This is a genomic window from Pseudomonas sp. NPDC087598, from assembly GCF_044743525.1.
Lineage (GTDB): Bacteria > Pseudomonadota > Gammaproteobacteria > Pseudomonadales > Pseudomonadaceae > Aquipseudomonas.
This window is the reverse complement of record NZ_JBIUWQ010000021.1, coordinates 1-54106: the sequence shown is the minus strand read 5'-3', so window position 1 is coordinate 54106 and position 54106 is coordinate 1. Positions and strand designations below refer to the sequence as shown.

Here is a 54106-nt window from a genome sequence, read left to right as displayed (position 1 = left end):
GGGTGATACATGCGCATGCCGCCGGCGCCCTGGATCAGCGGCTCGACAATCACTGCGGCGACGCTGTCGTGGTTCTCGGCGAGGGTCTGTTCCATGGCGGCGAACATGTTGCGCGAGTGTTCTTCCCAACTCATGCCTTGCGGGCGCCCGTAGCAATCCGGGCTCGGCACTTTGATGGTGTCCATCAGCAGCGCTTTGTAGGTCTCGGTGAACAGCGGCACGTCGCCGACCGCCATCGCCGCCATGGTTTCGCCGTGGTAGCTGTTGGTCAGGGTGACGAAGCGCTTCTTCGCAGGTGCGCCGCGATTGAGCCAGTAGTGAAAGCTCATCTTCAGCGCGACTTCGATGCAGGACGAGCCATTATCGGCGTAGAACACCCGATTCAGGCCTTCCGGCGTCATCTTCACCAGACGCTCGGACAACTCGATCACGGGTTGATGGCTGAAACCGGCCAGAATCACGTGTTCCAGTTGATCGACCTGATCCTTGATGCGCTGGTTGATCCGCGGGTTGGCATGGCCGAACACGTTGACCCACCACGAGCTGACCGCGTCGAGGTAGCGCTTGCCTTCGAAGTCTTCAAGCCAGACGCCTTCGCCGCGCTTGATCGGGATCAGCGGCAGCTGTTCGTGGTCTTTCATCTGGGTGCAGGGATGCCACAGCACCGCGAGGTCGCGTTGCATCCACTGGTTATTCAGGCCCATTTACAGTCTCCTCGAGGCGGCTCGCGTCAGGCGCGGGCAAACAATCGCGCAAGCCTATGCAATGCGTCGCGCCGGAACAACCCATTGTGTCGATTGAGCTACTTTGTATGGGCCGATAGACGTCGCTGGCGGCGTTTTGATGGCTGACGTATTCTTCGCGGTTCTTTTGGTCGTCTGACCCGCAAAACTGCTTTTTCCTACGTGTTTTTCCGGAGTTCGCTGAATGTCTGTCGGTTGGCTGCGCGCCTGTGCGCTGGTGATGTTGGGGCTGTTCAGCGTTACAGCGCTGGCCAAGGATAAAACTGCAATCGTGATCGGTGGCGGCCTGTCGGGTCTGACCGCTGCTTACGAACTGCAAAACAAGGGCTGGCAGGTCACGCTGCTGGAAGCCAAACCGAGCCTGGGCGGGCGTTCGGGCATGGCCACCAGCGAGTGGATCGGCAACGACAAGACGCAGCCGGTGCTGAACAAGTACGTCTCGACGTTCAAGCTGGGCACCACGCCAGCTCCGGAATTCGTGCGCACCCCGGGTTATCTGATCGACGGCGAGTATTTCTCTGCTGCTGATCTGGCGACCAAGCAACCGGCCACCGCCGATGCCTTGAAGCGCTATCAGAAAACCCTCGACGATCTGGCACGCTCGATCGACGATCCGCAGAACCCGGCGGCGAACGCCACTCTGCACGCGCTGGATCAGATCAACGTGTCGAGCTGGCTCGACAAACAGAACCTGCCGGCCACTGCACGTCAGTTGATCAACCAGGACATCCGCACCCACTACGACGAACCTTCGCGTCTGTCGCTGCTGTATTTCGCCCAGCAGAACCGCGTGTATCGCGGCATCTCCGACCGTGACCTGCGAGCTTCGCGTCTGGTCGGCGGCAGCCAGGTACTGGCGCAGGCGTTCGTTAAACAACTGAAAATCATCAAGACCAACTCCCCGGTATCCTCCATCAACCAGGACAAGGACGGCGTGACCGTCAAGGTCGGCGCTGTTGGTTATCAGGCGGATTACGTTGTGTTGGCAGTACCGCTGCGCGCTCTGAACAAGATTCAGATGACCCCGGCGCTGGATGCTCAGCACCTGGCCGCGATCAAGGGCACCAACTACGGCTGGCGCGACCAGATCATGCTGAAGTTCAAGACGCCCGTGTGGGAAAGCAAGGCGCGCATGTCCGGCGAGATCTACAGCAACGCCGGTCTGGGCATGCTCTGGATCGAGCCGGCGCTAAAGGGCGGCGCCAACGTGGTGATCAACTTGTCCGGCGACAACGCCCGTGTGATGCAGGCGTTCGGCGACAAGCAGATGGTCGATCAGGTACTGATCCGTCTGCACGCCTTCTATCCACAGGCCCGTGGCTCGTTCACCGGTTATGAAATCCGTCGCTACAGCACCGACCCGTCGATGGGTGGCGCGTACCTGGCTTACGGCCCGGGCCAGATCAGCAAGTTCTGGCGGATCTGGGAACGTCCGCTGCAACGCGTAGCGTTCGCCGGCGAACACACCGACACCTTGTACCCGGGCACACTGGAAGGCGCCCTGCGCACCGGTCAGCGTGCGGCCAGTCAGGTTGAGGATCTGGCGGCGGGCAAATCGTTCGAGCCAGCCAAAGTGGTGCCGGCTGCAGCAGCGGCAGGCGCGGCGGGTGCCGTGGCAGCGAAGAAGGGCAACTTCTTCAGCAACCTGTTCGGCGGTTCGGATGACGACAAGAAGCCAGAGCCTGTGAAGGCCCCTGAGCCGGCTCCAGCACCAGTTGCTCCAGCGCCTGCGCCAACTCCGGCACCTGCGCCAGCTCCGGTGGAAGCACCGAAGCCAGCGACCCCGGTGAAAGCCGAGCCGGCGAAGAAAGCGGCCGCCAAGCCTGCGGCGAAGAAGCCAGCAGCGAAGACCGAGGCGAAGAAACCTGCGGCCAAACCGGCAGCGAAAAAGGCTGAGCCGGCGAAGAAGCCAGCGGCGAAACCTGCTGCAGCGACTGAGACCAAGGCGCAGTAAGGCTTTGCTTCAATAAAAAACGCGGCCATAAGGGCCGCGTTTTTTTTTGCTTTTAAAAACATCTCCCCCAGCTTCAGTTGTGCAGTATCGGGTCTTACCTCTGCACCGGATGCTTCCCACAAAACAATCAGAACGGAGTGATAGCGGGTACCTGATCTCCAATTATATTCTTGAGAAAAATTGGAGATATTCTATGAAAGCGTTTGCGATAATTTTTCTGCTAATAGCACTTTGCGGTTGTGCAAATGGACATTTTTTTCCAGGGGGATATGGCTCTGAACTTGCCCATAAATGCCAGATAGATCCCTACAGCGCGGATTGTTTACAACCGCCACCGGTTCTCAGGAACTAATCAGTAATAAAAATGCAGGGGCGATTAAAACTCCCATTTGAAGAACTGCGTACCGTCGGGTAAGTTTCTGAGCCATCTCTGCTTTGGTTTCCGAATTCTCCCAGGGGTAAAGCCTGCGCGTGCCCAGCGCAGACTCCCTGTGCGCTGATCGTAAATGACCAGATTTCCATCATCCTGAATACTCATGAAAGTGTTGTACCACAGTGACTTGTCAAGGCTGTGAGTACCTTCAGCGATCCATAGTCGCCGTCTGGAAGGGTCGTAAAGAAAGCCGTTATTGCTGATGACAAATTGCAGCGTCTCGCGCATTTTCTTTGGATGCAAAGTTGCACTGTAAGGCTGGTTGCTGTCGGCGATCCAAATGACGGTTTCACCTTCTTTGATTACCAGGTTTCCATCACTCTGCAATATTAGACGAAATCGGCCATTTTCCGATTGCAAGTATTGCCCAGGAGACATTGTTTGGTTCGGAGGTAACACTGATGAACCGCTTGCTTGAAAGGGGGTATAACGGAGAGCCATGTATTTCACCTTCTCAATGAATGATTTGAGTCACCATTTGATCAGGTTGAAAAGTGCAAACAGAGATACATATTTATTGATTGAAAAGTTTCGCTATTTTTGACCTTGCCGTGAAAGTCGCCTGCCGGTATCACGCTTGCTGACGCCGAGTCGGACCGCGAAAATCGACCATTTTGCCCTGAGCATCTCCCGACAAAATCGCCTTTAATCTTTCCTTAACAAGCCACTTCCAGACTCTTGATCGTATTTCTCGATATTTCAAAGCGAAATTTTCCGCTTTAATTCGATAGATAACTCGCTAGTCTTGGTTCGCAGTTCTCACAGGATTTGGGCAATGCAGCTACGTAACTCTTCTTCGCGCTATGGTTGGGTCAGCATCTTCATGCACTGGGGCGTGGCGCTGGTGGTTTTCGGACTGTTTGCGCTGGGTCTGTGGATGGTTGGGCTGGATTACTACAGCACCTGGCGCAAAGACGCGCCGGACCTGCACAAGAGCATCGGTCTGGTGTTGTTGGGCGTGATGGTCTTGCGGGTGTTGTGGCGTTTTATCAGCCCACCGCCGCCGACGCTGCAAAGCTACAGCCGCATGACCCGTATCGGTGCCAAATTCGGCCACGGGTTTCTGTATCTCGCGCTGTTCGCTGTGATGATTGCCGGTTACCTGATTTCCACCGCAGACGGTGTCGGGATCCCGGTGTTTGGCCTGTTTGAAGTTCCTGCACTGGTTTCCGGGCTACCGGATCAGGCAGATACCGCTGGGGTGATTCATCTCTGGCTGGCGTGGGCGGTGGTAATTTTTTCCGGCCTCCATGCGTTGGCAGCATTGAAGCACCACTTTATCGATCGTGATGCGACCCTGACGCGAATGCTCGGTCGCAAAGCCTGAAATTCAACCTCGACTCAAAGGAAAAGAAAGCATGTTGAAAAAGACTCTGGCCGCTCTGGCAATCGGTTCTGCCGTGCTGTCCGCCAACGTAATGGCCGCTGATTACACCGTCGACAAAGAAGGCCAGCACGCCTTCGTCGACTTCAAGATCAGCCACTTGGGCTACAGCTACATCACCGGTACCTTCAAGGATATCGACGGCAAGTTCAGCTTTGACGCTGCCAAGCCTGAAGACAGCAAAATCGAATTCAACGTAAACCCGTCCAGCGTGTTCACCAACCACGCCGAACGTGACAAGCACATCGCCAGCAAAGACTTCCTGGACGTGAGCAAGTTCGCCAAGGCGACTTTCGTGTCCACCAGCGTCAAGTCCACCGGCAAAAACGCCGACGGCAAAGAAACTGCTGATGTGACCGGCGACCTGACCCTGCACGGCGTGACCAAGCCAATCGTGGTCAAGGCTACTTTCCTGGGTGAAGGCAACGATCCATGGGGCGGCTACCGTGCCGGCTTCGAAGGCACCACCAGCATCAAGCGTTCTGATTTCGGCAAGATGATGGACCTGGGTCCACAGTCCGACAAAGTCGACCTGTACATCTCGTTTGAAGGTGTGAAAGCGAAGTAAGTAGATTGTGCCATCAGAACGCCGACCTTCGGGTCGGCGTTTTGCTGTCTGGCGTTCAGGCAATACTGTCTTGATACTCGATGATTTGCTGGCGCAGCCACGTCAGTAAGCTCGCCAGCTGTGCCGAACGTCTGGAATGAGTTGGCCACAGCATGAAATATCGGGATGCGTGCACGGGTTCGACGTCGGTCAGCCTGACCAGTTGCCCACGCTGGATCATGGCGTGAGCAATGGATCGACGTGTCAGTGCAACGCCGTAGCCCAGGCGCGCGGCTTCCAGCATCAACGTTGAATCAGTGAACTCGAGTGCCGCCGGGGGGCGGGTTTGCTCGACGCCTCCCGCCGTCAGCCATGTCGACCAGCTTTCACTGGCGTGAAGCAGCGGGTGCTCAAGGACGGAAGCGGCGTCCGTCGGCAAGCGCCCGTGATTGAATTGAGGGGCCGCGACGACGATCAATGAATCTGACATCAGCGGTTCGCAGTGCACATCTGGCCATTTTCCATGGCCGAACCGAATGGCGGCGTCGATGATTTCGCCCTCGAAACTGGACAGCTCCATGCTGGCCACCAGTTTCAGGCGCAAGCCAGGGTGGGCGTCGATAAATCCTTGCAGGCGAGGCAACAACCAGAACATGCCAAAGGACGGCAGCACCGAGAGGGACAGTTGCGGGTGTCGGGTTCTGTACAGGAATTTCTCTGTGACGCCGGCGATTTCACCGAGCGATTGGCGGATCTGATAAGCGTAAACACGTCCCTCTTCGGTCAGCGCTACGCCTCGACCGTTGCGCTCAGTCAGGTTGATACCCAGGTATTCCTCCAGTGAGCGTATCTGGTGGCTGACGGCGCTGTGGGTGACGTGCAGTTCAGTGGCGGCGAGGTTGACCTTGCCCAGTCTTGCGAGGGCTTCGAACGCCCGAAGGGCGGCTAACGGAGGGAGTTTCAATAGTTGAATTCCATTCACTGAACCGGGCAAAAAACGCCGCTATACGTGGATTGTCGAGGTTGCGAATAATCCACCGCACGCCCGGTGGGCGTTAATGACTTCGTGTCCCTTCGACTAGGATCTGTTCATGCTAATCAATGAAATCAAGGCAATGCTGGAGAACTACTTCAGCGTGTTACAAACCCAGGATTTACAGGGCTTCGACGAAGTTTTCCACCCAGGCTGTGTTCTCTACAGTGCGCAGGACGGGGAAGTGACCGTGCGGCCCTTCGCGCAATATCGCGCCATGGTGCAAGGCCGCGAATCGCCGCAAGAGCGCGGATTTGCGAGCCTGGACGAGATTCTGATGATCGATGTGATGTCGCCGGAAATGGCGATGGTTAAGGTACGTCTGCGACTGTTCGACAATATTATGGTCGACTATCTGAACGTGATGAAAGTGCAAGGCAAATGGATGATTTTCGCCAAGCTCTTCCATAAACAAGGCAGCGTGGCGTGATTGTCAGGCTGTGAGAGAGGGCAATCGAATTGACCGCTCCAAACAAAAACGCCCCGAACCAGTCGGGGCGTTTTTGTGAGGGGGCACTCAGCGATTGCGGGTCAGCAATGCCGGTTTTTCGCCGCGTGGGCGGCTTGGCAGTTGATCGAGCTGCTCAGGTGTCGGGAAGCGATCAGCCTTCGACTCCTTGTGCATGATCTTCGGGCCAGTGCTGCGCGGGTTCTGCACGGCGGGTTCGCTGCGTGGCTGATCGTCACGGGCCGGACGGCGGTTGCGCGACGACGAGGAAGACTCGTCACGACGACCCGACTGGCCATCACGCGGCGCGCCATTGCGCGGCCCGCTGCGTTTGGCTGGCGGGGTGCCGGTGCTGGAACCGTTGCTGTTGCGCGGACCGTTCTGTCGACCTTGCGACTGACCGCCGCGTGGCGCGCCGGTACCCGCACCTGCGCCCTGAGCCGGTGCGCCTGGACGACGGCCGCGACCGCCGGCAGGGGCAGGCTTTGGCACGTAGTCAACGCGGTTACCGAAATTATCGATATCGTCGTCGAGGAATTCGTCCGGTGCACGATCGGCAGCGGCGCGTGGCGTTTGGCTCGGACGCTGTTCGCGGGCCGGGGTGCCTTCGCGTGGTTTCTGCTGACGGGCAGGGCGCTCGCCGCGTTCGCCGGCAGGTTTGTCTTTGCCCTTGTCCTTGCCTTTGTCTTTACGACCGCCGCCACCGCCGCCGCCATTCGGGCCGTCGCCGCGCGGGCCACGGGAATTGCGCGGGTTGCGCACGTCCGGACGTTCGCGCACTTCAGGCTTCTCGGCCTCGATGGTGCTGGAGTCGAAGCCCATCAGATCGCCGTCGGCAATCTTCTGTTTGGTCATGCGTTCGATGCTTTTCAGCAGTTTCTCTTCGTCCGGCGCGACCAGCGAAATCGCCTCGCCCGAACGACCGGCGCGGCCAGTACGGCCGATACGGTGCACGTAGTCTTCATCGACGTTTGGCAGCTCGAAGTTGACCACGTGTGGCAACTGGTCGATGTCCAGACCGCGAGCAGCGATGTCGGTGGCAACCAGAATGCGCACTTCGCCAGCCTTGAAATCGGCCAGGGCTTTGGTGCGGGCGTTCTGACTCTTGTTACCGTGGATCGCCACGGCTGGCAGGCCGTGTTTGTCGAGGTATTCGGCCAGACGATTGGCGCCGTGCTTGGTGCGGGTGAACACCAGCACCTGTTCCCAGGCGCCTGCGGTGATCAGGTGAGCCAGCAGCGCACGTTTATGGCTGGCCGGCAGACGGAATACGCGCTGTTCGATGCGCTCGACCGTGGTGTTCGGCGGCGTCACTTCGATGCGTTCCGGGTTATGCAGCAGCTTGCCGGCAAGGTCGGTGATGTCTTTGGAGAACGTTGCCGAGAACAGCAGGTTCTGACGCTTGGCCGGGAGACGTGCGAGAACTTTCTTCACGTCGTGGACGAAGCCCATGTCGAGCATGCGGTCAGCTTCGTCGAGGACGAGGATTTCAACGTGGGACAGATCGACGCTGCCTTGGCCGCAGAGGTCGAGCAAACGACCCGGGCAGGCAACGAGGACGTCAACACCACGGGACATGGCCTGAACCTGTGGGTTCATGCCGACGCCGCCGAAGATGCAGGCGCTGACGAATTTCAGGTCACGGGCGTAGATCTTGAAGCTCTCGTGTACCTGGGCCGCGAGTTCGCGGGTCGGGGTCAGGACCAGGACGCGCGGTTGGCGCGGGCCGTGACGCTGGGATTTGTCCGGGTGACCGTTGGGGAACAACCGCTCCAGGATCGGAAGGGCGAAGCCGCCGGTTTTACCAGTACCTGTCTGAGCCGCAACCATCAGGTCGCGACCTTGCAACACGGCGGGAATGGCCCGCTGTTGCACCGGAGTAGGCTCGGTATAGCCCGCATCTTCGATGGCGCGGACTAAAGCCTCGGAGAGACCGAGGGAAGCAAAGGACATGAGTAATCCTGTTTTAGTTAGGGCTTGGCCCAATGGGAGTCTTGCCTGGCGCGAATCACGTTTAAGAGGACGCAATCCCGTCCGGTCCTGCTGCGGTTCCGAAGGCACGTCAGGAGCGCTCGCGCGGGCTGAAAGCTGCGCTGTAGCGGGTCGAGAGGCCTTTTACGGTTCCGGGCGTCCGGGCGTGAGCCTGGCGGGAACGCCGGAGTATAACAGAGCAATCACTGCGCGCTGCTTTCCTGCTGCTCAACGGTTTTACTGCTGGCCGAGGCATTGCCTGACGGTGCGCCAGCGCTGGGCGCCGCGCCATAGCGTGCGCTCAGCTCGGCGTACGCCGGTTCACGCTTGAATCGCTTGAGCTCGGCACCAAAACGCTGCACCAGAAAATCCATCCCGGCATTGCGCCGAACCGCAAGAAACTGGCTCTGGCGGCTAATGACTGTCGGGTTTTCGGTAATCTGATCGCGGATATCCAACTGATCGAGCAAATGCTGACCAACGCGGCGATCGGTGATCAGCAGGTCAATGCGTCCGCGCACCAGTTTGCCGAAATTGGCTTCGTGGGTCGGCGCCGGCTCACGGGTAAACAGTGTCGATTCGCGAAAGTCGGGGCTGTACAGATAACCCGGTGAAGTGCCGATGGTCAGGCCTTTGAGTTCTTCGAGGTTGCTGAAAGGGTGCGGTCGATCGTTGGCGTAGAACATCACGAACTCGACATCCGACAGCGGTTCGCTGGGGTAGAGCAGGGTGGCATCGCGCTCGTCGCTGTGGAAGATATCCAGTGCGCCGTCGGCCTGACCGGTTTCCAGCATCGACAGACAGCGTTTCCAAGGCAGAAATTGCCATTCGACTTCAATGCCCAGGCGTTTGAACACGATGGCGGTGGTTTCGTAGTCGAGACCGAGGTTCTTGCCGTTCTCCTCGTAGACATAAGGCGCCCACGGCTCGGTGACAATGCGCAGCTTCTCGCCTCGAGCGGCGAAGCTCAGGCAAGCAAAAACCAGCACGGTGAATAACTGCGCGATCAAAGGCATGGCTTGAGATTACGACGAGAAACGCGAAAGAGCCAGAAAGTGCCTGCACAAGCTCTAATTCGCGGATTCAAACGCAAAAAATCGCAGCGACAACAACCCCTGTAGGAGCTGCCGAAGGCTGCGATCTCTTGATCTTGCTTTGAAGCTTTTAGCGCGGCAACTTCAGGTTGTTCCAGATCGCCAGGCTAGGCTCAGCCTGGTTCATGGAATAGAAGTGCAACCCTGGTGCGCCACCTTGCAGCAGGCGTTCGCACATCTCGCTGACGACTTGCTCGCCGAAGCGCTGAATGCTTTGGCTGTCATCGCCATACGCTTCCAGTTGCTTGCGGATCCAGCGCGGGATTTCCGCACCGCAGGCGTCGGAGAAGCGCGCGAGTTTGCTGTAGTTGGTGATCGGCATGATCCCCGGTACTACCGGAATATCCACGCCCAGTGCCTGCAAACGGTCGACGAAGTAGAAGTAGCTGTCGGCGTTGAAGAAGTACTGGGTGATCGCGCTGTCGGCGCCGGCACGAGCCTTGCGCACAAAGTTGGCGAGATCGTCTTCGTAATTGCGCGCTTGCGGATGCATCTCCGGGTAAGCGGCCACTTCGATGTGGAAATGATTGCCGGTTTCTTCACGAATGAATTCAACCAGTTCATTGGCGTGACGCAGCTCGCCGCTGGTCATGCCCATGCCGGACGGCAGGTCGCCACGCAGGGCAACAATGCGCTTGATGCCGGCAGCCTTGTACTCGTTCAGCAGGCCGCGCAGGTCGTCCTTGCTGTCGCCGACGCACGACAGGTGCGGTGCGGCCGGTACTTTGACTTCGCTTTCCAGTTGCAGAACGGTGTTGAGGGTGCGATCACGGGTCGAACCACCAGCGCCATAGGTGCAGGAGAAAAAATCAGGATTGTACGTTGCCAACTGACGGGCAACGTTGAGCAGTTTTTCATGCCCAGCATCGGTCTTGGTCGGGAAGAACTCGAAGCTGTAGCGACGGTCTTGGGACATGGTCATACCCTTGGAAACACGAAAACCTACGGTATGTTTCATCTGTAGGAGCGTGCTTATGTGGCGAGGGAGCTTGCTCCCGCTGGAGCGCGCAGCGCTCCCAAAATCCTGGGGCCGCTTCGCAGCCCAGCGGGAGCAAGCTCCCTCGCCACAACAAGCCAGTCCGACAAATAAAGCAGCCGGTTACTTAGTAGCGGTAAGCGTGCGGCTTGAACGGGCCTTCGACGGTGACGCCGATGTAGTCAGCCTGTTGCTTGGTCAGTTGAGTGACCACGCCGCCGAAGCCGCGAACCATTTCCAGGGCCACTTCTTCGTCGAGTTTCTTCGGCAGTACTTCAACGGTCAGACGCTCGGCTTTCTGGGCTGGCGACAGGTCGGCGTACTTCTGGCCGAACAGGAAGATCTGCGCCAGCACCTGGTTGGCGAACGAACCGTCCATGATGCGGCTCGGGTGACCAGTGGCGTTGCCCAGGTTCACCAGACGGCCTTCGGCCAGCAGGATCAGGTAGTCGTCGTTCTGCGCGTCGAAAGCGCCCGGGCCGGTACGGTGGATCTTGTGTACCTGTGGCTTCACTTCTTCCCATGCCCAGTTCTTGCGCATGAAAGCGGTGTCGATTTCGTTGTCGAAGTGACCGATGTTGCAGACAACAGCGCGCTTCTTCAGGGCTTTGTGCATGTTGGCGTCGCTAACATTGACATTTCCGGTGGTGGTCACGATCAGGTCGATCTTGCCCAGCAGCGCTTTGTCGATGCTTGCTTCGGTGCCGTCGTTGATACCGTCGACGAATGGCGAAACCAGTTCGAAACCGTCCATGCAGGCTTGCATGGCGCAGATCGGGTCAACTTCGGATACTTTAACAATCATGCCTTCCTGACGCAGGGACTGGGCCGAGCCCTTTCCCACGTCACCGTAACCGATGACCAGCGCTTGCTTGCCGGACAGCAGGTGGTCGGTACCACGCTTGATCGCGTCGTTCAGGCTGTGACGGCAGCCGTACTTGTTGTCGTTCTTGGACTTGGTCACCGAGTCGTTGACGTTGATGGCCGGGATTTTCAGCTCGCCCTTGGCCAGCATGTCCAGCAGACGGTGTACGCCGGTGGTGGTTTCTTCGGTCACGCCGTGAACGCGGTCCAGAACCTGTGGGTACTTGTCGTGCAGCAACTGAGTCAGGTCGCCGCCGTCGTCGAGGATCATGTTGGCGTCCCATGGCTGGCCATCCTTCAGGATGGTCTGCTCCAGGCACCACTCGTACTCTTCTTCGGTTTCACCTTTCCAGGCGAAAACCGGGATGCCGGCAGCAGCGATGGACGCGGCAGCCTGATCCTGAGTCGAGAAAATGTTGCAGGACGACCAGCGTACTTCGGCACCCAGGGCAACCAGGGTTTCGATCAGCACGGCGGTCTGAATGGTCATGTGGATGCAGCCGAGGATTTTCGCGCCCTTGAGCGGCTGCTCGGAAGCGTACTTGCGACGCAGACCCATCAGGGCCGGCATTTCCGATTCGGCGATGATGGTTTCGCGACGGCCCCAGGCAGCCAGGGACATGTCGGCAACTTTGTAATCGTTAAAATCTGCAGGCGTGATAACAGCGCTCATGAAGAGCCTCCATTCGTAATGTATGCGAATGGGCGCCGTTGTGCGTTTAGTGTCCGGCCGTGGCCAGTCAACGCCCCATCCGAGCCTGACAGGTTGAACCTGCTGCAGCGCCCCTCGGACAGGTGGCGGGAAAACGGTAGCAAGTGAACGTTACCGTTTTGAAACGGGGGCGATTATAGCCGTCTAGACTGATCTTCCAAAGGGTTTCTGTCGGCCAAATGAAGATCGTTAATGGCGACCATAGTCGAAGCCGCATGGAGCATGACCGATCAGTCTGCCAAGATGGCGCCCATCTTTCGGCAAACGCTCAGGAGTGAACATGAATTTCCACACCCGCAAATGGGTAAAACCCGAAGACCTGAACCCCAACGGCACCTTGTTCGGCGGCAGCTTGCTGCGCTGGATCGACGAAGAAGCGGCGATCTACGCCATCGTGCAACTGGGCAATCAGCGCGTGGTGACCAAGTACATTTCCGAAATCAACTTCGTCAGCGCCTCGCGCCAGGGCGACATCATCGAACTGGGCATCACCGCCACCGAGTTCGGACGCACCTCGATCACCCTGACCTGCGAAGTGCGCAACAAGATCACCCGCAAGAGCATCCTCACGGTCGAGAAGATGGTATTCGTCAATCTCGGCGAAGATGGCTTGCCGGCTCCGCACGGGCGTACCGAGATCAAGTACGTCAAAGACCAGTTCCAGGAAGATGAACTCGTCACCAAGTAACATCTGAGTCGGCTTCATCGCGAGCAGGCTCACACCTACAGGTACAGCGCAGTCCATGTAGGAGTGAGCCTGCTCGCGATAGCGGTTTCAATAACACCGAAGATTCATCAGGCCACTGAACAGCTGTGAACGGCGGGGGTCGTAGCTAAAAGCCCCCCACCGGTTCCCACGCCATGACCACGCCAACCGACGGCAAGACCCCCGACCTCTCGGCCAAAGAGCAGCACGAAGTCGAGAAAAGCCAGCCGCCCCGCGCGGCGGTTCTGCACGAAATAATCCGTACTCAGGGCGATCAGGAGCTGGAGCGCAGCATTGCCGCGCTATGGTGGTCGGCGCTGGCCGCCGGGCTGACCATGGGCCTGTCATTGATGGGTATGGGCCTGCTCAATTCGCGCCTGCCCGAAGGTGATGAATTCAAGGTGATTGCCAGTTTTGGCTACTGCGCGGGTTTTCTCGCAGTGATCCTCGCCCGTCAGCAATTGTTCACCGAGAACACCCTGACCGCCGTACTGCCGGTGATGACCAAACCGACCCTTGGCAATTTCGGTCGGCTGATCCGATTGTGGGGCGTGGTGCTGTTCGGCAACCTGTGCGGCACCATTCTGGTGGCGTACGTGATGCTTGAACTGCCGATCTTCGACACCAAGACCGACCAGGCCTTCCTCGAAATCGGCCGCAAGGTCATGGAAAACCACGCCAGCCAGATGTTCGCCAAAGGCATCGTCTCCGGCTGGATGATCGCCACCATGGTCTGGATGATCCCGTCCATGGAGAGCGCGAAGATGTGGATCATCATCCTCATCACCTACCTCATGGCCCTCGGCGATTTCACCCACATCGTGGTGGGCTCGGCGGAGGTTTCGTACCTGGTGTTTGCCGGCGAACTGCCGTGGAGCGATTTCTGGATGGTATTCGCCGGGCCAACACTGGCGGGCAACATAATCGGCGGCAGCTTCATCTTCGCGCTGATCAGTCATGCACAGATCCGCAGCGAAAGCGGCTCACTGAAATCCAACGACACTGAGAAGGCTCATGGCGAGTCGAAGAAGGATTAAGCGCGGTCAGGCTCCGCAACTGAAAGTGCCTCGCACAAAGCGCTGATCATGTTCGGCCGATCAGTCTGCACAGGACTGATCAGCGCAATCTCTCGCTCATACCGGTTATCACCAATCCGGCTTACGGCGCATTTATGACCCCATTGTTCAAAGCCGGACCAATAAGGCACAAGGCTTACACCCAGGCCTCCGGTCACGAGCATGGCAATGGTTTCCAGTGCGTCGAGATCCACCAGCGGTGTCGGCGCCAATCCGTGGTCCGCCAAATAATGCTCGGCATGCCGACCGCCCCAGGCATCAGGGTCGTAGCGGATGTACGCCTGGCTCTTCAGTTGGGCGGGGATGCTGTCCGAGGACTTTTCCTTCGACAGAAACACCAGCGGTTCCTTGCGCAGGGATACTGCTTGCAGGGCCTTGGGCAATTCGAATGGTGGAACAACCAGGATCGCAGCGTCCACTTCCCCGCAGAGAAGGGCTTGATACAGCGATCGCGATGTACCCGGCACGATCACTGGCGTGAGCCCCGGCGCCAGCTCGGTCAGTGCTCGCAATGTTCCAGGCAGGACCCCCGTCAGAGCTGTGGAAATCGCGCCGATTCGCAACTGCCCCGTGAGCCCTGCCACGTCGGCATCTCCCGCCAGCAATGCGGTTTCGCGAACGATGCGTTTGGCTCTGGGTAATAAGCCCAGGCACGCCTGACTCGGCTTGGCGGCGTGGCCGACGCGAGATAACAGTTCAAAACCGAGTTGCCGTTCGAGCGCGAGAATTCGCTGGCTGATAGCTGCTGCCGTCAGTCCTTTGACGCGGGCGGCATGGGCGATCGAGCCACATTCCACGACGGTGATAAGGCTTTTTAAATAGCGCGTATCCATAAGAAATGCTTTCGATAGCGGAAAGAATTACAGGCTATCTCTTTTGATTGAAACCGCACAGTCTTCAGCTGTTTCCGTCATTCGGCGATCGTCAGGAGTTCTCCATGCAGTCGATTTTTCATCTTGCTATGCACGTCCGCGATTTGCAGCTCTCCCGCCAGTTCTACGGTGATCTGCTCGGATGCGAGGAAGGGCGCAGCACCGATACCTGGGTTGATTTCAATTTTTTCGGGCATCAATTGTCGTTGCATCTGGGAGAACCCTTTGCAGTGAGTAACACCGGGAAAGTCGGTGAGCACAACGTGCCGATGCCGCATCTTGGCGTGATACTTGAGATGTCTGACTGGCTGGCCTTGAAAGCCCGTTTGCTCAAAGCCCAGGTGCAATTTGTTTTGCCGCCGAGCATTCGTTTTCCAGGAGAACCCGGTGAGCAGGCAACCATGTTCTTTCTGGACCCGGCCGGAAATCCCATCGAGATAAAGGGCTTCACTGATCTGCAGGGCGTTTATGCACAACTTTAACCAAAAGGACGCCACCGCCATTTCCGCAATGGTTCGTTCGGATGTCGTGAGCGCAGAGACAGTTGCCGAGCACTTTCTCGACTGTGTCGAAGCGCAAGAGCAAAGCATAAAAGCCTTTGTTTCATTCGACCCGGACGGGGTGCGCAGTCAGGCTCGCCAACTGAAAAACGACCACGCGAAAGGCCTGCTCGCGGGTATACCCGTGGGGGTCAAAGACATCTATGACACCGTGGATCATCCCACGCGTTTTTTCTCCCCGATCTATGCGGACAACTGTCCATCGCGTGACGCCCATGTCGTCGCGCTTCTGCGCCAGGCCGGCGCGGTGATCATGGGCAAGACCCACACCACCGAATTCGCTTACATGCATACCGGCCCAACGCGCAATCCACATGATCTTGATCGCACACCCGGCAGTTCCAGTGCCGGTTCGGCAGCGGGAATGGCGGCTGGGTTTTTTCCACTCGCGTTGGGTACACAGACAGCCGGGTCATTGATCAAACCGGCCTCGTATTGCGGACTGTATGCGTTCAAACCCTCTTACGGACTGGTGTCTCTGGAAGGGGTCAAGCCCTTGGCGCCGAGCTTCGACACGGTGGGTTGGTACGGCCGCTCGGTGCGTGATCTGCAACTGCTGGCCCAAGTCCTGATTCCTGGTTTGCCGACGCGTGCTCATGAGCGTCAGTCATGCACGTTCGGCTTCTGTCGTACGGCACGCTGGGATCAGGTCGACGCGGGCGTCGCCAGTTTATTGCACGCTGCGGTTGAAGCGCTGCGTCTGGCGGGGCATCAAGTGAGCGAGGTGACGTTGCCCGAGGAGTTTGCGACGGTATTCGATGACCATTTATTGATCAACGATTGCGAGGGTGCACGATCACTGGCCAAAGAACTGCAAGCGCACCCTGAGCTACTCAGTGATGAATTGTTGGCCATGATTGAACGCGCCCGTCTGACGACGTGGGAGCAAGAGTCTGCGGCAAAGCAGCGTTTGGCAACGCTGGCCGCTGTGCTGAAACCGCTGTTCAAACCGTTTGACGCCGTGCTGGGTGCGAGCTGTGGCATCGTCGCTCCGTTGGGGCTTGGCGCGACCGGACCTTCCGATTTCAGCAAGTGCTGGATGGCGTTTGGTTTGCCTCAGATCAACCTTCCTCTCATGCGCAATGCCGGGGCGTTACCCGTTGGACTGCAAATGATCGGTGATTTTCGACAAGACAGCCTGCTGTTACACGCAGCGGAGCAGGTTGATGCAGTGTTGAGAACTGCCAGTTGATACGGGAGGCGGCAGTCCGTCGCAGCGCGAGTGCGCTGCGACGGTGCCCGGATCAAGGGTCAGTGTGCAGAATCGGCAGCGCTGACGCTTTGTGGAGTAGTAACGCCACGAACGACCCGGCCAATGGTCAGGCCCTGCAGCAGAATCGATGACAGCACGACGATGTAGGTGATGCTCAGCAACAAGTCACGCTCGGCACCCAGTGGTAGTGACAGGGCGAGGGCAACCGATACGCCACCGCGCAAACCACCCCACGTCAACACGCGAATCGTACCGCGCGGCACCGTCCGCCAGCGCCGCAGCAGCAGAATGGCCGGGGCCACGGTGAGCAGGCGCGACAGCAGAATCGCCACCGCCAACAGGCTTGCTGCGGCCACATGCAGCCAGTTGAACGGCAGGAGCAACAGTTCCAGACCGATCAACGCGAACAGCAGTGCGTTGAGCATGTCATCGAGCAGCTCCCAGAAGCCGTCGAGGTATTTGCGGGTCATGTCGTTCATCGCCAGGTTGCGACCGAGGTTGCCGATAATCAGACCGGCGACCACCATCGCAATCGGCGCCGAGACGTGCAGCTCGGCCGCCATCGCCGAGCCGCCGATGACCAGCGCCAGCGTCAGCATCACTTCGATCTGGTGCTGCTCGATGCTCTTGATCATCAGATAGACCAGATAACCGATCAGCCCACCGAACAGCACGCCACCAATCGCCTCATGAGCGAAGAGCATGGCGGTGGCGCTGACGGTCGGGGTTTCGCCGAGTTGGGCGATGCCCAGCAACACGGTGAACACCACAACCGCAGTGCCGTCGTTGAACAGCGATTCGCCGACGATAGTGGTTTTCAGGGGTTTCGAGGCGTTGGCGGTTCGCAGCACACCGAGCACGGCGATCGGGTCGGTCGGCGAAATCAGCGCACCGAACAGCAGGCAGTAGAGGAAACTCACGTGCCAGCCGAACAAGGCAAAAATGTAATAGGCGAGGCTGCCGATCACAGCGGTCGCGATCAATACACCGAACGTTGCCAGCAGGCCGATGGGCCAACGGTAGCTGCGCAAGTCATTCAGGTTGACGTGCAGGGCGCCGGCGAACAGCAGGAACGACAGCATCCAGTTCATCAGCAGATCGCCGAAGTCGATCTGGCCGATCAGTTGCTGCACACGCTCTTCGAGGCCGGGGTAACCGAGCAGGCTCAGGCCTTGCAGCAGCAGGGAGAACATCAGTGCGGTGACCATCACGCCGATGGTCGGCGGTAGGCCGATGAAGCGGAAATTGACGAAAGTCAGGAGGGTGGTGAGGCAGATGAAAGCGGCGACAAGTTCAAGCATCCGGGTTCCTTTGGATGAAGGCGTAAGAAGACAGCCCGGCGTGGCGGGCATCACTGTGATGCGTGGTTTTCAGCAGGAGTTACATTCAGCGAGGCTTTAGACCGTGCCTGCGTTGACCGCATGATCGGCACGCCGTTACCGCTTGGCCTGAAAAAAACCGCAAGTGCCGAGGCGTGTTATAGCTCCGGTGGAGGGGTTTGTTGCTGACTGTCGAGCCAGCGCAACACTTCAGCGGTGGTCTGAATCAAGTCAGCGGGGATGTACTGATCGACATGACTGTCCTGATACAGCGCCCGGGCCAGCGGCACTCGGTGCAATACCGGGATGCCTTCTTCCTCGGCAATCCGCCGCACCTGCAGGGCCATGGCTTCGGTGTGTTTCAAGGTGACGATCGGCAGCGGTGTCTCGCCCTTTACGTAGCGAATGCCCACGGCGATGTGGGTGGGGTTGGCGACGATCACCGAGGAGCGTTTGACGTCGGCGCGCAGGTTGCTTGACTGCAATTCCTGATGAAACTGCCGACGCTTGCTTTTGATTTCCGGGCTGCCTTCCATCTCTTTGTATTCGCGTTTGACCTCGTCCTTGCTCATGCGCAATTGCTTGGTGTGCTGGTAACGCTCGAAGGCGTAGTCAAGCGCCGAGATCACGATGAACCCGACGCCACAGACCACCAGCAAATGCTCAAGCAGCAGACCGATCACCGGTGCGATGCAGGCCAGGCCACAACCGGGCAGGCGGACCAGCGCATCGAGATTGTCGGCCAGAGTCGTCCACACCAACACCGTGAGCAATGCCACCTTGAACAGCGATTTGAGGAAGTCCACCAGGCTGCGCATCGAAAAGATCTTCTTGGCGCCTTCCACCGGGTTGATCTTTTGCAGATCGGGCATGATCGATTCGCCGCTGAGCAGGAACCCGTACTGCGCCAGATGCGCCGCGATCACCACCACGGCTGCGACGACCAACAGTGGCAGGCAGAGATAAATCATCTCCTGGAACAGGTTTTCCACCATCAACTGCAAGGCCAGTCGGAAAGGCAGGTTCACGTACTCTTCGGGCATCAGCATCAGTTGCCCGAGGTGCTCCATGTAGTAGTCGGAGAACCCGATGAGCGTGGCGATCAATGCCAGGATCAGTGCGGTGGACACCACTTCCCGGCTTTTGACGACTTGGCCTTTGGCCCGTGCATCGCGGATTTTCTTCGGTGTGGGCTGTTCGGTTTTTTCCGCACTCATGGCGTCTCCAGTACCGGGCGCAACTGGCGCAGCGGATCGATGGCGATCAACAGGCTGTCATAGGCGTGGTCCATCAATACGTTCAGGTAAATCACCAGCAGCAGGCTGGCGACGATGCTTTTGATCGGCATCGCGAGGATGAACACGTTCAACGACGGGGCGAAACGGCTGATCAGGGCCAGGCCGAATTCGGCCAGGAACATGGCGATCAGCAGGGGTGCGGCAAGCAACAGGCACAAACGCAGCAGTTGCGCGAACTGCCCGTAGAAAAAGTCCACCCACTGGCTACCGATATACGGGAAGAACGTCGCGACCGGCCAACTGACGTAACTCTGATACAGCGCGCCGATCAAGGTCAGAAACGCGCCTCCGGTGAAAAACAGGGTGATCAGGGTTTGTGTCAGCAACAAGCCGGTAGGGCTGGTCTGGCTGCCCAGCGTCGGGTTGAGCGTCGAGGCAATGGAGGCCCCGCGCTGGTTGTCGATGATGAAGCCGGTCGCCTCGATGGCCCAGAACGGGATCGTTGCGACAAATCCGATGAGCAGGCCGAGCAGCACTTCTTTGCCGATCAGCATGGCCAGATCAATGCCATCCAGCGTCATCGGTAATGTGCCGGCGACGGTGGGGTAGGCGAACAGTGCCAGTGAGCACGCCACGCCATTGCGCAGCAGACCGCCACCGAGCATTTGTTTGCTGAGAATCGGCATGACCACAAAGCAGCTGATGATTCTTGGCAGCAGCAGGGTGTAGGCCAGCAGAAGCTGTTGCAGGTCCTGAATGCTCATCGCACGAGGGGAATCTTGAGCAGGGTCAGTTCGGCGAAGGCATACAATTCGTTGCCCATCCAGCCGGCCGTGACAAACAGTGTGACGACCACGGCGATCAGTTTGGCGACGAAACCCAGTGTCTGCTCCTGGATTTGGGTCAGCGCCTGCACCAGCGACACCAGCGTGCCGACGGCGGCGGCCATGAGCACAGTGGGCATCGACAGAATCAGCACCAGCCACAGGCTCTGGCTGGTGAAGTGAAGGATCTCGGCGTTATTCACCCCGTCAACCTCCGTAACTGATCACGAGACCGTGAGTCAGCCGCGCCCAGCCATCCAGCAAGACGAACAGCAGCAACTTGAACGGCAAGGAAATGGTCATCGGCGAAACCATCATCATCCCCATCGCCAGCAGGATGTTCGAGATGATCAGGTCAATTGCGATGAACGGCAGGTAAATCAGAAAACCGATTTCGAAGGCGCGACTCAGTTCACTGACAGTGAACGCCGGCAGCAGGATCAACAGGCTGTCGGGTTCGAGGCGGTCCGCGTACTCGCTGGGCCAGACCTGGCGGGTACTGTCGACGAAAAATGCGTGTTCGCGGGGCTTGATCTGCTTTTTCAGAAAGGCCCGATATGGCTCCATGCCTTCGTCGAGGAACTGCTCCACCGACTCGGTGTTGCTGAGACTGACGTCATGTGTACGCAAGTAATCGCGGGTCGCGAAACCGACGGGGGCCATCACGTACAGGCTCAGGATGATCGCCAAACCGTACATGGCCATGTTTGGCGGGATCTGTTGCACGCCGAGGGCGTTGCGCAGCAATGAGAAGACCACGGTCATCTTGATGAATGAGGTGGCCATGACCGCAATGAATGGCAGCAATGCCAGCAGCGCCAATCCGAAAATCAGGCTGAGCTCGTCAGGCAGTTGAATCATGTGGGCTGATCCTGCAGCAGACGGGTGATACGCACGCCGAGGCGATCCTGAATGCTCACCAGTTCACCCACGCCAAGGCAGCGCTGATTGACGAGAATCCGTACCTCGCCTTCGAGCGGCGTGGCCAGATCGATCAACGACCCTGGCTGCAGGGTGACGAGGGTGTGCAGGTCGAGGGTTTGACGGCCCACTTCGAAACTGACCTGGACCGGGAGTTGATCCAGGCTGGCCAGATCCTGTGTGGTTTCGACGGGCGCTTCGTTGTGCATGGCGAGCAGTTCCAGTTGAGAATCGTGGTGGCGAAATCGTGCCCATGGGCGGTCTTCGACGACGCCGAGTAAGGGGCTGGCGGCGTCGTGGCGCGCTGGCAGCAACAGGAGATCACCGGTGGCCAGTGAATGCAGTTGCGCCGGGAGCAGGCAAACCGGCCCCCATTGCAGCGAGAGTCGCAAGGCTATTGCCGTCAGCTCTGCCAATGGGCGCGCGGGCATGCACGCAAGCAGCGCGTCGGGGACGCCCTCAAGCCAGATCACCAGACGCTGCGCGCCGCGTGACAGCGTCAACGCCAGCGTCGGTGTATTCGTGCCGGATTCGGGTCGACAAGGTTCGATGCTTTTCCAGATGAGCCCCGGCAGCACCGCACTTTCCAGCTCCAGCAATGCCAATTGCAGCGGCGGTGGCAGGCTGCTGAACGCAGCTTCCTGCAAGTGGGGTTCAAGCCATCCGGCGAGGCTTGCACTGTGGCAGCGCCAGCTCATGGTCAGACCTTGCCAGTGAACATTGAGCCGCACATCCAGCGCGTCGCGCTGCGCCAGGTACGTCAGTCGGGCTTCGCCGTCCGCGAGCGGGTAGCGCGTGCGACAACGACTGACTTTCTGTTGCAAGGCCAGTGCGCAAGCTTCAACGCGAGGCAGTTCCAGACTGCTCATGTGTCTGGCTCCCACTCGTCCTGCACGTGCCGACGCTGGCGCGAACCTTGGTCGCTTCCATGCTGATGCTGGTTAAAGGTCAACTGGATCGGTTGTCCGGGGTTGAGCCGTTGCAGGCGCTCCATCAGGTCGCCACGGGCGAGTTGAAGTTGCAGCAGGCTTCCGGGACTGGCCTGGATTTCAACGTGCAGGTGCCCATGCGAATGGGCAAGTTGCACATCGATCTGTCCCAGTTGCGCCAGGTTCACCTGCAGCAACGTGGTGCTTCCATTGCGGGAAACGCCGGCATGGATGTGCAGTTGCAGGGTTTGCATCAGCTTGTCGAGATCTCTGCTCAGCGCAGGCGGCTCGGCGTTGTTGAGCAAGCGGGCGAGCAGTTTGTCACCCGGAGTCTGGGTCATGCCTGCAGCAGCTTTTGGCTCTTCGAACAGTGCATTCAAGGGCGGCTGTTGCTCTTGCTCGCCAGAAGAATTGTGCTGGTCAGAGGCCGTTTCTGCGACGACCCCGAGTGCAGGGTCGCCGGGCGGAACGGGCAGACCCGGTTCCGCGTTCTTCGCGGTCACCGGGGTGTTTTCGCGCGGGCCTGTGGCAGGCACGGGGCGTTCGCTCGCAAGCATGGGTTGCTGATGCGCGCCGGTGGGCGATGGCGTGGGTTCTGATCCAGGCTCCGGTTGCGCGCCGGCTCCGTCCTTTTCAGCGCGCTCATCCGGCGTGTCCGGATCTGACTCAGGGCCGGTGAGCGATTTTCGTCTGTGGTTTGCGGTCTCTGGGACGTGCCGGGAATCATCTTCCGGAATGCGCGATGCATTCGCAGGCGTTTTGCCCGGTTCACGGCTATCGGACTTGCGCAAAGCTTCGGCCCGACGTTTCTCGTTCGCATCAGGTTTATGGTTGAGTGCCCGTTCGAATTCAGCCTGACGGCTCTGATCGGCTGCAACCCGTGCCGGGGCCGGTGTGCGCGCAAAGACATCCTGCGGGAAGTCCGGTGGAGAAGTTCTGCTCATGAAACGGCCTCGACACGACGGAACTCTTCGAGCTCCTGTTCTTCTTTGAACTCAAGCAACAGCCGTTCCTCGGCGAGGGCATGGCGGGTCAATTCGGTGAATTTTTCCACCTGCTGCTGAGCCTCCTGCAAGCGCCGTCGGCTCAAGCGCAGGCGTTCGCGTTCCTGGGTCAGGTGTTCGGCGTGCTCGGCGATGGCCTGCTCCAGTGCCGCCTCCTTTTCTCGCAGCAGGGCCACTTGTTGCTGCCACTGTTCAAGCGCTTTGCGGTTCATGGGTTTGGCCTTGCAGTGCTCGAACAATTGATGCTCTTGCGCCTGGCGCCACTCTCGGTATTGCTGGTGTTCGGCGATCGCGGACTGATGGCTACGGTGTGCCTCGGCAGCCCGCCGCTCCTGGCGTTGCAGCTCCTGTTCCGCGCGCTCGACGCGCAAGCTCTTGATGCGCAGCAGGGTGGGTAACGTCATCGGGTCAGACTCATGAGTTGTTCAAGGCAGCGCGGCAGATCACTGGGTTCGTGAGTGCCTTGACGCAACCAGGCACGGATACCTTCCATTTTCTCGATGGCCCGGTCGGCCACCGGGTCCTGGCCTTTCTGGTATTCGCCGATCTTGATCAGCAACTCGACCTCTTCGTAGCGGGCTAGCCATTCGCGCAATTGGTTGGCGCCATCGCGGTGTTCGCTTGTCACGATCTGGTTCATCACCCGGCTGACCGAACGCAGTACATCAATGGCCGGGTAGTGGTTGGACGCGGCCAGCTTGCGCGAGAGGATGATGTGCCCGTCGAGAATCGAGCGGGTCTCGTCCGCCACGGGCTCGGTCATGTCGTCGCCTTCGACCAGCACGGTATACAGCGCGGTAATCGAACCTTTGTCCGACTGGCCGGCCCGCTCCATCAATCGCGGCAAGGCGGCGAACACCGAGGGCGGGTAGCCGCGCCGCGTCGGCGGCTCGCCAGCAGCCAGGCCGATCTCTCGCTGGGCCCTGGCAAACCGGGTGACCGAGTCCATCAGCAGCAGCACGCGTTTACCCTGGTCGCGGAAATACTCGGCAATCGTGGTGGCGACAAACCCGGCCTTGGCGCGCTCCATGGCCGGTCGGTCAGATGTGGCGACCACCAGCACCGAGCGTTTGAGCCCTTGCTCACCGAGGTCCGACTCGATGAATTCGCGTACCTCCCGGCCTCGCTCACCGACCAGTGCCAGAACGATGACGTCGACGTCAGCGCTGCGCATCAAAGTGGCCAGCAGCGTGCTTTTACCTCCGCCGGCCGCTGCGAATATGCCCATGCGTTGACCCTCACCGCACGTCAGCAGGCCGTCGATGGTACGCACGCCGAGGGAAATCGGCCGCTGGATCAACTGGCGGCTCATCGGGTCCGGTGCATCGCGGTAAACCGGGTACCAGGCAGCGGGCTCACCCAGGCTGATGCCGTTGAGTGGCTGACCGAGGCCATCAAGCACCTGGCCCAGCAAGTGATCGCCGACGCCAACCTGATGCATGGTGCCGGTCGGACTGACTTCAGTATTCGAGGAGATACCGAGCATTTCACCCAGCGGGGTCAAGAGCGCCTGATGCTGCTGAAACCCGATGACTTCGGCCATCAGCGACAGCGACTGGTCCGGGTTGCGCAGTTGGCACAGTTCGCCCACGCGCACACCCGGGACCACCGCTTTGAGCAGTGTGCCGGTGACTTGGGTAACCCGGCCGCGAATTTGAATCAGCCGACCTTTATCGATGGCCTGCTGCATCTGGCCGGTGATGTGTTCGAGTGAGAGGTGCATGGTCGGCTTGGGTGTGGGACTGGCGGCCACTATAAATAAAGGCCCGCTGCGGTAATTTCAGTGCCGGTCGCAAGTTTTTAGAAATTGGTTGGCGCAAGGCCTAAAAAAAAGCGACCGATTTTGGCAGAGCCCCCGGCAGACGTGTTTCTACAATGGCATTCACATCTCCGTTGCCTGCAAGCGAGTGCTCCTATGGCCATTATTCAGAGTGTCGTCCCTGCGGCGTCGCTGCCGGATCGACAGACCGAGACGGACATTGCGCGTGAAAGCCGGCCGACCGGCAGCTTCCAGGGCGAACGTGTGCAGTACGTTTCCACCAGTCAGTCGATGGCTGACGCCGCTGAAGAGCTGACCTTCGCGTTCTCCGAGCGAGTGGAAAAGTCGTTGGCCAAGCGCAGCGTCAGCGACGGCCATGCGCGGCTCAGTGAAATCCTTGAAATGCTCGAAGAGCACCTCAGGAAAGTCCCGGACCTTGAGTCGCAACAAAAACTCGAAGCCCTCGTCGCGCACCTCGGCAGCGGCCAGTTGAACAACCTTGCGCAGCTCAAGGCGTACCTCAAGGGGTTTTCTCGAGAGATCAGTCATCAGTTTGTTGCCTTGACCTTTGCGCGCAAAGAGCTGGCCGACAAGACCGACGCCTGGGCGATAGTCGAGCTGATTGACCAGGCGCTGCTGGAGATGGCCCAGGAACAGGGCCACGCCATCGAGCTTGGCTTACAGATCGGGCCGTTGGCGAAGGAAGCGGCAGAGCAGGGGATTGGAGACATCCAGTCACTGCGAGACACCTACCGCGATGCCGTCATGGACTATCGCGGCTTGAGTGCGGCGTGGGACGACATTCATGCGCGGTTCGGCAATAGCGCGCTGGAAGGCGTGACCGGATTTTTGATGAAGGCGTTGAGTGCCGACCTCGACAGTCAGCAGGCGCGGCTCGACCCGATCAAGCTCGAACGAGTAATGAGCGACATGCACAAGTTGCGGGTGCTGACAGGCCTTTCGGACCAGGTCAACGCGCTCTGGCAGGCGCTGGTAACAGGGGAGCGAGGGCATGGCATACGGGCCTTCTGACCTGATGGGAGGGTTGATCGGCCTGGTCGACAAACGCTGGGCGAACGTTCAGGACGTGCAGCGGCTGATCGTGCCGTTGGCAATCAAGGACGCGGCACGCCGGATCCATTTCTTTCGTGAGATCAAACGCCTGATCCGCCTGATCCCTACGGAAATTTTTAGCGATGAGGAGCAGCGTCAAAACCTGCTCAATGCCTGTCAGCTTGCGCTGGATCTGGCTATTGATCAGGAAGAAGACGAATGGCAGGCACAGTGAGTAAACGACATGCACTGGATTGACCAGGCATTGGCCCAGTTTTGCCAGGACCTCGGGGTGGTCGTACCCGCTCCGGCAGGGGCGCTGATTCAGCTGGAGTTCGAAGAGTCCGGCACACTGCAACTCGAGCGGCATGAGCGCAAACTTACGCTGTGGCTGGCGGTGGATCTGGCGTGGCATCAGGTTCATCAGGGGGCGATTCGTGCCTTGGCGTTGACCTTCAGCCGCACCGGGCCGGCATTGCCGATGCGATGCGCGTGGGCGAGCGGACGTCTGTTACTGCTGATCACTCTGGATGAGCGGCGCGTCACCGCCCCGGTGTTGCATCAGGCGCTGCGCACATTGAGTTCGGCGCGCCGCGCGGTGCTTGAGCCGTGAGTCGGATCAGCGCACCGCACATTGGCATTGAACAACTGACCGAGGTCGGGGAGCAGCATCGCACCAGCGTCTTGCCCGAGCGCTATGTGCTGCCGCCCGATGGCCACTCAGTCGAGACCCACCTCGATAGTCTGTACCCGACGGACCTCGCCGGGCGGCGGCTGCTGGCGTTTGCCCGTCCCGACGAAAGCTTTCAGGAACTGCTGCGACCCCAGGCGTTTCGCCAGGCTCTGAAAAACCTCGAGCAGCAAATCTCTACGCCCGATGTGCCCGAGTTTCAGGCTGCGTTGGCGCTGCTCAAAGCCCGCAGCGAAGACGAGTATTTGCTGCAGATGGCTCTCCATTTGCTGCACAAGGTATGACCCCCATGATGTTGAAACCGGTACAGCAAAACCTGCTGCTACTGCTCGGCTGGTTACAGCTGCAGTGCGGCCAGCCAGGTCGGGCACGGATATTTCTTGAAGCGCTGCTGGCGGTCGATCCGACCCATCGCCAGGCGCGCAGGGCGTTGGTGGTGGCGCTGTTGCAATTGGAGGAGGGCGCATTGGCCGAACGTCAATGCGACCGGTTGCTGGCCGATGGTGAGGATGACCTGGCGCTGTGGGACTGTGTCAGTCGCGCGTGCCAGTTACAGGGACGCATGGCTGATGCCCGCGTCGCTCACGAACGGTTTCTGAGTCAGCGAGAGTCTTATGAACGCGCTGTCTGATTTCCTGAGGAAGGTGGGCGAACGCCAGGACATCATGCTGGCCGTGATGCTGCTGGCCGTGGTGTTCATGATGATCCTGCCGCTGCCGCCGTTCCTGCTCGACATCCTGATTGCGATCAACATCACGGTGTCGGTGGTGTTGATGATGATGTCGGTCTACGTCAGCTCGCCGCTGCAATTTTCGGTATTCCCGGCGGTGTTGTTGATCACCACGTTGTTCCGGCTGGCGTTGTCGGTCAGCACCACGCGCATGATTTTGCTGGAAGCCGACGCCGGCCAGATCGTCTACACGTTTGGCAACTTCGTCGTGGGCGGCAATCTGGTGGTGGGTTGCATCATCTTCCTGATCATCACCATTGTGCAGTTTCTGGTCATCACTAAAGGTGCCGAGCGCGTGGCTGAAGTCAGCGCGCGATTCTCTCTGGATGCGATGCCCGGCAAGCAAATGAGTATCGACGGCGATATGCGCGCCGGTGTCATCGACGTCAACGAAGCGCGGGACCGGCGAGCGGTGATCGAGCGCGAGAGTCAGATGTTCGGCTCGATGGATGGCGCGATGAAATTCGTCAAAGGCGATGCGATTGCCGGCCTGATCATCATCTTCATCAACATCCTCGCGGGCATCACCATCGGCATGACCCAAAAGGGCATGACCGCCGGCGATGCCTTGCAGTTGTACTCGGTGCTGACTATTGGCGACGGCATGGTCAGCCAGGTACCGGCCCTGTTAATCGCGATCACGGCCGGGATCATCGTGACCCGGGACTCGTCAGATGGCGCTTCGGACCTGGGCAATGACATCGGCGATCAAGTCGTGGCGCAGCCCAAGGCCCTGTTGATCGGTGGTGTGCTGCTGGTGTTGTTCGGGCTTATCCCCGGATTCCCGACGGTGACGTTCATGGTGTTGGCGGCCGTGGTGGGCGGTGGCGGCTACTTCATGTTGTTGCGTCAACGCGCTCTGGTCGCCGAGAACAACCCCAAGGATTTGCCGACGCTGTTGGCGCAAGGTGCGGGCGCCGCGTCATCGGCCAGGCCCAAATCCAAGCCCTCGGGCAGCAAGCCCAAAGGCTCGCGCCTGGGTGACAAGGAAGAGTTCGCCATGACCGTACCCTTGCTGATCGATGTCGATGCGGGCATGCAGCAGGAATTTGAGGCGCTCGCCCTCAATGATGAGCTGGTGCGGGTACGACGTGCGCTCTATCTGGACTTTGGCGTTCCGTTTCCGGGTATCCATCTGCGCTTCAATGACGGCTTGAAAGACGGCGAATACCTGATTCAGTTGCAAGAGGTGCCGGTGGCACGTGGGCGCCTGCGCAGTGCGCAGTTGCTGGTGCAGGAAAGGGCCAGTCAGCTGGAGCTGATTGGCGTGCCGTTTGAGGAGGGCGAACCGGTGCTGCCGGGCCAACCGACGTTGTGGGTCGACGCCGAGCACAAAGGGCGGCTGGAGCGATCCGGATGCGCTTTCCTGACCATGGATCAGGTGCTGACCTGGCACCTGTCGCATGTGCTGCGCGAATACGCCGAAGACTTTATCGGCATCCAGGAAACCCGTTACCTGCTGGAGCAGATGGAGCACAGCTATTCGGAACTGGTGAAAGAAGCCCAACGCATCATTCCGTTGCAGCGCATGACCGAGATTCTTCAGCGCCTGGTGGGCGAGGACATCTCGATCCGCAATCTGCGGGCGATTCTCGAAGCGATGGTCGAGTGGGGGCAAAAAGAGAAAGATGTGGTGCAACTCACCGAATACATCCGCAGCAGCCTCAAACGCTACATCTGCTACAAGTATTCGAGCGGCAACAACATCCTGCCGGCCTATCTGCTCGACCAATTGGTAGAAGAGCAGATTCGTGGCGGCATCCGCCAGACCAGTGCCGGCAGCTATCTGGCACTGGACCCGGCCGTCACCCAGTCCTTCCTCGAACAAGTCCGGCAGACCGTCGGCGACCTCTCGCAAATGCAGACCAAACCAGTGTTGGTCGTGTCGATGGACATCCGCCGCTACGTGCGCAAGTTGATTGAAGGCGATTACTACGGCTTGCCGGTGCTGTCGTATCAGGAGCTGACCCAGCAAATCAATATTCAGCCCTTGGGGCGGGTTTCGTTATGAGCGGCGATCCATTGACGCACTGGCTGCAAGCGAAAGGCTATGACATTCAACCGCATTTTCTGCGCCAGAGCTCGTTGTCGCTGGGTTGGCGATTCGTGCATGGCGGCTGTGAGCTGGCCTGGCGCTGCGAAGGTTCGCGGGTCTGGATTGTCATGCTGCGCCGCGTCGACGGGCGCCGCGGTCTGGGCAATTCCTTTGCTGCGCTTTATGTACTGGCTGAGGCGGTACTCGCGGTTCTCGGGCCGCAGGCCGGTTTGTACGGCAAGGTAGATGCGATGGCCGGAAGTCCGCTGGAGGGCCAGCGGATGGAGCGTTTCTATCGTCGCTGGACGGGCGCCGCCGAGCCGCAAGCCGGCTGGTTCGAGTTACAGGCCGGACACGTGTGTTCGCTGCAATCAATGCGAAAACGACAAAAAATCGACCGTGCCTGACAGGAAGCCAATCGCCCTGTCCCTACTATAGGAGCCATGGATATGCACGACGAAACCTACGCCAAAACGCTTCAGGCTGCCGAAAGGGCGATTGAGGACAACGAGCACCGCGAACGCTTGCTCGGTGAAATGTGGGAAGGCCTGGGGTTGTCGGCCGAGGTTCGTGATCGGGTCTTTCGATCACCGGATCAGCCGTTGGTGCAGGCCGCGGAACAAGAGCTGTTGCAGGAAGTGCAGCGGATGCGGATCAGCCGTCCGCCGGTTGCCGATGAAGGTAAACGCCTGCGTCGTCCGGCCTCGATGCGTGGACTTGTAGTGTAAGGAACCTTTTATGGATATCAGGCAATACCAGCAAGACCTTTCGGGTTTTCTGAACCAGTTGCAGACACTGCCTGCAGATGAGTTGCGGGGGCGCGGAACCGATGCGCTCGCAGAACTGCGGGCGCTGATCAGCAACCGCAAAGTCAGCTTTTCCCATGACACAGAAGAGTTGGAGCCGGCCCAGCTGGAAAGGCTGCTGGCCTACTTTCTGCCGCCAGTACCGATCACGAAGGGCGGCCTGTATGAACTGCAGGTGAAGTCCGGGATCGAGTCCGTCAAGCAACTGATCAATCAGTACGCCGATGCCAAGCCAGGCCAGCCATGGCCGCTGAAAGAATTCCTCGCCAAGACGCATTTCGGACTGACGGGTGATCGAATCGATGATGACGTTCGCGGTGTTTACGAAGAGGTTCTGCTGATACAGGACGGCAAACGCAACGCGTTGCGCGACGACCTTAAGGCGCTGACTGCCGAGCTCAATATCTTCAGCAAGATCCAGTCGCAGATCAACGCGAAGCTGGCGGCCAAAGCAGGAATCGAGATCGAACCGGGGCTCAATCTTTTTGACAAGGCCTTGTACGGCTACCCCACCGAGGAGAGCTGGCAGGCCAGCGCGGAATACAAGTTGCTGACCGGTCTCAATACCTACAGCGCGGGCAAGCCGCTGAGCATCAAGGCATTTCTGACAGGTGAACCCAAGGAAAGCGGTGCGATGAAAGACGCGGACTTGCAGAACAGCTACGCGTTCGAGAAAGAGAACAACCCCATTGCCAACTTCGCCACGACGGTGGGCGATCGCTCCCGTCCGATCAACGACCAGGTCAGTGAAAAAACCACGCTGTTGAACGATGTCAGCTCGCGCTACAACTCGGCGATCGAGGCCCTCAATCGCTTCGTCCAGAAATACGACAGCGTGATGCGCGACATTCTAAATGCCATATAGGAACGGTTGATGAGCCAGCAAGAACAAGATTTGTCTGAGGAATACGAGAAGGAACTGGAAGCTTTTTTGCGCGATGGCGGCACGCTGGCCATGCTCAAAAACATCTCCGGCGACAGCCTGGAGCAGCTCTATTCCCTGGCCTTCAATCAATACCAGGCCGGCAAGTGCGAGGACGCCCACAAGATCTTTCAATCGCTGTGCATGCTCGATCACTACGACGTTCGGTTCTTCCTTGGACTGGGTGCCTGTCGCCAGTCGTTGGGGCAGCTTGAGCTGGCATTGCAGAGCTTCAGTTATGGCGCGCTGATTGACATCAATGAGCCCAGATTTCCGTTTCATGCTGGCGAGTGTCATCTGCAACTGGGTGATCTCGACGGAGCCGAGAGTGGCTTCTACTCGGCTCGGGCCTTGGCCTCGGCACAGCCGGCGCACGCGGTTTTGGCCGAGCGTGCTGGCGCTATGTTGGAAGCCGTATTAGCGAGAAAGGATCAACACAATGAATCCGATAACGTTTGATCGCGTTGCGCTTGCCACCGGGGACGTTTTTGCCAACGACCCGGTGGCCCGTCCACGCAATGACCGAGGAGGGGACGCACTTACGGTCTCCCGGGTCGAGGCGGATGGCCGTCAGGCCCTCCACACTCAGGGTGTGCAATTGACCGCGCCTTCGGCGGCGAGTCAGCAACGACTGGATGCCAGCTCTCGGGCGGACATCAATCGTCTGGTGCAGTCGGTGCGCCAGGACACTGCGCAGGCTCAGCGCTTTATCGCTGAAACTTCTCGGCTGGGTGTGGCGCGGCTCAGCTCGGTGGAGGACTTTGAAATCGAGTTGGCCAAAGTGACCGGCGAACTGGAGTCCACGCAGAAGAAGCTCAAGATCGAAGAGATCAAGCAGGCGCGTGAGCAAAACCTGCAGAAGATAGAAGAAAACCAGAAGAAGATTCTGGAGGCGACCGAGGCGGCTAAAGAGGCGCAGAAGTCCGGTCTGATCGGCAAGATCTTTGGCTGGATCAGTGCCATTGCCTCGATCATCGTTGGCGCCATCCTGGTGGCGACGGGCGTTGGCGCGGCTGCCGGAGCACTGATGATTGCCGGCGGTGTGATGGGTGTCGTTTCCCAGGCTGTGCAACAAGCAGCCAAGGACGGATTGATCAGCAAAGAAGTGATGGAAAAGCTCGGACCGGCTCTGATGGGGATTGAAATCGCCATCGCCGTGATCGCTGCGGTAGTCAGTTTCGGGGGGGCTGCCGTGGGGGCGGTCGCCAAAGTGGGTGCAAAAATCGGTGGCAAGGCCGCCGAGCTCACTGCCAGTCTCGCCGGCAAAGTGGCGGATCTGGGTAGCAAGTTCGGCAACGTTGCCAGTCAGTCGCTTTCCCATGGCGCCAAACTCGGCATGCAGATTTCCGATGTAACGCTGGATGTCGCCAACGGTGCGGCGCAAACCGCCAACTCGGCGTTTCAGGCCAAGTCAGCCGTCAAACAGGCCGATGTCCTGGAGGGGCGCTCCGAGCTCACGCAGTTCCAGGCCGTCATGGACAGACTCAAGGAAGAGCTCAGTCACATGGTCGAGTCCTTTTTGCAGGTCATGGAGCAGATTTTCCAGATGATCAATGCCAAGGGCGACAGCCTGCACAACCTTTCCAGCCGTCCTGCGGCTATCTGAGGAGCACATCATGATTATTGAAACAGGTTATGGCGCTCATGGGCTGAGTCAGGTTGGCAATACTCAGCCGCTGGAAAAAACTCAATCCGCCGCGCGCAACGAAACCGTTCACGCCGCCGGCATGATGCCGCTCGGTGAAGCGAAAAAGAGCTCGGGCGTCGATCTGATCGAGCCGCGTCAAACGTTCAAGCCCGAAGGCCTGGGCAAAGTCAGCAGTGAACTCAATGGCAGTGTCGAGCTGATGGTGCTGTTGTTTCGCATCGCGCAGAAGGCTCGCGAGTTGGGCATCGTTCAGCGGGACAGCGAGAACACTTCGATCATCAACGCGCAGCAAGCCCAGGTGGATGAAATGCGCAGCGGTTCCAAGTTGATGATTGCGATGGCGGTGATTTCCGGGGTGATGGCCGTGGCATCGGCGATTACCGGTGCCATCGGCGCGGTCAAGAATGGCAAGGCCATCGGCCAGGAGAAAAGCCTGGAGAAAAACATCGCCGGTCGCAACGAACTGATCGACGCGAAGATGCAGGCATTGGGTAAAACCTCGGACGCCGATCGTGTCGAAGTCGGCAAGATCTGGTCCAAGGATCAGGCAGCCGATACCAGTGCGCTCAAACTGGCCGGGCAGCGCATTGATAACCGCAATGCCAAGCTGCAAAGCATCAACGGCGTAAATCAGGCACTTGGACAGATGTCCAATAACTCGGTGCAGGTCGAGCAAACGGCGGTTCAGGCCAATGCCAAGGAAGATGAAGTCAACGCATCGATTGCCCAGAGCGAAAAGCAAAAGGTCGAAGACCAGTTGAGCTACAACGCCAACTTCATGAAGGAGATGCTGCAGTTACTTGCGCAGTACACCCAGAACCACAACCAGGCATGGCGAGCGGCCGCTGGCGTAGCCTGATTTGATTTTGGTTGTAGGAAAAAAGCCGCAGTGATGTGGCTTTTTTCTTAAAAGAAAAGCCCGTCAGTGACAAAACCGCTGCATGGCCGGGTGCTAGCATTCGCCTAGCTCGAGGAGACATGCATGGATTTGAGTATCAGGGTCAATCAGCTACTTGCCGAATTTGCCAGCCGCAGTGGACTTCCCGCTTTGTCGCTGGATGAAGAAGGGGTCGCAAGCCTTCTGTTTGACGATCAGTTGGGCGTGACGCTGGTATTGCTGGCTGGACGTGACCGACTCGTCCTGGAAGCCGATGTGGCGGGGATCGAAACCTTAGGCGAAGGAATTTTCCGGCAACTGGCGAGTTTCAATCGACGCTGGTATCGCTTCGACCTGCATTTTGGTTTTGACGAGGAAGCGGGCCTGGTGCAGCTGTACGCGCAGATTCCGGCCGCCGAGCTGAACTTGTTACGTTTCGAAAGCACCTTGGCCAACCTGCTGGATCACGCCGAATTCTGGCAGAAGTTGCTGCCTGGACGGGACAGTGCCGCACACGCGCAATCCAGACCCGCCGGCATGAGGGTTTAAGCAGAGTTATGAAAATAGACAGCGCTGGTATTCCACCCGCCGTCAAGACCGACGAGGCGCAAGTTTCCGGGAGCTTTGCCGGACGTTCGCTCAGCCAGGTGCCCAGCCGCCAGGCAGGTGTGGCCAGTGTGGCTGAACTGGGGCGCTGGCTGGCGACACAGGTGACTACCGATCATCAGATTGAGCAGCACCTGCAACGGTTGATCGATGGCGATACATCGGCCCTTTATGAGCGTCAGGTCAGGCGGCCATGATCAAAGCGCTGCTGTGCAGTGTTTTATTGGCTCTGGTCGGTTGTGTCAGTGTGTCACCCGCGCCGATAGAACGAGTGAATGTGCAAGGCGAGGTGCGCATGCCGTCCGCTGTCACGCGCCCGGCCTATGTCAGTGTGCGTCTTTATGCGCAGGTCGAAGGGCAGCCGCGAATGATTGCCCAGGCCAGTTACCGGGTGACAGCGTTGCCTGTGCACTTTGCCTTTCGTCTGATGCCGGCGCAGGTAGCCGGCGAGGGATTGTCGTTGCGCAGTCAACTGGCCTGGTCCGAAGAGGGGCCTGTTCAAGCTAGAAGTTGGCAGCCTGTAGTGATCGATAACGACATGAAAGTACAGCTTGGACAACTACCGTGTTATCCAAAGTGCACTGTTCGGCCCGCGGCGACACCTCTTTGAAATGCTTTGTATTAATTTTTTGCTAATTAATTTCAGTGAGTATTCCGATACTTCGCGGGTTATACAAAAAAAGGCGTGATGCCGCTTAATAAGAGTAATTGTTCTAATTCGATAATTAACTATTATTAATGACAGCTGTTGTTGAGTTGATCATCGATCAGGGTGTCACGCCGTACTACGTCGAGGGTGAGTTTTCGTACGTTGCCTGCCTAGGCGCCGTACAAACTGTATGTGCAGGTTGGGGTCACTAAAAAATGCAAGGTGCCAGCACACGTGCTCGGAAACAGATAAAACTGTGCCGATGGGCTATTCCTACGTTTGAATTCGTATCGAACGGTGAAGCAGGAATTTATATCCTGATTGAGGGGCAGCTCACAGTTCAGGATTGTAATGCGACACTTTGCCTCATGCCGGGCGAACTAGTGTTTGCTCGCAGAGGCAACTACGTCGTCAGCACGGGCAAACATGAGTGTCGTTTACTTTGGATCCCATTATCAGTTCGGTTTTTACAAAAGTTCATTCAGCGTTTCGGCGATCTATTAAGTGAAGTCGAACGCTGGGATGAGCCCGGGGTCAGTCTTATCGCGTTTGCCAGTACGCCATTGATGGCTGACTGCATCAAGGGGCTGGAAGGCCTGATGGTGCACGAACATCCACCGATGCTTGCCCTGTTACGGGTCGAAGAGTTGTTGATGTTGTTCGCGTTCAGCCCTCAAGGGCCGGCGCTGATGTCGGTGTTGCGCCAGCAGGGCAGTCGGCATGTCGAGCGACTGCAAGTGTTCATGGAGGAGCACTATCTCAAGGAGTGGCGGCTCTGTGAGTTTTCCCGGCAGTTTGGCATGGGGCTGACGACGTTCAAGGAATTGTTCGGTTCAGTCTATGGCGTTTCCCCTCGTGCCTGGATCAGCGAGCGGCGTATCCTCTACGCCCACCACTTATTGCTTAACAGTGAGATGAGTATTGTGGACATCGCGATGGAAAGCGGTTTTTCCAGTCAGTCTTACTTTACCCAAAGCTATCGACGCCGTTTCGGGTGTACGCCCAGTCGTTCCAGGCAAGGAAAAGAATAGCGTCGGGCTAAAAAAAAATGACGTTTTTTGCAAGTTTGGTCCATTGACCCTCAGTAAGATTGGTCGCAGTGAAAGACGCTGACGGGTGTGCTACGAAACGAGATAGTCAAGGCAGAGAATGAGCCAGGAAGACCATAATCAACGCCCTCAAGCCGGTATTTTTGCTGGTCGCAGGGTCTCCGTAGTGGGACAGGATGCCCGCCGTCGAGGCAGAGTGGCAGGCTGTGTATCAGGCGGCTTGTACCGTGAATCGGGGATCATCAGCGCGCGACAGTTGAGTCTGTTACAGCGCCTGCTGCCGCGTGTGCAGCTGGAGCAGCTGTTTCAGTCCAATTGGCTGCAGCAGCGCCTTGCCCGCGGAATGGCCCTTGAGCGCGGCGACATTCAACTGGTTCTGCGTCAGGCCTCCGCCCGGGGCGAGGACTGGTGTAACTGGCTGGGCGACCGAATCAACCTGGCCTCGACCCAGGCGATCATCGACTGGGTCCTGTTACCTGTTTACGGTTGGTGGGAAAGCCTGTTCGACGAAGCCATTCCCAGTTGGCGTTCTACGCTGATCGAGTATGAAACCCAGGCTCGTCAATTGCGTATCAAGGCGCAGTTCTGGCGTCAGGTGGGCTCGACCGACTCACAACTGGCGCGTCTGGAACTGGCCAAAATCGAGCGCTGTGAGGCCAAGACCCAAGCCGACACTGCGGCGTTGGTGCGTAAGCTGAGCGTGATTTCCGAGCAGGCGAGACTCGCTTGGCCCAATTGGCATCAGGGCATGGCCGTGTTGCTTGCCGATGGCAAGCTCGATGGCTTTGCACCCGTGCCGGTGGTGCTGACCTCGCTGTGGGAGCCGCTGGCCAAACTTGACGAGGACGCTGGCGCCGCGGACGCGGTGCAGCACTTCCTGCAAGAACGCAACCTGTGTCAGGCCCACGATCACTTTTACTGGCAGAGCCTCTGACTGCCAGATACGCCGAGGAATCATGGAACATTTACTGACTGGATTGGCCGCACGCACGGGCCAAGGGGCCTTTGTGGCCGATCAATCGGGCCGTTATCACCTGCGGGTCGACACGCATAGCTTGTATTTGCGCCGTCAGGGCGATGATCTGGTGCTCTCCAGTCCACTGAACTGGCAGGTTCAGGCCCAATCCCCGGCGGATCGTGAGGTGCTTCTCAACTTGCTGGGCAAGGTTACCCGCTGGAGTCGGCATCATCCGCAGGGGCTGGCGACTGACGAACAGTCCAACCTCATCCTTGAGGCGCGGCTTGATCTGGGCACCCTCGAACTCGACGATCTGGAGCAGGCATTGACGGCTCAGGTCACCCTACTGGAAACGATCAAGCCAGACTTGCTGCTTGCAGGCCTTGAACCGCAGTGGAAACAAACGTTATGGCGTCCCTGAGTATTTCGCGATTCTTGAGTCTGGTACTTGCGTGGCTGTTGACCACTACCGCTTATGGTCAGGATCTGGACTGGCCAGCCATCCCCTACAACTACGTCGCTCAAGGTGAAAACCTGCGTGATGTCTTGGCCAATTTCGGCGCCAACTACGACGGTTCGGTAATTGTCAGTGACAAGGTCAACGACCAGGTCAGCGGGCGCTTCGACCTCAAGGATCCGCAGTCCTTTCTGCAATTGATGGCCTCGCTTTACAACCTCATCTGGTATTACGACGGGGCTGTTCTGTATGTATTCAAATCCACTGAAATGCAGTCGCGACTGGTCAAGCTGGAGCAAGTCAGCGAAGCCGAATTGAGGCAGGCGCTGGAAGCGGGGGGTGTGTGGGAACCGCGCTTTGGCTGGCGACCGGACATGAGCGGACGGCTGGTGTATATCTCCGGCCCTCCGCGTTACCTCGACCTGGTGGAGCAAACCGCCATGGCCCTGGAGCAGCAGCACGCATTGCGTAGTGAAAAGACCGGCGACCTGGTGGTGGAAATCTTTCCGCTCAAGTACGCGGTCGCCGAAGATCGACGAATCAAGTATCGCGAGGACGACATTGAAGCCCCCGGCGTGGCGACCATCCTCGCCCGGGTGCTGGGTGACGCCAACGTTGTGGCGGTCGAAGGGCAGGACAGTCCACGTTCGCCGGTGCAGTCCGGGCGTGCGGTGGTTCAGGCCGAGCCCTCGCTCAACGCCATCCTCGTGCGCGATACCAAGGAACGCATGCCGATGTACCGGCGCCTGATCACGGCGCTGGATCGGCCGTCGGCGCGTATCGAAGTCGGGTTGTCGATTGTCGACATCAACGCAGAAAACCTCGCCGAGCTGGGTGTGGACTGGCGCGTCGGGATCAGCGTCGGTCCTCGCCAGTTGGTCGACATCCGCACCAGCACAGAGAACCTCGGCGGGCCCGCGACGACCAGGGAGGCCGGTGCCAGTCTGGTGGACAGTCGAGGTCTGGATTTCCTGCTGGCGCGAATCACCTTGTTGCAGAACCAGGGCCGCGCGCAGATCGGCTCGCGGCCGACCGTGCTGACCCAGGAAAATACCCTCGCGGTGATCGATCACAGCGAAACTTATTACGTCAGGCTCATCGGTGAACGCGTGGCCGAACTCAGGCCTATCACCTACGGGACGATGCTCAAACTGACACCGCGGGTGATCCAGTTGGGTGACAAACCGGAAATCAGCCTCAGCTTGCACATCGAAGACGGCAACCAGAAACCCAATAGTTCCGGGCCTGGAGGTCTTCCGACCATCGCCCGTACCGTTGTCGATACCGTGGCGCGCGTCGGCCATGGTCAGAGTCTGTTGATCGGCGGTATCTACCGCGACGAACTCAGCGAGTCGATGCGCAAGGTGCCCTTGCTGGGCGATATCCCGTACCTGGGCGCACTGTTCCGTTTCAAGTCCAGCTTCACCCGCCGTTCGGTGCGCCTGTTTCTGATCGAGCCGCGACTGATCGACAACGGCCTCGGTCATTTCGTGGCGCTGGGCAGCAAGCGTGGCTATATGGACGAATTGCTCCAGGTCGATGAGTTGTCGAACCAGAGTCTGTCATTGCAGAAATTGCTCGGCACGACGCAGTGCCAGGCACTGGGGCAGGCCCGCGAACTGCAGCAGATACTGGCGCAGGCCGGCAAGGACTCTTCACTGACTGCCTGCGTTATGGGCAACGCCATCCCGGGTTGGCGCATTTCCGAAGGTGCCTGCGTCGAAGGTGTCGATCAGTGCGTTCGCGCGCCTGAGAAGCGTTGAAATGAGTTGGAAAATCCGTTTTTACAGCGGCCTCAACCAAGGGGTCGAAGTGCCGCTGGCCGAAGGGCGTGTGGTCATCGGCAGCGATCCGTTGCAAGCCGATCTGGTGCTGGTCGATGAAGGTATTGCGCCGGTTCATCTGGTGTTGGACGTCGACCCGCAAGGTGTTCGTCTGTTGGAGTGGGCCGAGGGTAATCAGCCGCTTCAGGGGGGCCAGCCGCTGGTGGGTGGCACTGCGTTGCAGGCGCTGGTCCGACAGGCTTGCGGGCCCCTGCTGTGGGCTTTTTGCGCTCAGGAGCGTCAGTTCAGCGAACAGTTGCCCATCGCTGCCAACCCCCAGGAACGGCGCGCGAAGCTGCCTCGGGCCTATTGGGGAGGACGACTGATGCTCGCCGTCAGCGTGTTGCTGCTGGTGGGTTTCGTGGGGTTGCTTGGCGGGCCATGGTCGGGCGGCAGCGGCGGTATGACCGGCGAAGATCCGCTGGTCGCGTTGCGCAGTTTTTTACGTGATCGCCAGTTCCAGTCCGTGCAGGTCGCGGAGCCACAGGCTAATGGCAGCATCACACTCACGGGTTACCTGGAAGATAACCGCGCGCGGTTGGCACTGCAGCAATACCTTGAACGCAGCACGCTGACCTATCGGCTCGATGTACGCAGCATGGAAGAAATTCGGCAGGGGGTGGAATTCATCCTGCAGAAATTCGGTTATCGCCAGGTACGCACGGTTAATGCCGATCAACCCGGCTGGATTCGCCTGACCGGCGAGCTGGCGTTGGAAGATGATCACTGGCTACAAATCGACAGCCTGCTCAAGGCAGACGTACCCGGATTGCTGGGCGTGGAAAACCGCGTACGGCTGGCCGGCTCGCACCTCAAGCGACTCGACCAGATGCTCGCGGATTTCGGCCTTGAAACCGCATTGGCCTATGACGACAAAGGCGAGCGCATCGAGATGCGCGGGCAGCTCGATGAGGCGCAACTCAACCAGTTCTATAAGTTGCAGCGTGAATTCCGTCAGGAGTTCGGCGCCCGCCCGGCCCTGGAATTACTCAGTCGCAACAAGCGCGCCAGTACCGATGAGCTGGAGTTCGTGGTGCGTTCGGTGTCTCTCGGCAAACTGCCTTATGTGGTACTGGGTGACGGTCAGAAATACCCGGTCGATGCGTCGACCCCGCAAGGTGTGAGGGTGTTGGCGATCAATGCCGACGCCGTGATTGTCAGTCGCGGCAAACAACAATTCATCATCAACCTGAAGGGAGAGCCACTTAGTGATGACAGCTTTGGAGGAGCGTCTGTGCGCCGCTGACGTGGATTTTGAGCGGCAGATTCGCGCGCAGTTGGAACAGGCCCAGGCCATTGGCAAGCGTCGTTTGATCAGCGGCGGTGAGCCTCGGCAATACCAGCAATGGCAGATGGAAGCCCAGGCAGTCGAGGCCGCCATCAACATTCTCAACACCCTCAAGGGAGCTTCGTAATGGCATCGATTTTTACCAATGACAGCGCCGTCAACACCCTCGACAAAGTCGCGGACAACCTCAAGGAACAGGCGAACAACGCCAACAAGGAAGTCGGTGATGCCATTGCGGCACTCAAGGAGGCCGCTGACAACCCGGCACTGCTGGCCGAGCTTCAGCACAAACTCAACAAATGGTCGGTGATCTACAACATCAACTCGACCGTCACGCGTTCGATGAGAGACCTGATGCAGGGCATCCTGCAGAAAATCTGATGATGGACAGTTCATTGAAAGGGCTGATGGCAGAACTAGCCCTGGCCGGTACCGGCCACCATTGCCACGAAGAAGCGCAACAGATTGCCAACTGGCTCGAGCAGGTTGAAGGGCAGGCGCAGGCTGCGTGCCTGATCCGTCTCTCCAGTCTGATGAATCAGGGGCATTACCAACAGGCGCTGGAGTTGGGCGAGGGTCAGCCCTGGCCGGAACTGGCACCCTGGCTGGCGTTGTGCGAATGGCGACTGGGCCTGGGCACGGCGCTGGATCGGCGTCTGGCCGGGCTGGCCGCGAGCGATGACCCGCGCCTGGTGCAGTTTGCCCAAGGCATGCGTAACCCGGAGGGGCCATGAACAAAATTGATGGGTCGTCCGCGCAGTTGCCACTGCGCAATGGACCGGATGCAAGACCCCCGGCGCCGGCCGAGCCCGCTCAGGTGCAGGCCTTCGAGGCGGCGATGAAGGGCCCTCCGGTGGCGACCCGGCCAGCGCCGGTCGATGCCGCTCAGCAACTGTGGTTGCAAGGCGCGAGCCTGACGACAGCCCTGACGGGAATGGACCGCACGCAGCAGCGCGACACCGTCTGGAAATGGTTTCGCGATGACCTGCCGGAGTCGGCCAGGAACCGTCGTTCCGAGCTGCGTGACTGGCTCATGGACGGTCTGTCGGACCGTTTGCTGGCGCATTTTCCGCAATCACGGGGAGGGCCTGAGCAGGATCGTCTGGCGCTCAAGGACCTGCTCAAGGAGCAGGCACCTTTTGGCAAGCAACAGGAAACGCTGTTGCTCTACGTACTGGGCGAGATCAAGGGGGTTGAGGGCAGCGAGTACCTGAACACCCTGGTGCGCAGCGAGTTGCAGATCCTGATCCCGACCAACGGATTGGTCAAAAACATGATGAGCTTCACCCACTCACCCGATCTGGAGTCGTGATGGACATTAGTCAGATAAGTCAGGCCGCGGTCACCAGTCTCGATGAACTCAAGAACCCCCAGGCCAGTGCCGGGCAAATCGCCGATTTCGAGCAGGCGATGGCCAAGGGCACCGAGAGTCTTGGGGGCAACCTGCTCAATGAAATCGGACAGATCAAAGAACGTTTCTCTCAGGCCAAGCACGACCTTGAAGTCGAGCTGTCGACCCCCGGTGATGACCCGAGCAGCCTGATGCAGATGCAGTGGTCGTTGATGCGCATCAGCATGCAGGAAGAGCTGATCGCCAAGACGGTCGGACGCATGAGTCAGAATGTCGAAACGCTGATGAAAACCCAATAAGGTGCTGCGTGAAGAGACTCAATCGAACTCTGATGTTGCTGACCGTGATGTTGCTCGCCGGTTGCAAGGTCGAACTTTATGCCGGTATCAGCCAGAAAGAAGGCAATGAAATGCTCGCGTTGCTGCGCACCGAAGGGATCGGGGCGTCCAAGCAGCCGGACAAGGATGGCAAGATCAAACTGCTGGTCGAGGAGTCGGATATTGCCGAGGCCATCGACGCGCTCAAGCGCAAGGGTTATCCGCGTGAGAGCTTTTCCACGCTGAAGGATGTGTTTCCCAAAGAAGGATTGATCTCCTCGCCGGTCGAGGAGCGTGCCAGGCTCAATTACGCCAAGGCCCAGGAGATCTCCCGGACCCTGTCGGAGATCGACGGTGTACTGGTGGCGCGCGTCCATGTGGTGCTGCCTGAAGACCGTGATGGTCTGGGCAAAAAATCTTCCCCTGCTTCGGCGTCGGTGTTTATCAAACATGCAGCCGACATCCAGCTCGACGCCTACATTCCGCAGATCAAGCAACTGGTGAACAACGGCATTGAAGGCCTGAGTTACGACCGCATCAGCGTGGTGCTGGTGCCTTCGGCGGACGTTCGGCAAGTTCCGCTCGCACCGCGTTATGACACGGTGTTCTCGATTCAGGTGACGGAAGCATCCCGTGGACGGTTACTCGGGCTGTTCGGGTTACTGGTCGCGCTGCTGCTGGTGAGCAACCTCGGTCAGTACTTGTGGCAGCGCAGCAGGGCTTCGTAATGACGTTGTTGCTGACGCCCTATCAACTGCGATTTTGCCCGGCCCGCTACATCCACCTTACGCGTGTTCCGCCCGCGCTGATGCAACTGACGGACACACTGAGCCATTGGCGTCAGCACAGTGGAATCAACGCCTGGCTGCTGAACGAGTGTTCGCTGGACATCGACTACGAGTTACCGCCGACCCTCGCAGGCCTCGCGTTCTTTGAGCAGGCTGCGCTGGAGAAGACCCTCGGTTACTTGGGCGCGCTGCTGCATGGCCACGCAATTCGCCAGGTACTGGACGCGAACAACCTGCGTCGGGTTCACGCGGTGATCGGCGAGGCAGGACATCGCTACTGCCTGGAGCAACTGGATCTGATCATAGGCGCCTGGCCGCAAGGCTGGCAGCAGCCATTGCCTGACGGTGAGCTCGGTGATTGCCTGCGCCAACGTGCGCTGGCTTTCTGGTTGCAGGCCTGCATTGACGTTGCACCGGGATTTGCCCGGCGCATTGCCTTGCGCCTGGCGCTCACCGATACCGCTGTGTCCGCACCCCCGGTGCAGTGGGCAGTGAGCAGTCACCAGCGTTCATTGGCCCAGGCGTTGTGCCTGAAAATCGCCCGACAAGTGAGCCCGCAATGCTTCCATTTATTGAAATAAAAGCCTCTGAAGTGCAGCTCGCGCCGGACCAGGTGTTGCTGCGCAGCCGCGACTATCAGGATTATCTGACAGCAGGCGAACTGGTCGAAGTGGCTCGCAAGCGCGCCGCCGAAATCGAACAGGCCGCCCATGATGTCTACGCACAACAGAAGGCATTGGGCTGGCAGGCCGGCATCGAAGAGGCACGTATTCGTCAGGCCACGCTGATTCAGGAGACGCTGTTGCAGTGTCATCAGTATTACCGTGAGGTCGAACAACAGATGAGCGACGTGGTGCTGCAAGCGGTGCGCAAGATTCTCCAGCACTACGACAATATCGAGTTGACGTTGCAAGTGACGCAGCAGGCGCTGTCACTGGTCAGCAACCAGAAGCAGGTGATCCTGCACGTGCAGCCGGATCAGGTGGTTGAGGTGCGCGAACAGATCTCCCGGGTGCTCAAGGATTTTCCGGAAGTGGGCTACGTCGAGGTCATTGCCGATGCCCGGCTGGATCAGGGCGGCTGCATTCTGGAGACCGAAATCGGCATTATCGACGCGAGCGTCGATGGTCAGTTGAGTGCTCTGGAGGCGGCCTTCAAGCAGGCGTGGCTGCACAAGGGCAGAGCCTCTGCGCCCGCCATCGACAGTGCTGTCGATGCGCCAGCATTGACGTTCTAAATTGACAAAAATACGCCCGATATTGGAAAAGCCAAAAAAACCGTTCCCTTAGTATTGGCTCCTGTAAAGGACCAACGTTTATTGGGAGCTATTATGCTAATTCCGTCCTCAGTCAACGCACTCGCCGGTGCCGCCAGGCAGCAGGAAGTCACCCCGCCGAAGGATTCGCAACCGGCCAAGGGCACCTTGTCCACCCAGGTTGTGGGTCAGAGTCTGATGGCTGCGCTCAAGACCACGATTGGCATTGCCCTCAGCGCGAAAGTGCCGGACATCAGCCGTGCCAGCCTGGTAACCCCACAGCCTGAAGGTGCGTCGCAGTTGATCGCCGATGCGGCGGGACAGCGCAAGGTTACGCTGCGCAGTTTCGAGAACGGCGTCACCGAAGTGCAACTGGCGCGGCCGCCGTTGACCACCCTGGTCCTCAGCGGTGGTGGCGCCAAAGGCGCGGCGTATCCGGGGGCGATTTCGGCGTTGGAAAACAAGGGTGCGCTAGAGGGCATCAAGAGTATTTCCGGTTCGTCGGCCGGGGCTATCACGGCCGCGCTGCTGGCGTCGGGCATGAGCGCCACTTCGTTCAAGACTCTGTCGGACAACATGGACCTGATCACCCTGCTCGACAGCAGTAAAGGCTGGTTGAGAAAAGTCCAGCATGTGATTTCCGGCTGCGCCAATGCGATCACCTTTGGCAGGATGGGCGTAGTCGGCAGCATTGTTCGTCTGCTGTACAACATCTTGCCACGTTCGGATTCCGAAGCGGCACCGCTGGAGAAAGTCCTGCGCGAGGAGACGAGTAAGTCGGTAATGCACCAGATCGCGGCTCATATGGACATCGCTGAGCAACCCGCCGTGAGAGCTATTGCACAAAAACTGGGGGCCGGCGGCGTGGTGACCTTCCGCGACCTGACTGTGCTCAGCCGATATATCCCACAGATCAAAGAACTGAGCATGACCGGCACGGCCATGTACGAAGGGCGTCCGCAGTTGGTGGTGTTCAACGCCGACCTGACCCCCGACATGGACATTGCCCGTGCTGCACACATTTCCGGGTCGTTCCCGCTGGTGTTCCAGAAAGTCGCGGAAACCGCGCACCCGTTCCAGGAACAGGGCGAAGTCACGCTGTTTCAGGATGGCGGTGTCATGCTCAATGTGCCGGTTCCCGAGATGATCAATCGGCAGTTCTCGAACAGCCCGTTGCGTCAGGCCGATAACCTCATCCTCAAGTTCCCTGAGGATCCGGTGGCACAAAAGGGGCCAGGCCGGGGGGCTATCAATGTAACGGAGGGTATCGTGGGTGCTCCGCTGGGAGCGCAAGCGGCACTGCAAGACCGAGGGCTCGCCGCGTTCGAAGATCAGACTGTCGTGGTGCCACTCAAGACCGAGTCGGGCGACTACAGCGGGATGCTGGGCGGAACCCTGAACTTCACCATGCCCGCCAGCGTCAAGAATTCGTTGCAGGCGTTATTGCAGAACGAAGTTGGTGACCACCTCGACAACCGTTTACAGGCCCGCGAAGCCCACACGTTTGCGACGATGGAAGGGGCGTTGCTGGCCCTTGATGACGAAATGCTTGCCAGTGTCGCGGCCCAGGATCCGGTGCGTACAGCAGACGTTGTGCAGTTCCGGCGGGAGGTTGGCGAGGCGTTATCCGGGCTGACGGTGGCGATCCTCTCGGCTGAAAACATGAAGCTGACCGATAACCTGCGTTCGGCCTTCTCGCGGCTGGATGCCTTGGCGACTACGCCGGAGCGCAAGGAATGGTTGAGCAAAACGTTGAACAACGCCGATAACACCGACCATCAACGCTTGCTCGGCGCTCTGCGCAACACGCCTGTGGAGTCGCCGGTACTGAAGGCGGCGGTGGACGAAATGCGCAAGCGCGATGTAGCGGTGATTGCTGAGAACATTCGCAAGGAAGTGATCTTGCCTTCCCTGTTCCGTGTCGGACAGCCGAAGTCCAACGTGGCGTTGTTGCGTCGCGTCGAGCAAAGCCTGATGCGTGCAACCACTCCGGCCGAGATCAATCGAGCGCTGGATGACCTTGCGGACAATTACGGCGCGCGTAACAAACCCTGGAGCAAGGCATTCAGTTCTACCACCGTCAACATGGCGCGGGCCTGGCGGATCAAGGAGTAAACCCTCATGACAGTTAAAGCATGGCTGGATCAATGGGATTTGGCGTTGCCGTCAGAGGCGCAGCAGACCTGCCGTTTGCGCGTGGGCGACGGGCCTGAGTTGTTGCTCGAGCGCACACCCGGCGGCTGGTTGATTGCATTGCGTCTGGGCGCGCTGCCGAGGACGCTGCTGCAGGGCGTGGTCCTGCAATTGTTGCAGGTCAACAGCCCGTTCTCGCTGCTTGCTCCGGTGCGGATGACGGCAGACATTGCAGGTGATCTGGTGCTGTGGGTCGAAGCGCTTGACGGGCAGGCAGACGTTGAGCAGTTGAACACCTGGTACGGCAAATTGCTGCAAGGTCATACCTTGTTCAGCTCATTGACCGAGCCAGGAGCGACGCTGACCGATGAGCCTTTGCGAGGCGGGGTATTTGTCTGAGCTGACTGTTTGAATGACATCGGGCCTTTGCTGGCCCGGTGTCATTTCAAGGTGGCGTCAACTCAGTGCGCAATGTCGGCAGCGACGTGGCGATTGCGTTGCAGGTAGATGAAAAATACAGCGGTCAGTACCGTCAGCACACCGACCAGCGCGCCAGTCCACGGCAGATCCGCCAGATCCGCGCCACTGGCCACCACCAGTCCGCCGATCCATGCACCGGCCGCGTTGCCGAGGTTGAAAGCGCTCTGGTTCAGCGTCGAGCCAAGATTCGGTGCTTCATGGGCCTGATCGATGATCAGCAGTTGCAGGATCGGGCACAGTGCGAAGGCAAAAATCCCCCACAGCACCAGGGTGATCGCTGCCGGCACCACCGAGCGGCTGGTCTGGCTGAATGCCGCCAGAATCACTACCACCGCCAGAGCCACACCCACCAGCGAAGGCAACAAACGACTATCGGCCAGACGCCCGCCGAGCATGCTGCCGCCGGTCAGGCCAACACCGAACAACAGCAGCATCACCGTCACACCGTGCGGGCTGACCCCCGTTATGTCCTGCAGGATCGGCGCGATGTAGGTGAACACACTGAACAGACTAGTCGACGCCAACACACTCATGCCCAGTGCCAACAGCACATTGACCTTGCCCAACACCTTGAATTCGCTGGCGAGGTTGGCCTTGTCCATCGCGATGTGTTTGGGCAGCCACAGCCACTGCGCGAGTGCCGCGATGACGCCGATCACCGAGACCGCCCAGAATGTCGAGCGCCAACCGGCGTACTGGCCGAGCGCGGTACCCAGCGGCACGCCGAGGACGTTGGCCAGGGTCAGGCCGGTGAACATCATGGCAATCGCCTGTGCGCGTTTGTTCGGTGCGACCAGTCCGGCAGCCACCACCGAACCGATGCCGAAGAATGCGCCGTGACACAGCGCCGTGACCACCCGCGCGGCCATCAGCGTCGCGTAGTTCGGTGCGAGAGCGCAGAGCACGTTGCCGAGGATGAACATCAGCGTCATCCCCAGCAGCGTGGCTTTGCGCGGCATGTTCGCCGTGCCGATCGCCAGGATCGGGGCACCGAACACCACGCCCAAGGCATAACCGGTGATCAGCAGGCCGGCATGCGGAATGCTCACGGCGAGATCGCGGGCGACATCGGGTAGCAGCCCCATGATGACGAATTCAGTGGTGCCGATGCCGAACGCGGCAACGGCAAGTGCAAGCAAGGCGAGTGGCATGCGCAAGGTCTCTGTCGGTAGTCTTGACGCTGTGATCAGGCATACGCAGGCCAACGACCGGTCTCGGGGAGAGAGCGGGGGCAGGCAGTCATTATTGGAATTTATCTGTGCGCAACTGAGTGCGGCGTGGTCGCTTGCAGTATAAACAGCTGCTGACACATCGCGAATCAATAATCTGACTATTCGACGACTCCCTACAGGGGGCTAATAAAAAAAGGAGTGTGTTTGTGCTGGCGACGGGTTTGGTGTTGGTGGCGGCGCTGCTGCATGCGGCGTGGAATACCCTGATCAAGTTCAGCGCCGAACGGCTGCTGGTGGTGGCGTGCATGGACACCGTGGCGCTGTTGTTCGTCGCCATTGCGCTGCCCTTCGTGAACTTGCCGCCGATGGAAATCTGGCCGTGGATACTCGCTTCGGCAGCCTTTGAATTGCTCTACCGCTATCTGCTGATTCAGGCGTATCGGGTCGGCGACCTGGGGCTGGTCTATCCATTGATGCGCGGTTTGTCGCCGCTGGTGGTGCTGGCGCTGACCCTGATCTTTGCCGGCGAAGTACTGACCACCCAGCAGATCTTCGGGATCATGCTGATTCCCTTTGGCATGGCCTGTCTGCTCTGGCAGGGCGGTGGCGGCAAGCATCTGCCGTGGTCGATGTTGCCGGTGGTTGCACTGATCGGGCTGTGCATCGGTTGCTACACCTACATCGACGGTCAGGCGTTGCGGCGCTGGTCGCACCCGCTGGACTATCTGGTCTGGGTCACGCTGCTCAGTGCCTGGCCGTTTCCGTTGCTCGCATGGGTGGCCAAGCGCCCGGCGTTTCTGCAGTTCTGGCGTGAGCAATGGAAGCTGGGGCTGGCGGTCGGATTCTGCGTGTTGTTCAGCTACGCTCTGGTGCTGTGGGCGATGCAGTTGGGCTCGATTGCAGAAGCGGCGGCATTGCGCGAGATCAGCGTGATTCTGGTGGTGCTGTTTGGTATGCGCTATCTCAAAGAACCTTTCGGCCGGCCGCGGCTCTTAGCCTGTGGGCTGGTGCTGATCGGCATGCTGGTGATGAAGTTCTGACCGCTCGCGAATTCTATAACTCGAAAAAAGGACGGCGTTATGACGGTGGCTCTGTGGTGTGTGTTGATTGCGATTTTCTTGCCATATGTGTGCACAGGCGTGGCGAAAGCCGTGGGTGGCTACCGGCTGAGTGACAACCACGATCCTCGCGATTTTCTGGAAAGTCTTAACGGTGTGGCTCGGCGCGCGCATGCGGCGCAACTGAACAGCTTTGAAGTGATGCCGGCGTTTGCCGCTGCGGTGATTGTTGCGCATCTGGTGGGGACGGCACAGTTGGTCACAGTGAATGTGCTGGCGGTGCTGTTCATCACCAGCCGCCTGCTTTACATCATTTGCTACCTGGCGGACTGGGCGATCATGCGGTCGCTGGTGTGGTTTGTCGGGATGGGATTGATTGCTTCGTTCTTCTTTGTGTCTGTCTGATTATTGGTGTTACTGCTGGCCTCATCGCGAGCAGGCTCACTCCTACAGGGGGTACGCATTCCAAATGTAGGAGTGAGCCTGCTCGCGATGGCTTTCTAACTGCCGCCGCTAATCTGCCGAGTTACTTCTTCTCCGTGTCGGCAACCTGCGGCACTTGCGGTAGCGCCGCGCCTTTGGGCCAGAGCATCCAGATCTGTCCCTGCTGTTTCATGTCCCCGGCCAATTGCCCGGCCGCGTCGCCGGTGCCCCAGAACAGATCCGCACGCACCTCGCCGGCAATCGCGCCGCCAGTGTCTTGCGCCGCCACCGGACGCACCAGTGCCGTGCCGTCCGGGCGGGTAGTCGACAGCCACAAAAGACTGCCCAACGGAATCACCTTGCGGTCCACCGCAGCGCTATAACCGGCCGTCAGCGGCACGTTCAGCGAACCGCGAGGGCCTTCATTGCTGTCCGGGTTGCGAGTGAAGAACACATAACTCGGGTTGCTGCCGAGCAGTTCCGGGATCCGCGCCGGATTGGCTTTGGCCCAGTTGCTGATGGCGTTCATGGTCACGTCTTCTTTCTTCAGTTCGCCTTGCTCGACCAGCCAGCGGCCGATCGGGCGATACGGGTGACCGTTCTGGTCGGCGTAGGCGATGCGCAGTTGCTTGCCGTCCTGTGTCTGAATGCGCCCGGAACCCTGGATCTGCAGGAATTGCAGGTTCATCGGATCGGTCAGGTAGGCAACCACCGGCGCTTTCACGCCTTTGGACTCGATGGTCGCCGCATCGTCGTAAGGTTTCAGCACGCGACCTTCAAGGCGACCGCGCAGGCGCTTGCCTTTCAACTCGGGATAAATGCTGTCCAGCGAGACGATGATCATGTCTTCGGGGACGCCGTACACCGGCACGTTCGCCACATCGGTGGGCGTCAGGCTGCCGGGGTACACCGGTTCGTAATAACCGGTGATCAGGCCGTTGGGGTTGTCGTTTTCAGCGCGCAGCCCGTAGACGTCGAGGTTTTGCTTGAGAAACGCACGAATCTCGCCAGCGCTCTGTGGCACGTTGGCCGCTGCCGCACAGGTTGTGCCCCAGACCGGGTCGGCCTTGAGTCGGGTACACGCACTGCGCCACGAGCCGAAGCCTGCGACCAGATCACTGTCGGATACCGCCGGCAGTGCTTCCCAGGTTGCGCTGGAATAAGTCGCCAACGCATGGGTTTTCGGCTTGGCGCTGTCGCCTCCGGTGCAGCCGGCGAGAATCGCCAGCAGGGGCAGGGTTGCGATCAGTGGGTGACGCCAGGCCTTGAAACGGCTGTTCATGGAGTGATTCCTGTGCCGGTTGCCCGAGTGCTCCATGCGCTCGCACAACCCGTATTTTTAATAGGGCTATTGGTGTTTGGCGGTGACGCAGGGATACTGGCCGCCGAATTCCGTGACCTGAAGCCACCATGACTCTCAAACGAATTGCTGTTGTATTGCTGGCCTGTCTGACCTTGTCCGCCTGTGGCGGTGTCGATCCGAACTCTCCGCTGGGGCAACGCAAGGCGATCTTCAAACAGATGCTCAAGACCGGTGAGGATCTGGGTGGCATGTTGCGTGGACGCATTCCGTTCGACGGGCCGAAGTTTGCTGAAGGTGCGGTGAAGCTTGATGCGTTGTCTCATGAACCGTGGAAGCATTTCCCGCAGGTTCGCGAAGAAGATCACACCAGTGCCAAGGACGATGTCTGGCAGAAACAGGCGCAGTTTCAGGAAATGGCCCGCACCCTTGAAGCGGCCACCGGTGAATTGGTGATCGCCAGCAAGGTTCAACCGTACAAGGCCAGCAACCTCGGGCCTGCAGTGCAGAAAGTTGAAGATGCCTGCAGCGCTTGCCATAAACAGTTTCGGGATCATTGACTGGGACTGCCGTGACCGCTGAGATATTCAGGAATGCTCAGCAACTGTGGCGAGGGAGCTTGCTCCCGCTGGGTTGCGCAGCAGCCCCGAAACCATTCAACCGAGTTGTTTCAGTCGGACTCGGTTGGCCGGATTTACGACGGCTGCGCCGCCGGGCGGGAGCAAGCTCCCTCGCCACAGGGTTCTTCACCTGGCCACACTTTCAGTGCTGCTGATTATTTATCGATTTCGTCCAGCGCTTCCTGCAGTTCCTTACGCGATTCGGCGAGTTTGTCTTTGCGTTTGTTGATCTTCTCGGGATCGCCTTTCTTCATGGCTTTGTCGAGGTCAGCCTGACGTTTGCTGACTTCGTGCTTGGCATCAAGCACTTTGTTTTCACGCTCTTTCTTCAGGCCAGCGTCGGTGCAGTTCTTCGTCACTTCATCCAGTGCCGTTTGCAGTCCGGCCTGCTGATCGGTGTTGCCACGGGATTTGGCCTGTTCGATCTGGTTCATGATGCCCTGCTTCTTTGCCGCGCAACCGGTGAGGCCCGGAGCGTCTTCGGCAGCCATCACGGGTGCGGCCATGACGCCGCAAAGAGTGAGCAGGGCGAGCGGTGTGAGAAATTTCATAAAAGCTCCATGTGCAAAGGCAATCAGGTCGGTCGGGCACTGCGCTGTTGGAGCGCCTCGGCGGCCGTTGGGTTCCCGGCGCACCGGGATTGCATGTTCAGAAGCCGTCGATACCGGCGGCGTGTAAGGTTTGACTCAAGGCCAGCACCTGCGGGTCGCGAAAAAATGCGCTCAATTGCGCCGCGCGACCGGGGCCGATGCCGGCTTCTGCCTGCCATTGTTCGGTGTCACGTTGTGCCAGTGCCTGCCACGACTCAGCCAGTCTTGCCCCACCTGTTGGTGGCAAGCCCAGTGCCTTGAGCCACTGTGCGAATGGTCGTTGGCGGGCGCTGTGAAAACTGTAGATCAGGCGCTCACTGCTGCGGTCGCCGAAGCCGGCAATGTTAGCAAGCTCTGGCGCGTCGAGGGTCAACCAATCCAGCAGGTTGTTCAGGCGGCCTGTTTCGAGAAGTTTCTCCCAGGTGCCACGACCGACATGTTGCATCGCCAGTCCGTGTTTGCCACTGAGCCAGGTCAGGCGCGCAAGAAACTGGCTTTCGCAGCCGGGCGTCGGTTGCCAGCAGCTCAAGGCATGGAAGTCGCTGGCGCTGGGGATATTGATGTCCGCGCGTTCAGTGGCGCGCAACACAACGCCGTCGAGTCGCGGAATCGTCAGCCCCGCCAGACTGATCGCCACCTGATCACCGGGACGGATGTCCAGTTCCACCCAACGCTTCAGCGAACCGGTGCTGACCCGTTTGATCTGGCGGTCATCAAGCATTACCGGTGTCAGTTCCAGCACCGGGGTGATGCGCCCGGTGCGCCCGACCTTGAAATTGACTTTGCGCACGTCGGCCAGCGCCTGGGCGAACGGATACTTCCAGGCGATGGCCCAATAGGGCGCGCGGGCCTGCCAGCGTTCGGCGGCTGGGCGCTGGCTCTGGCGCAAAACCACTCCATCGCTGGCGAACGGCAGGGGCGAGCGATACCAGTGATCACGCCATTTTTGCGCATCGGCGAAGTCGCTGACGGGGTGGCTGTAAGGCTCGGTGGCGGGGAAGCCCAGTGTCGCCAAGGTCGATAACCTTGCAGGCAAGTCCGCAGGGCCTTGCGGCCAGTCCCAGACAAACAGACCAATCTCGCCGGCGTGTTGGTCATTCAGGGATTTTCGTCCCATCAGCCCGGCCACCGTGGCGCGGGCGTTGACGCTGCCGGAGCGGGCCTGCACATGCTCGTTCAGGCGCCAATACAGCTCGCCCTGCACCAGCAGATCCACGGGTTGCGTCAGTCGTTGCGGAATCGCTTTGATCTTGCGCGCCGATGCTGTCCAGTCGTGCCCGTTGACCCCGTCGCCGCGACTGATTGCCTGGTGCAAAACACCAGCGCGATAAATCAGTGTCACCGCGACGCCATCGACTTTGGGTTGTACCCAGACATCCTTGCGGCCTCGAAGCCAAGTTTGCACAGCCTCGGCTTTATGCAGCTTATCGAGGCCGGTGTGAGCGATGGGATGTGTCACGGAACCAGAGGCCGAGCGTAAAGGTTCGATTGCCGAGGGCAAATCAAAGCACCGTAGCCATTCACTTAGACGCAAGCGCGACTGGTCGTAGAGTTCGTCGGCAATCAGCGAGCGGCCTTCGCGGTGATAGGCATCGTCCCACTGGTCGATCTGGTGTTGCAGGGCGGTGATTTCGGTTTTTGCTTGAGTAATTGGCCATTTCGGGCAATCGGCGTGGGCGTTGAGGGCCGCACAGGCCAAGAGGGAAACGAACAACAGGCGAAGCGTGGCAAACATCGTGAGCGTCCTTGCTCAGGGGGAATGCTCGAAGGTTAGAAGACGAAATGAAACTCGGCAGGTAGGGTGTTTTGCGGGGTGTGTCTGGTCGGGAAGTGATGTCGATCCGGCTGGCCCCTTCGCGAGCAGGCTCGCTCCCACAGGGGCGGGGGCGAATTCAAAATCGAGTTTCAGGCATGAAAAAGCCCCGCAAGGCGTGAACCGTGCGGGGCTTTTTGTACCGCCGGGGAAAGCTTACAGACCAGCAGCAGAACGCAGAGCGTCGGCGCGGTCGGTTTTTTCCCAAGTGAAAGTGGTGAAGGTGTCTTCGCCAACAGTCTTGGTCTCTGGAGCGCGACCGAAGTGGCCATACGCTGCAGTTTCCTGGTACATCGGGTGCAGCAGGTCGAGCATGGTGGTGATTGCGTATGGACGCAGGTCGAACACTTCGCGGACCAGTTTGATGATCTTGTCATCGCTGATCTTGCCGGTGCCGAAGGTGTTCAGCGAGATCGAAGTAGGCTGGGCCACACCGATCGCGTAGGAAACCTGAATCTCGCAACGCTCGGCCAGGCCGGCAGCCACGATGTTCTTGGCAACATAACGGCCAGCGTAGGCAGCCGAACGGTCAACTTTCGATGGATCCTTGCCGGAGAATGCGCCGCCGCCGTGACGGGCCATGCCGCCGTAGCTGTCGACGATGATCTTGCGACCGGTCAGACCGCTGTCACCT

Annotated in this window: 63 protein-coding genes and 1 riboswitch (1 of these 64 cut by a window edge); of the genes, 41 read left to right on the top strand and 22 right to left on the bottom strand. The window is 59.1% G+C overall.

The window, feature by feature from the left end:
- A protein-coding gene (locus tag ACIOWE_RS13945; protein ID WP_201236457.1) for an adenosylmethionine--8-amino-7-oxononanoate transaminase crosses the window boundary here: on the bottom strand, positions 1-704 show its 5' portion. Its footprint begins 703 nt before the window's first position; only the first 704 of its 1407 coding nucleotides appear in the window; the start codon lies at positions 702-704; the stop codon falls past the left edge of the window.
- A gap of 223 nt (positions 705-927) precedes the next feature.
- Here ACIOWE_RS13945 and ACIOWE_RS13940 point away from each other — a divergent pair, with 223 nt between their 5' ends.
- A complete protein-coding gene (locus ACIOWE_RS13940) occupies positions 928-2697 on the top strand; it encodes a flavin monoamine oxidase family protein (RefSeq protein WP_401392193.1) in 1770 nt (589 codons plus the stop codon).
- Between the two features lie 376 nt (positions 2698-3073).
- On the opposite strand, the gene ACIOWE_RS13935 is transcribed toward ACIOWE_RS13940, so the two are convergent.
- Positions 3074-3571, bottom strand: a complete 498-nt coding sequence (locus ACIOWE_RS13935; RefSeq protein ID WP_201236459.1) for a hypothetical protein — start codon at positions 3569-3571, stop codon at positions 3074-3076.
- A 334-nt stretch (positions 3572-3905) separates the two neighbouring features.
- Here ACIOWE_RS13935 and ACIOWE_RS13930 point away from each other — a divergent pair, with 334 nt between their 5' ends.
- Positions 3906-4457, top strand: a complete 552-nt coding sequence (locus tag ACIOWE_RS13930) for a cytochrome b (RefSeq protein WP_201236460.1) — start codon at positions 3906-3908, stop codon at positions 4455-4457.
- A gap of 31 nt (positions 4458-4488) precedes the next feature.
- On the top strand, positions 4489-5082 hold the full coding sequence (locus tag ACIOWE_RS13925; protein WP_401392189.1) for a YceI family protein: 594 nt from the start codon (positions 4489-4491) through the stop codon (positions 5080-5082).
- Between the two features lie 55 nt (positions 5083-5137).
- Here ACIOWE_RS13925 and ACIOWE_RS13920 read toward each other — a convergent pair whose 3' ends face one another.
- On the bottom strand, positions 5138-6025 hold the full coding sequence (locus tag ACIOWE_RS13920; RefSeq protein ID WP_201238580.1) for a LysR substrate-binding domain-containing protein: 888 nt from the start codon (positions 6023-6025) through the stop codon (positions 5138-5140).
- A 127-nt stretch (positions 6026-6152) separates the two neighbouring features.
- Between ACIOWE_RS13920 and ACIOWE_RS13915 the strand changes: the two genes are divergently transcribed.
- Positions 6153-6524 carry a nuclear transport factor 2 family protein gene (locus ACIOWE_RS13915; RefSeq protein WP_201198521.1) on the top strand — a complete coding sequence of 124 codons (372 nt, stop codon included), beginning with the start codon at positions 6153-6155 and terminating at the stop codon, positions 6522-6524.
- Between the two features lie 87 nt (positions 6525-6611).
- On the opposite strand, the gene ACIOWE_RS13910 is transcribed toward ACIOWE_RS13915, so the two are convergent.
- From ACIOWE_RS13910 to ahcY, 4 genes are all read right to left on the bottom strand, one after another.
- A complete protein-coding gene (locus ACIOWE_RS13910; protein ID WP_401392186.1) occupies positions 6612-8495 on the bottom strand; it encodes a DEAD/DEAH box helicase in 1884 nt (627 codons plus the stop codon).
- Positions 8496-8716: 221 nt separating this feature from the next.
- Positions 8717-9529, bottom strand: coding sequence for a substrate-binding periplasmic protein (locus ACIOWE_RS13905; RefSeq protein WP_401392183.1), 813 nt, complete (start codon positions 9527-9529; stop codon positions 8717-8719).
- Between the two features lie 148 nt (positions 9530-9677).
- Positions 9678-10523, bottom strand: a complete 846-nt coding sequence (gene metF / locus ACIOWE_RS13900) for a methylenetetrahydrofolate reductase [NAD(P)H] (protein ID WP_108591836.1) — start codon at positions 10521-10523, stop codon at positions 9678-9680.
- 187 nt (positions 10524-10710) lie between these two features.
- Complete coding sequence (gene ahcY / locus ACIOWE_RS13895) at positions 10711-12120, bottom strand: adenosylhomocysteinase (RefSeq protein WP_401392179.1); 1410 nt, start codon at positions 12118-12120, stop codon at positions 10711-10713.
- A gap of 23 nt (positions 12121-12143) precedes the next feature.
- A riboswitch (S-adenosyl-L-homocysteine riboswitch) is annotated at positions 12144-12242 on the bottom strand.
- A 197-nt stretch (positions 12243-12439) separates the two neighbouring features.
- Here ahcY and ACIOWE_RS13890 point away from each other — a divergent pair.
- Together ACIOWE_RS13890 and ACIOWE_RS13885 are read left to right on the top strand one after the other, a co-directional pair.
- Positions 12440-12847 (top strand): acyl-CoA thioesterase, encoded by a 408-nt coding sequence (locus ACIOWE_RS13890; protein WP_016984776.1) that lies wholly within the window; start codon positions 12440-12442, stop codon positions 12845-12847.
- 173 nt (positions 12848-13020) lie between these two features.
- Positions 13021-13902 carry a formate/nitrite transporter family protein gene (locus tag ACIOWE_RS13885; protein WP_401392176.1) on the top strand — a complete coding sequence of 294 codons (882 nt, stop codon included), beginning with the start codon at positions 13021-13023 and terminating at the stop codon, positions 13900-13902.
- Here ACIOWE_RS13885 and ACIOWE_RS13880 read toward each other — a convergent pair.
- The gene (locus ACIOWE_RS13880) at positions 13899-14774 is read right to left on the bottom strand and encodes a LysR substrate-binding domain-containing protein (RefSeq protein WP_401392173.1); all 876 of its coding nucleotides are present in this window, start codon (positions 14772-14774) and stop codon (positions 13899-13901) included. The two genes, ACIOWE_RS13885 and ACIOWE_RS13880, sit on opposite strands and share 4 nt — an antisense overlap.
- 104 nt (positions 14775-14878) lie before the next feature.
- Here ACIOWE_RS13880 and ACIOWE_RS13875 point away from each other — a divergent pair, with 104 nt between their 5' ends.
- Together ACIOWE_RS13875 and ACIOWE_RS13870 are read left to right on the top strand one after the other, a co-directional pair.
- Positions 14879-15295 (top strand): VOC family protein, encoded by a 417-nt coding sequence (locus ACIOWE_RS13875; RefSeq protein WP_401392170.1) that lies wholly within the window; start codon positions 14879-14881, stop codon positions 15293-15295.
- The gene (locus ACIOWE_RS13870; protein WP_401392167.1) at positions 15282-16565 is read left to right on the top strand and encodes an amidase; all 1284 of its coding nucleotides are present in this window, start codon (positions 15282-15284) and stop codon (positions 16563-16565) included. The genes ACIOWE_RS13875 and ACIOWE_RS13870 overlap by 14 nt, the downstream gene beginning before the upstream one ends.
- 59 nt (positions 16566-16624) lie before the next feature.
- Here ACIOWE_RS13870 and ACIOWE_RS13865 read toward each other — a convergent pair whose 3' ends face one another.
- From ACIOWE_RS13865 to sctN, 9 genes are all read right to left on the bottom strand, one after another.
- On the bottom strand, positions 16625-17887 hold the full coding sequence (locus ACIOWE_RS13865) for a sodium:proton antiporter (protein ID WP_201236470.1): 1263 nt from the start codon (positions 17885-17887) through the stop codon (positions 16625-16627).
- A 176-nt stretch (positions 17888-18063) separates the two neighbouring features.
- On the bottom strand, positions 18064-19122 hold the full coding sequence (gene sctU / locus ACIOWE_RS13860; RefSeq protein WP_201231599.1) for a type III secretion system export apparatus subunit SctU: 1059 nt from the start codon (positions 19120-19122) through the stop codon (positions 18064-18066).
- Positions 19119-19907 (bottom strand): type III secretion system export apparatus subunit SctT, encoded by a 789-nt coding sequence (gene sctT / locus ACIOWE_RS13855; protein WP_201231598.1) that lies wholly within the window; start codon positions 19905-19907, stop codon positions 19119-19121. Before sctT ends, sctU begins: the two co-directional genes overlap by 4 nt.
- Entirely contained in the window at positions 19904-20170 is a 267-nt protein-coding gene (gene sctS / locus ACIOWE_RS13850; RefSeq protein ID WP_201231597.1) for a type III secretion system export apparatus subunit SctS, read from the bottom strand. Before sctS ends, sctT begins: the two co-directional genes overlap by 4 nt.
- A 4-nt stretch (positions 20171-20174) precedes the next feature.
- Positions 20175-20828, bottom strand: coding sequence for a type III secretion system export apparatus subunit SctR (sctR, locus tag ACIOWE_RS13845; RefSeq protein WP_201231596.1), 654 nt, complete (start codon positions 20826-20828; stop codon positions 20175-20177).
- Positions 20825-21757 carry a type III secretion system cytoplasmic ring protein SctQ gene (gene sctQ / locus ACIOWE_RS13840; RefSeq protein ID WP_401392160.1) on the bottom strand — a complete coding sequence of 311 codons (933 nt, stop codon included), beginning with the start codon at positions 21755-21757 and terminating at the stop codon, positions 20825-20827. Before sctQ ends, sctR begins: the two co-directional genes overlap by 4 nt.
- The gene (locus ACIOWE_RS13835; protein WP_401392156.1) at positions 21754-22761 is read right to left on the bottom strand and encodes a type III secretion system needle length determinant; all 1008 of its coding nucleotides are present in this window, start codon (positions 22759-22761) and stop codon (positions 21754-21756) included. Before ACIOWE_RS13835 ends, sctQ begins: the two co-directional genes overlap by 4 nt.
- Positions 22758-23225: a YscO family type III secretion system apparatus protein gene (locus ACIOWE_RS13830; protein WP_401392153.1), complete on the bottom strand. Its 468-nt coding sequence runs from the start codon at positions 23223-23225 to the stop codon at positions 22758-22760. The genes ACIOWE_RS13835 and ACIOWE_RS13830 overlap by 4 nt, the downstream gene beginning before the upstream one ends.
- Entirely contained in the window at positions 23222-24544 is a 1323-nt protein-coding gene (sctN, locus tag ACIOWE_RS13825) for a type III secretion system ATPase SctN (protein WP_401392150.1), read from the bottom strand. Before sctN ends, ACIOWE_RS13830 begins: the two co-directional genes overlap by 4 nt.
- A gap of 192 nt (positions 24545-24736) precedes the next feature.
- Here sctN and sctW point away from each other — a divergent pair, with 192 nt between their 5' ends.
- The 30 genes from sctW (at position 24737) to ACIOWE_RS13675 (ending at position 46415) form a co-directional block, all read left to right on the top strand.
- A complete protein-coding gene (sctW, locus tag ACIOWE_RS13820; RefSeq protein WP_401392147.1) occupies positions 24737-25612 on the top strand; it encodes a type III secretion system gatekeeper subunit SctW in 876 nt (291 codons plus the stop codon).
- Positions 25593-25868, top strand: a complete 276-nt coding sequence (locus ACIOWE_RS13815; protein WP_201231590.1) for a TyeA family type III secretion system gatekeeper subunit — start codon at positions 25593-25595, stop codon at positions 25866-25868. The genes sctW and ACIOWE_RS13815 overlap by 20 nt, the downstream gene beginning before the upstream one ends.
- A gap of 9 nt (positions 25869-25877) precedes the next feature.
- On the top strand, positions 25878-26246 hold the full coding sequence (gene sycN / locus ACIOWE_RS13810; protein WP_401392144.1) for a type III secretion chaperone SycN: 369 nt from the start codon (positions 25878-25880) through the stop codon (positions 26244-26246).
- Positions 26243-26608 (top strand): YscX family type III secretion protein, encoded by a 366-nt coding sequence (locus ACIOWE_RS13805; protein ID WP_401392142.1) that lies wholly within the window; start codon positions 26243-26245, stop codon positions 26606-26608. Before sycN ends, ACIOWE_RS13805 begins: the two co-directional genes overlap by 4 nt.
- 5 nt (positions 26609-26613) lie before the next feature.
- On the top strand, positions 26614-26955 hold the full coding sequence (locus ACIOWE_RS13800; RefSeq protein WP_201231587.1) for a M48 family metallopeptidase: 342 nt from the start codon (positions 26614-26616) through the stop codon (positions 26953-26955).
- On the top strand, positions 26939-29065 hold the full coding sequence (gene sctV / locus ACIOWE_RS13795) for a type III secretion system export apparatus subunit SctV (protein WP_201231586.1): 2127 nt from the start codon (positions 26939-26941) through the stop codon (positions 29063-29065). Before ACIOWE_RS13800 ends, sctV begins: the two co-directional genes overlap by 17 nt.
- Positions 29062-29496 (top strand): LcrR family type III secretion system chaperone, encoded by a 435-nt coding sequence (locus ACIOWE_RS13790; RefSeq protein WP_201231585.1) that lies wholly within the window; start codon positions 29062-29064, stop codon positions 29494-29496. Before sctV ends, ACIOWE_RS13790 begins: the two co-directional genes overlap by 4 nt.
- A gap of 42 nt (positions 29497-29538) precedes the next feature.
- Positions 29539-29817, top strand: a complete 279-nt coding sequence (locus ACIOWE_RS13785) for an LcrG family type III secretion system chaperone (protein ID WP_207196769.1) — start codon at positions 29539-29541, stop codon at positions 29815-29817.
- 10 nt (positions 29818-29827) lie between these two features.
- Complete coding sequence (locus ACIOWE_RS13780; RefSeq protein ID WP_401392137.1) at positions 29828-30760, top strand: virulence-associated V antigen; 933 nt, start codon at positions 29828-29830, stop codon at positions 30758-30760.
- A 9-nt stretch (positions 30761-30769) separates the two neighbouring features.
- Complete coding sequence (locus ACIOWE_RS13775; protein WP_201236471.1) at positions 30770-31276, top strand: SycD/LcrH family type III secretion system chaperone; 507 nt, start codon at positions 30770-30772, stop codon at positions 31274-31276.
- A complete protein-coding gene (gene sctE, locus ACIOWE_RS13770) occupies positions 31257-32423 on the top strand; it encodes a type III secretion system translocon subunit SctE (RefSeq protein WP_401392133.1) in 1167 nt (388 codons plus the stop codon). The genes ACIOWE_RS13775 and sctE overlap by 20 nt, the downstream gene beginning before the upstream one ends.
- A gap of 10 nt (positions 32424-32433) precedes the next feature.
- Positions 32434-33324: a YopD family type III secretion system translocon subunit gene (locus ACIOWE_RS13765; RefSeq protein WP_401392130.1), complete on the top strand. Its 891-nt coding sequence runs from the start codon at positions 32434-32436 to the stop codon at positions 33322-33324.
- Positions 33325-33447: 123 nt separating this feature from the next.
- On the top strand, positions 33448-33891 hold the full coding sequence (locus ACIOWE_RS13760; RefSeq protein ID WP_401392127.1) for a type III secretion system chaperone: 444 nt from the start codon (positions 33448-33450) through the stop codon (positions 33889-33891).
- 8 nt (positions 33892-33899) lie between these two features.
- Entirely contained in the window at positions 33900-34145 is a 246-nt protein-coding gene (locus ACIOWE_RS13755; protein WP_401392124.1) for a T3SS regulon translocated regulator ExsE family protein, read from the top strand.
- The gene (locus tag ACIOWE_RS13750) at positions 34142-34558 is read left to right on the top strand and encodes a YscW family type III secretion system pilotin (RefSeq protein WP_401392121.1); all 417 of its coding nucleotides are present in this window, start codon (positions 34142-34144) and stop codon (positions 34556-34558) included. Before ACIOWE_RS13755 ends, ACIOWE_RS13750 begins: the two co-directional genes overlap by 4 nt.
- A 254-nt stretch (positions 34559-34812) precedes the next feature.
- Positions 34813-35628, top strand: coding sequence for a helix-turn-helix transcriptional regulator (locus tag ACIOWE_RS13745; protein WP_401392118.1), 816 nt, complete (start codon positions 34813-34815; stop codon positions 35626-35628).
- Positions 35629-35746: 118 nt separating this feature from the next.
- Entirely contained in the window at positions 35747-36580 is an 834-nt protein-coding gene (locus ACIOWE_RS13740) for a T3SS regulon anti-activator ExsD domain-containing protein (protein ID WP_401392115.1), read from the top strand.
- Between the two features lie 22 nt (positions 36581-36602).
- Positions 36603-37025, top strand: coding sequence for a YscB family type III secretion system chaperone (locus tag ACIOWE_RS13735; protein WP_401392112.1), 423 nt, complete (start codon positions 36603-36605; stop codon positions 37023-37025).
- The gene (gene sctC, locus ACIOWE_RS13730) at positions 37013-38824 is read left to right on the top strand and encodes a type III secretion system outer membrane ring subunit SctC (protein ID WP_401392109.1); all 1812 of its coding nucleotides are present in this window, start codon (positions 37013-37015) and stop codon (positions 38822-38824) included. Before ACIOWE_RS13735 ends, sctC begins: the two co-directional genes overlap by 13 nt.
- Before the next feature lies 1 nt (position 38825).
- On the top strand, positions 38826-40130 hold the full coding sequence (sctD, locus tag ACIOWE_RS13725; protein WP_401392106.1) for a type III secretion system inner membrane ring subunit SctD: 1305 nt from the start codon (positions 38826-38828) through the stop codon (positions 40128-40130).
- Positions 40096-40299, top strand: coding sequence for an EscE/YscE/SsaE family type III secretion system needle protein co-chaperone (locus ACIOWE_RS13720; protein ID WP_401392103.1), 204 nt, complete (start codon positions 40096-40098; stop codon positions 40297-40299). The genes sctD and ACIOWE_RS13720 overlap by 35 nt, the downstream gene beginning before the upstream one ends.
- Positions 40299-40553, top strand: a complete 255-nt coding sequence (gene sctF, locus ACIOWE_RS13715; RefSeq protein WP_095187057.1) for a type III secretion system needle filament subunit SctF — start codon at positions 40299-40301, stop codon at positions 40551-40553. Before ACIOWE_RS13720 ends, sctF begins: the two co-directional genes overlap by 1 nt.
- Complete coding sequence (locus tag ACIOWE_RS13710) at positions 40553-40906, top strand: YscG family type III secretion system chaperone (RefSeq protein WP_401392100.1); 354 nt, start codon at positions 40553-40555, stop codon at positions 40904-40906. The genes sctF and ACIOWE_RS13710 overlap by 1 nt, the downstream gene beginning before the upstream one ends.
- Positions 40903-41484: a YopR/YscH family type III secretion effector gene (locus ACIOWE_RS13705; protein WP_401392097.1), complete on the top strand. Its 582-nt coding sequence runs from the start codon at positions 40903-40905 to the stop codon at positions 41482-41484. The genes ACIOWE_RS13710 and ACIOWE_RS13705 overlap by 4 nt, the downstream gene beginning before the upstream one ends.
- On the top strand, positions 41484-41822 hold the full coding sequence (sctI, locus tag ACIOWE_RS13700; RefSeq protein WP_201231573.1) for a type III secretion system inner rod subunit SctI: 339 nt from the start codon (positions 41484-41486) through the stop codon (positions 41820-41822). The genes ACIOWE_RS13705 and sctI overlap by 1 nt, the downstream gene beginning before the upstream one ends.
- Positions 41819-42568 carry a type III secretion system inner membrane ring lipoprotein SctJ gene (sctJ, locus tag ACIOWE_RS13695; RefSeq protein WP_401392283.1) on the top strand — a complete coding sequence of 250 codons (750 nt, stop codon included), beginning with the start codon at positions 41819-41821 and terminating at the stop codon, positions 42566-42568. Before sctI ends, sctJ begins: the two co-directional genes overlap by 4 nt.
- Positions 42568-43209 (top strand): Yop proteins translocation protein K, encoded by a 642-nt coding sequence (locus ACIOWE_RS13690; protein WP_401392094.1) that lies wholly within the window; start codon positions 42568-42570, stop codon positions 43207-43209. The genes sctJ and ACIOWE_RS13690 overlap by 1 nt, the downstream gene beginning before the upstream one ends.
- Positions 43188-43865, top strand: coding sequence for an HrpE/YscL family type III secretion apparatus protein (locus tag ACIOWE_RS13685; RefSeq protein WP_401392091.1), 678 nt, complete (start codon positions 43188-43190; stop codon positions 43863-43865). The genes ACIOWE_RS13690 and ACIOWE_RS13685 overlap by 22 nt, the downstream gene beginning before the upstream one ends.
- Before the next feature lie 93 nt (positions 43866-43958).
- The gene (locus ACIOWE_RS13680) at positions 43959-45998 is read left to right on the top strand and encodes a patatin-like phospholipase family protein (protein WP_401392088.1); all 2040 of its coding nucleotides are present in this window, start codon (positions 43959-43961) and stop codon (positions 45996-45998) included.
- A gap of 6 nt (positions 45999-46004) precedes the next feature.
- Positions 46005-46415 carry a CesT family type III secretion system chaperone gene (locus ACIOWE_RS13675; RefSeq protein WP_201231570.1) on the top strand — a complete coding sequence of 137 codons (411 nt, stop codon included), beginning with the start codon at positions 46005-46007 and terminating at the stop codon, positions 46413-46415.
- A 62-nt stretch (positions 46416-46477) separates the two neighbouring features.
- Here the strand turns inward: ACIOWE_RS13675 and ACIOWE_RS13670 are convergent, their stop codons facing one another.
- Positions 46478-47647: an MFS transporter gene (locus ACIOWE_RS13670; protein ID WP_401392084.1), complete on the bottom strand. Its 1170-nt coding sequence runs from the start codon at positions 47645-47647 to the stop codon at positions 46478-46480.
- A 227-nt stretch (positions 47648-47874) separates the two neighbouring features.
- Between ACIOWE_RS13670 and ACIOWE_RS13665 the strand changes: the two genes are divergently transcribed.
- Together ACIOWE_RS13665 and ACIOWE_RS13660 are read left to right on the top strand one after the other, a co-directional pair.
- A complete protein-coding gene (locus tag ACIOWE_RS13665; RefSeq protein WP_201236476.1) occupies positions 47875-48708 on the top strand; it encodes an EamA family transporter in 834 nt (277 codons plus the stop codon).
- A 39-nt stretch (positions 48709-48747) separates the two neighbouring features.
- Positions 48748-49131 carry an MAPEG family protein gene (locus ACIOWE_RS13660; RefSeq protein ID WP_401392080.1) on the top strand — a complete coding sequence of 128 codons (384 nt, stop codon included), beginning with the start codon at positions 48748-48750 and terminating at the stop codon, positions 49129-49131.
- Between the two features lie 121 nt (positions 49132-49252).
- On the opposite strand, the gene ACIOWE_RS13655 is transcribed toward ACIOWE_RS13660, so the two are convergent.
- Positions 49253-50431 carry a murein transglycosylase A gene (locus tag ACIOWE_RS13655; protein WP_201236478.1) on the bottom strand — a complete coding sequence of 393 codons (1179 nt, stop codon included), beginning with the start codon at positions 50429-50431 and terminating at the stop codon, positions 49253-49255.
- 128 nt (positions 50432-50559) lie between these two features.
- Here ACIOWE_RS13655 and ACIOWE_RS13650 point away from each other — a divergent pair, with 128 nt between their 5' ends.
- Complete coding sequence (locus ACIOWE_RS13650; RefSeq protein WP_103304271.1) at positions 50560-51009, top strand: cytochrome c; 450 nt, start codon at positions 50560-50562, stop codon at positions 51007-51009.
- A gap of 215 nt (positions 51010-51224) precedes the next feature.
- On the opposite strand, the gene ACIOWE_RS13645 is transcribed toward ACIOWE_RS13650, so the two are convergent.
- The 3 genes from ACIOWE_RS13645 to ACIOWE_RS13635 all read right to left on the bottom strand — a co-directional run.
- On the bottom strand, positions 51225-51620 hold the full coding sequence (locus ACIOWE_RS13645; RefSeq protein ID WP_201236479.1) for a DUF1090 domain-containing protein: 396 nt from the start codon (positions 51618-51620) through the stop codon (positions 51225-51227).
- Positions 51621-51717: 97 nt separating this feature from the next.
- Complete coding sequence (gene ligB / locus ACIOWE_RS13640; RefSeq protein WP_401392076.1) at positions 51718-53394, bottom strand: NAD-dependent DNA ligase LigB; 1677 nt, start codon at positions 53392-53394, stop codon at positions 51718-51720.
- A 234-nt stretch (positions 53395-53628) separates the two neighbouring features.
- Positions 53629-54106, bottom strand: a 478-nt coding sequence (locus ACIOWE_RS13635) for a methionine adenosyltransferase domain-containing protein (protein ID WP_401392073.1), incomplete at its 5' end; no start/stop codon positions are given.

Coding starts and splice junctions, on each gene's coding strand:
- ACIOWE_RS13940 (WP_401392193.1), top strand. CDS start 928: ATGTCTGTCGGTTGGCTGCGCGCCTGTGCGCTGGTGATGTTGGGGCTG.
- ACIOWE_RS13935 (WP_201236459.1), bottom strand. CDS start 3,571: ATGGCTCTCCGTTATACCCCCTTTCAAGCAAGCGGTTCATCAGTGTTA.
- ACIOWE_RS13930 (WP_201236460.1), top strand. CDS start 3,906: ATGCAGCTACGTAACTCTTCTTCGCGCTATGGTTGGGTCAGCATCTTC.
- ACIOWE_RS13925 (WP_401392189.1), top strand. CDS start 4,489: ATGTTGAAAAAGACTCTGGCCGCTCTGGCAATCGGTTCTGCCGTGCTG.
- ACIOWE_RS13915 (WP_201198521.1), top strand. CDS start 6,153: ATGCTAATCAATGAAATCAAGGCAATGCTGGAGAACTACTTCAGCGTG.
- ACIOWE_RS13910 (WP_401392186.1), bottom strand. CDS start 8,495: ATGTCCTTTGCTTCCCTCGGTCTCTCCGAGGCTTTAGTCCGCGCCATC.
- ACIOWE_RS13905 (WP_401392183.1), bottom strand. CDS start 9,529: ATGCCTTTGATCGCGCAGTTATTCACCGTGCTGGTTTTTGCTTGCCTG.
- metF (WP_108591836.1), bottom strand. CDS start 10,523: ATGTCCCAAGACCGTCGCTACAGCTTCGAGTTCTTCCCGACCAAGACC.
- ahcY (WP_401392179.1), bottom strand. CDS start 12,120: ATGAGCGCTGTTATCACGCCTGCAGATTTTAACGATTACAAAGTTGCC.
- ACIOWE_RS13890 (WP_016984776.1), top strand. CDS start 12,440: ATGAATTTCCACACCCGCAAATGGGTAAAACCCGAAGACCTGAACCCC.
- ACIOWE_RS13885 (WP_401392176.1), top strand. CDS start 13,021: ATGACCACGCCAACCGACGGCAAGACCCCCGACCTCTCGGCCAAAGAG.
- ACIOWE_RS13880 (WP_401392173.1), bottom strand. CDS start 14,774: ATGGATACGCGCTATTTAAAAAGCCTTATCACCGTCGTGGAATGTGGC.
- ACIOWE_RS13875 (WP_401392170.1), top strand. CDS start 14,879: ATGCAGTCGATTTTTCATCTTGCTATGCACGTCCGCGATTTGCAGCTC.
- ACIOWE_RS13870 (WP_401392167.1), top strand. CDS start 15,282: ATGCACAACTTTAACCAAAAGGACGCCACCGCCATTTCCGCAATGGTT.
- ACIOWE_RS13865 (WP_201236470.1), bottom strand. CDS start 17,887: ATGCTTGAACTTGTCGCCGCTTTCATCTGCCTCACCACCCTCCTGACT.
- sctU (WP_201231599.1), bottom strand. CDS start 19,122: ATGAGTGCGGAAAAAACCGAACAGCCCACACCGAAGAAAATCCGCGAT.
- sctT (WP_201231598.1), bottom strand. CDS start 19,907: ATGAGCATTCAGGACCTGCAACAGCTTCTGCTGGCCTACACCCTGCTG.
- sctR (WP_201231596.1), bottom strand. CDS start 20,828: ATGATTCAACTGCCTGACGAGCTCAGCCTGATTTTCGGATTGGCGCTG.
- sctQ (WP_401392160.1), bottom strand. CDS start 21,757: ATGAGCAGTCTGGAACTGCCTCGCGTTGAAGCTTGCGCACTGGCCTTG.
- ACIOWE_RS13835 (WP_401392156.1), bottom strand. CDS start 22,761: ATGAGCAGAACTTCTCCACCGGACTTCCCGCAGGATGTCTTTGCGCGC.
- ACIOWE_RS13830 (WP_401392153.1), bottom strand. CDS start 23,225: ATGACGTTACCCACCCTGCTGCGCATCAAGAGCTTGCGCGTCGAGCGC.
- sctN (WP_401392150.1), bottom strand. CDS start 24,544: ATGCACCTCTCACTCGAACACATCACCGGCCAGATGCAGCAGGCCATC.
- sctW (WP_401392147.1), top strand. CDS start 24,737: ATGGCCATTATTCAGAGTGTCGTCCCTGCGGCGTCGCTGCCGGATCGA.
- ACIOWE_RS13815 (WP_201231590.1), top strand. CDS start 25,593: ATGGCATACGGGCCTTCTGACCTGATGGGAGGGTTGATCGGCCTGGTC.
- sycN (WP_401392144.1), top strand. CDS start 25,878: ATGCACTGGATTGACCAGGCATTGGCCCAGTTTTGCCAGGACCTCGGG.
- ACIOWE_RS13800 (WP_201231587.1), top strand. CDS start 26,614: ATGATGTTGAAACCGGTACAGCAAAACCTGCTGCTACTGCTCGGCTGG.
- sctV (WP_201231586.1), top strand. CDS start 26,939: ATGAACGCGCTGTCTGATTTCCTGAGGAAGGTGGGCGAACGCCAGGAC.
- ACIOWE_RS13790 (WP_201231585.1), top strand. CDS start 29,062: ATGAGCGGCGATCCATTGACGCACTGGCTGCAAGCGAAAGGCTATGAC.
- ACIOWE_RS13785 (WP_207196769.1), top strand. CDS start 29,539: ATGCACGACGAAACCTACGCCAAAACGCTTCAGGCTGCCGAAAGGGCG.
- ACIOWE_RS13780 (WP_401392137.1), top strand. CDS start 29,828: ATGGATATCAGGCAATACCAGCAAGACCTTTCGGGTTTTCTGAACCAG.
- ACIOWE_RS13775 (WP_201236471.1), top strand. CDS start 30,770: ATGAGCCAGCAAGAACAAGATTTGTCTGAGGAATACGAGAAGGAACTG.
- sctE (WP_401392133.1), top strand. CDS start 31,257: ATGAATCCGATAACGTTTGATCGCGTTGCGCTTGCCACCGGGGACGTT.
- ACIOWE_RS13765 (WP_401392130.1), top strand. CDS start 32,434: ATGATTATTGAAACAGGTTATGGCGCTCATGGGCTGAGTCAGGTTGGC.
- ACIOWE_RS13760 (WP_401392127.1), top strand. CDS start 33,448: ATGGATTTGAGTATCAGGGTCAATCAGCTACTTGCCGAATTTGCCAGC.
- ACIOWE_RS13755 (WP_401392124.1), top strand. CDS start 33,900: ATGAAAATAGACAGCGCTGGTATTCCACCCGCCGTCAAGACCGACGAG.
- ACIOWE_RS13750 (WP_401392121.1), top strand. CDS start 34,142: ATGATCAAAGCGCTGCTGTGCAGTGTTTTATTGGCTCTGGTCGGTTGT.
- ACIOWE_RS13745 (WP_401392118.1), top strand. CDS start 34,813: ATGCAAGGTGCCAGCACACGTGCTCGGAAACAGATAAAACTGTGCCGA.
- ACIOWE_RS13740 (WP_401392115.1), top strand. CDS start 35,747: ATGAGCCAGGAAGACCATAATCAACGCCCTCAAGCCGGTATTTTTGCT.
- ACIOWE_RS13735 (WP_401392112.1), top strand. CDS start 36,603: ATGGAACATTTACTGACTGGATTGGCCGCACGCACGGGCCAAGGGGCC.
- sctC (WP_401392109.1), top strand. CDS start 37,013: ATGGCGTCCCTGAGTATTTCGCGATTCTTGAGTCTGGTACTTGCGTGG.
- sctD (WP_401392106.1), top strand. CDS start 38,826: ATGAGTTGGAAAATCCGTTTTTACAGCGGCCTCAACCAAGGGGTCGAA.
- ACIOWE_RS13720 (WP_401392103.1), top strand. CDS start 40,096: ATGACAGCTTTGGAGGAGCGTCTGTGCGCCGCTGACGTGGATTTTGAG.
- sctF (WP_095187057.1), top strand. CDS start 40,299: ATGGCATCGATTTTTACCAATGACAGCGCCGTCAACACCCTCGACAAA.
- ACIOWE_RS13710 (WP_401392100.1), top strand. CDS start 40,553: ATGATGGACAGTTCATTGAAAGGGCTGATGGCAGAACTAGCCCTGGCC.
- ACIOWE_RS13705 (WP_401392097.1), top strand. CDS start 40,903: ATGAACAAAATTGATGGGTCGTCCGCGCAGTTGCCACTGCGCAATGGA.
- sctI (WP_201231573.1), top strand. CDS start 41,484: ATGGACATTAGTCAGATAAGTCAGGCCGCGGTCACCAGTCTCGATGAA.
- ACIOWE_RS13690 (WP_401392094.1), top strand. CDS start 42,568: ATGACGTTGTTGCTGACGCCCTATCAACTGCGATTTTGCCCGGCCCGC.
- ACIOWE_RS13685 (WP_401392091.1), top strand. CDS start 43,188: ATGCTTCCATTTATTGAAATAAAAGCCTCTGAAGTGCAGCTCGCGCCG.
- ACIOWE_RS13680 (WP_401392088.1), top strand. CDS start 43,959: ATGCTAATTCCGTCCTCAGTCAACGCACTCGCCGGTGCCGCCAGGCAG.
- ACIOWE_RS13675 (WP_201231570.1), top strand. CDS start 46,005: ATGACAGTTAAAGCATGGCTGGATCAATGGGATTTGGCGTTGCCGTCA.
- ACIOWE_RS13670 (WP_401392084.1), bottom strand. CDS start 47,647: ATGCCACTCGCCTTGCTTGCACTTGCCGTTGCCGCGTTCGGCATCGGC.
- ACIOWE_RS13660 (WP_401392080.1), top strand. CDS start 48,748: ATGACGGTGGCTCTGTGGTGTGTGTTGATTGCGATTTTCTTGCCATAT.
- ACIOWE_RS13655 (WP_201236478.1), bottom strand. CDS start 50,431: ATGAACAGCCGTTTCAAGGCCTGGCGTCACCCACTGATCGCAACCCTG.
- ACIOWE_RS13650 (WP_103304271.1), top strand. CDS start 50,560: ATGACTCTCAAACGAATTGCTGTTGTATTGCTGGCCTGTCTGACCTTG.
- ACIOWE_RS13645 (WP_201236479.1), bottom strand. CDS start 51,620: ATGAAATTTCTCACACCGCTCGCCCTGCTCACTCTTTGCGGCGTCATG.
- ligB (WP_401392076.1), bottom strand. CDS start 53,394: ATGTTTGCCACGCTTCGCCTGTTGTTCGTTTCCCTCTTGGCCTGTGCG.